The 57,337-nt window shown below is 70.0% G+C and carries 49 protein-coding genes and 1 tRNA gene (2 of these 50 running past the window's edge); 19 read left to right on the plus strand and 31 right to left on the minus strand.

What is annotated here, in order from left to right; all coding sequences use genetic code 11:
• Positions 1–1,763 carry the 5' portion of a TonB-dependent siderophore receptor gene (locus V5F53_RS15145; RefSeq protein WP_393995027.1) on the minus strand. The gene continues 403 nt to the left of window position 1, outside the view, so the window shows 1,763 of its 2,166 coding nt (coding positions 1–1,763); its start codon is at positions 1,761–1,763; its stop codon lies off the left edge, out of view.
• Positions 1,764–2,051: 288 nt separating this feature from the next.
• Here V5F53_RS15145 and V5F53_RS15150 point away from each other — a divergent pair, with 288 nt between their 5' ends.
• Together V5F53_RS15150 and V5F53_RS15155 are read left to right on the plus strand one after the other, a co-directional pair.
• A complete protein-coding gene (locus V5F53_RS15150; RefSeq protein ID WP_393995026.1) occupies positions 2,052–2,933 on the plus strand; it encodes a helix-turn-helix domain-containing protein in 882 nt (293 codons plus the stop codon).
• Positions 2,934–3,043: 110 nt separating this feature from the next.
• A tRNA-Leu gene (locus V5F53_RS15155) sits at positions 3,044–3,130 on the plus strand.
• 201 nt (positions 3,131–3,331) lie between these two features.
• Here the strand turns inward: V5F53_RS15155 and V5F53_RS15160 are convergent.
• A complete protein-coding gene (locus V5F53_RS15160; protein WP_393995412.1) occupies positions 3,332–5,134 on the minus strand; it encodes a methanol/ethanol family PQQ-dependent dehydrogenase in 1,803 nt (600 codons plus the stop codon).
• Positions 5,135–5,510: 376 nt separating this feature from the next.
• On the opposite strand from V5F53_RS15160, the gene mgtA reads away from it, so the two are divergent.
• The gene (gene mgtA, locus V5F53_RS15165) at positions 5,511–8,093 is read left to right on the plus strand and encodes a magnesium-translocating P-type ATPase (protein ID WP_393995411.1); all 2,583 of its coding nucleotides are present in this window, start codon (positions 5,511–5,513) and stop codon (positions 8,091–8,093) included.
• 28 nt (positions 8,094–8,121) lie between these two features.
• On the opposite strand, the gene V5F53_RS15170 is transcribed toward mgtA, so the two are convergent.
• Positions 8,122–9,081: a FecR family protein gene (locus tag V5F53_RS15170; RefSeq protein WP_393995025.1), complete on the minus strand. Its 960-nt coding sequence runs from the start codon at positions 9,079–9,081 to the stop codon at positions 8,122–8,124.
• Positions 9,082–9,449: 368 nt separating this feature from the next.
• Here V5F53_RS15170 and V5F53_RS15175 point away from each other — a divergent pair, with 368 nt between their 5' ends.
• A complete protein-coding gene (locus V5F53_RS15175) occupies positions 9,450–9,938 on the plus strand; it encodes an RNA polymerase sigma factor (protein ID WP_393995024.1) in 489 nt (162 codons plus the stop codon).
• Positions 9,939–10,000: 62 nt separating this feature from the next.
• Here the strand turns inward: V5F53_RS15175 and V5F53_RS15180 are convergent, their stop codons facing one another.
• On the minus strand, positions 10,001–10,858 hold the full coding sequence (locus V5F53_RS15180) for a prephenate dehydratase (protein WP_393995023.1): 858 nt from the start codon (positions 10,856–10,858) through the stop codon (positions 10,001–10,003).
• A gap of 443 nt (positions 10,859–11,301) precedes the next feature.
• Between V5F53_RS15180 and V5F53_RS15185 the strand changes: the two genes are divergently transcribed.
• The 7 genes from V5F53_RS15185 (at position 11,302) to V5F53_RS15215 (ending at position 20,743) form a co-directional block, all read left to right on the plus strand.
• Positions 11,302–11,853: a c-type cytochrome gene (locus V5F53_RS15185; protein ID WP_393995022.1), complete on the plus strand. Its 552-nt coding sequence runs from the start codon at positions 11,302–11,304 to the stop codon at positions 11,851–11,853.
• 307 nt (positions 11,854–12,160) lie between these two features.
• Positions 12,161–14,062: an extracellular solute-binding protein gene (locus tag V5F53_RS15190; RefSeq protein WP_393995021.1), complete on the plus strand. Its 1,902-nt coding sequence runs from the start codon at positions 12,161–12,163 to the stop codon at positions 14,060–14,062.
• A gap of 54 nt (positions 14,063–14,116) precedes the next feature.
• Positions 14,117–16,015: an extracellular solute-binding protein gene (locus V5F53_RS15195; protein WP_393995020.1), complete on the plus strand. Its 1,899-nt coding sequence runs from the start codon at positions 14,117–14,119 to the stop codon at positions 16,013–16,015.
• Positions 16,016–16,119: 104 nt separating this feature from the next.
• Complete coding sequence (locus tag V5F53_RS15200) at positions 16,120–17,235, plus strand: microcin C ABC transporter permease YejB (protein WP_393995019.1); 1,116 nt, start codon at positions 16,120–16,122, stop codon at positions 17,233–17,235.
• Positions 17,236–17,238: 3 nt separating this feature from the next.
• Entirely contained in the window at positions 17,239–18,447 is a 1,209-nt protein-coding gene (locus tag V5F53_RS15205) for an ABC transporter permease (RefSeq protein WP_393995018.1), read from the plus strand.
• A gap of 14 nt (positions 18,448–18,461) precedes the next feature.
• Positions 18,462–20,105, plus strand: coding sequence for an ABC transporter ATP-binding protein (locus V5F53_RS15210; protein ID WP_393995017.1), 1,644 nt, complete (start codon positions 18,462–18,464; stop codon positions 20,103–20,105).
• Positions 20,102–20,743, plus strand: coding sequence for an NUDIX domain-containing protein (locus V5F53_RS15215; RefSeq protein WP_393995016.1), 642 nt, complete (start codon positions 20,102–20,104; stop codon positions 20,741–20,743). The genes V5F53_RS15210 and V5F53_RS15215 overlap by 4 nt, the downstream gene beginning before the upstream one ends.
• A 364-nt stretch (positions 20,744–21,107) precedes the next feature.
• Here the strand turns inward: V5F53_RS15215 and V5F53_RS15220 are convergent, their stop codons facing one another.
• From V5F53_RS15220 to V5F53_RS15235, 4 genes are all read right to left on the minus strand, one after another.
• Positions 21,108–21,902: a creatininase family protein gene (locus V5F53_RS15220; protein WP_393995015.1), complete on the minus strand. Its 795-nt coding sequence runs from the start codon at positions 21,900–21,902 to the stop codon at positions 21,108–21,110.
• 130 nt (positions 21,903–22,032) lie between these two features.
• Positions 22,033–22,812 (minus strand): DUF1499 domain-containing protein, encoded by a 780-nt coding sequence (locus V5F53_RS15225; protein ID WP_393995014.1) that lies wholly within the window; start codon positions 22,810–22,812, stop codon positions 22,033–22,035.
• Between the two features lie 131 nt (positions 22,813–22,943).
• A complete protein-coding gene (locus tag V5F53_RS15230; RefSeq protein WP_393995013.1) occupies positions 22,944–23,663 on the minus strand; it encodes an HAD family hydrolase in 720 nt (239 codons plus the stop codon).
• A gap of 135 nt (positions 23,664–23,798) precedes the next feature.
• Positions 23,799–24,311 (minus strand): L,D-transpeptidase, encoded by a 513-nt coding sequence (locus V5F53_RS15235; RefSeq protein WP_393995012.1) that lies wholly within the window; start codon positions 24,309–24,311, stop codon positions 23,799–23,801.
• A 401-nt stretch (positions 24,312–24,712) separates the two neighbouring features.
• Between V5F53_RS15235 and V5F53_RS15240 the strand changes: the two genes are divergently transcribed.
• Both V5F53_RS15240 and V5F53_RS15245 read left to right on the plus strand, forming a co-directional pair.
• Positions 24,713–24,925, plus strand: a complete 213-nt coding sequence (locus tag V5F53_RS15240) for a hypothetical protein (protein ID WP_393995011.1) — start codon at positions 24,713–24,715, stop codon at positions 24,923–24,925.
• 197 nt (positions 24,926–25,122) lie between these two features.
• Positions 25,123–26,100, plus strand: a complete 978-nt coding sequence (locus V5F53_RS15245) for a magnesium transporter CorA family protein (RefSeq protein WP_393995010.1) — start codon at positions 25,123–25,125, stop codon at positions 26,098–26,100.
• Positions 26,101–26,189: 89 nt separating this feature from the next.
• On the opposite strand, the gene V5F53_RS15250 is transcribed toward V5F53_RS15245, so the two are convergent.
• The 11 genes from V5F53_RS15250 to V5F53_RS15300 form a co-directional block, all read right to left on the minus strand.
• Complete coding sequence (locus V5F53_RS15250; protein WP_393995009.1) at positions 26,190–27,119, minus strand: LysR family transcriptional regulator; 930 nt, start codon at positions 27,117–27,119, stop codon at positions 26,190–26,192.
• A 7-nt stretch (positions 27,120–27,126) separates the two neighbouring features.
• Positions 27,127–28,191 (minus strand): YeiH family protein, encoded by a 1,065-nt coding sequence (locus V5F53_RS15255; protein WP_393995008.1) that lies wholly within the window; start codon positions 28,189–28,191, stop codon positions 27,127–27,129.
• Between the two features lie 298 nt (positions 28,192–28,489).
• Positions 28,490–28,912, minus strand: coding sequence for a deaminase (locus tag V5F53_RS15260; protein ID WP_509212434.1), 423 nt, complete (start codon positions 28,910–28,912; stop codon positions 28,490–28,492).
• Between the two features lie 780 nt (positions 28,913–29,692).
• Positions 29,693–30,214: a F0F1 ATP synthase subunit epsilon gene (locus V5F53_RS15265; protein WP_393995006.1), complete on the minus strand. Its 522-nt coding sequence runs from the start codon at positions 30,212–30,214 to the stop codon at positions 29,693–29,695.
• Positions 30,215–30,396: 182 nt separating this feature from the next.
• Positions 30,397–31,833, minus strand: coding sequence for a F0F1 ATP synthase subunit beta (gene atpD / locus V5F53_RS15270; protein ID WP_393995005.1), 1,437 nt, complete (start codon positions 31,831–31,833; stop codon positions 30,397–30,399).
• A 34-nt stretch (positions 31,834–31,867) separates the two neighbouring features.
• Entirely contained in the window at positions 31,868–32,743 is an 876-nt protein-coding gene (locus V5F53_RS15275; protein WP_393995004.1) for a F0F1 ATP synthase subunit gamma, read from the minus strand.
• 39 nt (positions 32,744–32,782) lie between these two features.
• Positions 32,783–34,312 (minus strand): F0F1 ATP synthase subunit alpha, encoded by a 1,530-nt coding sequence (gene atpA / locus V5F53_RS15280; RefSeq protein ID WP_393995003.1) that lies wholly within the window; start codon positions 34,310–34,312, stop codon positions 32,783–32,785.
• Entirely contained in the window at positions 34,312–34,872 is a 561-nt protein-coding gene (locus V5F53_RS15285; RefSeq protein ID WP_393995002.1) for a F0F1 ATP synthase subunit delta, read from the minus strand. The genes atpA and V5F53_RS15285 overlap by 1 nt, the downstream gene beginning before the upstream one ends.
• A gap of 478 nt (positions 34,873–35,350) precedes the next feature.
• Complete coding sequence (locus V5F53_RS15290) at positions 35,351–36,697, minus strand: S41 family peptidase (RefSeq protein ID WP_393995410.1); 1,347 nt, start codon at positions 36,695–36,697, stop codon at positions 35,351–35,353.
• The gene (locus V5F53_RS15295) at positions 36,694–38,145 is read right to left on the minus strand and encodes a murein hydrolase activator EnvC family protein (protein WP_393995001.1); all 1,452 of its coding nucleotides are present in this window, start codon (positions 38,143–38,145) and stop codon (positions 36,694–36,696) included. Before V5F53_RS15295 ends, V5F53_RS15290 begins: the two co-directional genes overlap by 4 nt.
• A 250-nt stretch (positions 38,146–38,395) precedes the next feature.
• The gene (locus tag V5F53_RS15300; protein WP_393995000.1) at positions 38,396–40,285 is read right to left on the minus strand and encodes a M3 family oligoendopeptidase; all 1,890 of its coding nucleotides are present in this window, start codon (positions 40,283–40,285) and stop codon (positions 38,396–38,398) included.
• 257 nt (positions 40,286–40,542) lie between these two features.
• Between V5F53_RS15300 and V5F53_RS15305 the strand changes: the two genes are divergently transcribed.
• From V5F53_RS15305 to V5F53_RS15315, 3 genes are all read left to right on the plus strand, one after another.
• Positions 40,543–41,250 carry a response regulator gene (locus tag V5F53_RS15305; RefSeq protein ID WP_393994999.1) on the plus strand — a complete coding sequence of 236 codons (708 nt, stop codon included), beginning with the start codon at positions 40,543–40,545 and terminating at the stop codon, positions 41,248–41,250.
• A gap of 40 nt (positions 41,251–41,290) precedes the next feature.
• On the plus strand, positions 41,291–43,579 hold the full coding sequence (locus V5F53_RS15310; protein ID WP_393994998.1) for a L,D-transpeptidase family protein: 2,289 nt from the start codon (positions 41,291–41,293) through the stop codon (positions 43,577–43,579).
• 471 nt (positions 43,580–44,050) lie between these two features.
• A complete protein-coding gene (locus V5F53_RS15315; RefSeq protein ID WP_393994997.1) occupies positions 44,051–45,547 on the plus strand; it encodes a peptidoglycan L,D-endopeptidase MepK in 1,497 nt (498 codons plus the stop codon).
• 453 nt (positions 45,548–46,000) lie between these two features.
• Here V5F53_RS15315 and V5F53_RS15320 read toward each other — a convergent pair whose 3' ends face one another.
• Entirely contained in the window at positions 46,001–46,267 is a 267-nt protein-coding gene (locus V5F53_RS15320; RefSeq protein ID WP_393994996.1) for a DUF2312 domain-containing protein, read from the minus strand.
• Between the two features lie 117 nt (positions 46,268–46,384).
• On the opposite strand from V5F53_RS15320, the gene V5F53_RS15325 reads away from it, so the two are divergent.
• Positions 46,385–47,263, plus strand: coding sequence for a DMT family transporter (locus tag V5F53_RS15325; RefSeq protein WP_393994995.1), 879 nt, complete (start codon positions 46,385–46,387; stop codon positions 47,261–47,263).
• A gap of 129 nt (positions 47,264–47,392) precedes the next feature.
• Positions 47,393–47,911, plus strand: coding sequence for a DUF1036 domain-containing protein (locus V5F53_RS15330; RefSeq protein ID WP_393994994.1), 519 nt, complete (start codon positions 47,393–47,395; stop codon positions 47,909–47,911).
• A 191-nt stretch (positions 47,912–48,102) separates the two neighbouring features.
• On the opposite strand, the gene V5F53_RS15335 is transcribed toward V5F53_RS15330, so the two are convergent.
• From V5F53_RS15335 to proB, 7 genes are all read right to left on the minus strand, one after another.
• The gene (locus tag V5F53_RS15335; protein WP_509212437.1) at positions 48,103–48,714 is read right to left on the minus strand and encodes a tetratricopeptide repeat protein; all 612 of its coding nucleotides are present in this window, start codon (positions 48,712–48,714) and stop codon (positions 48,103–48,105) included.
• Between the two features lie 204 nt (positions 48,715–48,918).
• Complete coding sequence (gene ykgO / locus V5F53_RS15340) at positions 48,919–49,044, minus strand: type B 50S ribosomal protein L36 (RefSeq protein WP_012114086.1); 126 nt, start codon at positions 49,042–49,044, stop codon at positions 48,919–48,921.
• A gap of 118 nt (positions 49,045–49,162) precedes the next feature.
• Positions 49,163–49,645, minus strand: a complete 483-nt coding sequence (gene rlmH / locus V5F53_RS15345; RefSeq protein ID WP_393994992.1) for a 23S rRNA (pseudouridine(1915)-N(3))-methyltransferase RlmH — start codon at positions 49,643–49,645, stop codon at positions 49,163–49,165.
• A 34-nt stretch (positions 49,646–49,679) separates the two neighbouring features.
• Positions 49,680–50,072 carry a ribosome silencing factor gene (gene rsfS, locus V5F53_RS15350; RefSeq protein ID WP_393994991.1) on the minus strand — a complete coding sequence of 131 codons (393 nt, stop codon included), beginning with the start codon at positions 50,070–50,072 and terminating at the stop codon, positions 49,680–49,682.
• A gap of 165 nt (positions 50,073–50,237) precedes the next feature.
• On the minus strand, positions 50,238–50,876 hold the full coding sequence (locus V5F53_RS15355; RefSeq protein ID WP_393995409.1) for a nicotinate-nucleotide adenylyltransferase: 639 nt from the start codon (positions 50,874–50,876) through the stop codon (positions 50,238–50,240).
• 130 nt (positions 50,877–51,006) lie between these two features.
• Positions 51,007–52,248, minus strand: a complete 1,242-nt coding sequence (locus V5F53_RS15360) for a glutamate-5-semialdehyde dehydrogenase (protein ID WP_393995408.1) — start codon at positions 52,246–52,248, stop codon at positions 51,007–51,009.
• A 266-nt stretch (positions 52,249–52,514) separates the two neighbouring features.
• Positions 52,515–53,654, minus strand: coding sequence for a glutamate 5-kinase (gene proB / locus V5F53_RS15365; RefSeq protein WP_393995407.1), 1,140 nt, complete (start codon positions 53,652–53,654; stop codon positions 52,515–52,517).
• A 267-nt stretch (positions 53,655–53,921) separates the two neighbouring features.
• On the opposite strand from proB, the gene pdeM reads away from it, so the two are divergent.
• Positions 53,922–54,629: a ligase-associated DNA damage response endonuclease PdeM gene (pdeM, locus tag V5F53_RS15370; RefSeq protein WP_393994990.1), complete on the plus strand. Its 708-nt coding sequence runs from the start codon at positions 53,922–53,924 to the stop codon at positions 54,627–54,629.
• A gap of 34 nt (positions 54,630–54,663) precedes the next feature.
• On the opposite strand, the gene V5F53_RS15375 is transcribed toward pdeM, so the two are convergent.
• The 4 genes from V5F53_RS15375 to V5F53_RS15390 form a co-directional block, all read right to left on the minus strand.
• Entirely contained in the window at positions 54,664–54,897 is a 234-nt protein-coding gene (locus V5F53_RS15375; RefSeq protein WP_393994989.1) for a hypothetical protein, read from the minus strand.
• Positions 54,898–55,127: 230 nt separating this feature from the next.
• On the minus strand, positions 55,128–55,700 hold the full coding sequence (locus V5F53_RS15380) for a Smr/MutS family protein (RefSeq protein WP_393994988.1): 573 nt from the start codon (positions 55,698–55,700) through the stop codon (positions 55,128–55,130).
• Entirely contained in the window at positions 55,697–56,830 is a 1,134-nt protein-coding gene (gene mltA / locus V5F53_RS15385) for a murein transglycosylase A (protein ID WP_393994987.1), read from the minus strand. Before mltA ends, V5F53_RS15380 begins: the two co-directional genes overlap by 4 nt.
• A gap of 328 nt (positions 56,831–57,158) precedes the next feature.
• Positions 57,159–57,337, minus strand: partial view of a Tim44/TimA family putative adaptor protein gene (locus V5F53_RS15390; RefSeq protein WP_393994986.1) — the 3' end only. 547 nt of this gene lie beyond the right edge of the window; only the last 179 of its 726 coding nucleotides appear in the window; its start codon lies beyond the right edge, outside the window; its stop codon occupies positions 57,159–57,161.

The raw sequence follows: 57,337 nt of genomic DNA on the forward strand, positions 1-57,337 counted from the left end.
GCCGACAGCTCCAGGCCCTTCACCTCGACTTCGCCGCTCTGGATCTGATAGCTCACCCCGCCGATGAGGTCGGTGGAGAGCACGTTCTTTTGCTTCAGGTCGTAGAGGGCGGCCGTGAAGAAGCCGTTCCAGCCCACCGGCTGGTACTTCACGCCCAGTTCCACCTGTTCGCCGCTGGAGGGCTGGAACGGCGCCCCGCCGAGCGCCACCGGCATGTTGCCGATCACCGGCTCGAACGAGGTGGAATAGCTGACATAGGGCGCCACGCCGTTGGCGAACAGATAGGTGAGGCCGATGCGCCCGGTCAGGGCATCGTCGCTCTGGTCCTGCACGGTGTTGCCGAAATTGGTGTCGGTAGTGGAATCGGTGGTGGCCCAGTCCTGGCGCAGGCCGGCGGTGAGCAGCCAGTTGCCGAGCCGGACCTGGTCCTGGGCATAGACGCCGGTCTGGCTCACCGTGCCATCCACCACCGAGACGTACCAGGGTGCGTTGATGATGAACTGGTTCTGGACCGGAAACAGCAGGTTGATGCTCGGCGCCGAGCCGAACTGCGCCATGTTGGTCTGGTCGAAATAGCGATAGTCCAGCCCCACCAGAAGCTTGTGCGACAGCGGCCCGGTCTCGAAATCTCCTTCGAGCTGGTTGTCGATGGTAATGGTGTCCTGGTCCTCGCCGTTCACCGAGGTGCCGCGATTGGCGACCAGCGGGTTGGTGGCGCTCAGGGCGGAATAGTAGAGGCTGGAATAGTCCCAGTTCAGCTTGAGATAGCGCGCGTTCTGGCGCACCTCCCACACCTCGTTGAAGCGGTGCTTGAACTCATAGCCGACGCTGGCCAGCGTGCGCGAGGAGGCGTCGAACGCCGGGTCGCCCAGGAACAGGCTGGGCGAGAGCAGGTTGCGGAACGGCGAGACCGTGTATTGGGTGGGCAGCCCCACCGGGGTGCCCGCCTGGTCGTATTGCACATTGGCGAGCAGGGTGAAGGAGGTGTCCTTCTCCGGCCGCCAGGTGAAGGCCGGGGCGAAGAACAAGCGGTTGTCGTCCACGCCGTCGGTCTGGGTGCCGCCATCGCGGGCGAGGCCGGTCAGGCGGTAGGCGAAATCCGGGCCGAGCACGCCGCCGAGGTCGAAGGCGCCGGTGTACCGATCGAAGCTGCCGGCCTGGGCCTGCACCTCGCCGAAGGTGGTGAAGGTGGGACGCTTGCTGATGAGGTCGATGAGCCCGCCCGGATTGCCCTGGCCGTAGAGCACCGAGGCCGGGCCGCGCAGCACGTCGATGCGCTCCAGCCCATAGGGGTCGATGGCCACCGCCCCGGCGTCGCGCATCAGCTTCAGGCCGTTGAGATACTGGCTGTTGGCGGCGGAGAAGCCACGGATGATGGGGGCATCGAAGCGCGGGTCGGTGCCGAACGGCTGGCCCAGCACACCGGCCGAGTAGTCCAGCGCCTGGCCCACGTTCTGCACGCCGCGCGCATCCATCTGGTCGCGGGTGACGACGGAGATGGATTGCGGCACCTCCAGGATCGGCGTGCCGGTCTTGGCGCCGGTCAGCGTCAGCCGCGCCACATAGCCGGACACCGGCCCGGTGGGGGTTTCCCCGGCGCCCTCCACATTGACCTGGTCCAGCTCGATGGCGCCCTGGTCCTGCCGGCCCGCGCCGGATCCCGCGGCCTGCTGGGCGAAGGCGCCGACGGGCGCGAGCAGGGCGCCGACGGCCGCGCCGCATGCCAGCACAGACCCGATGCGCAGGGTATCGATCCTAGTCATTCCGTCACCCGCTTGCGAATTGCCCAGTTGAGAACAATTCAAAAATTGAAGCTCGCGCCATATGGCCCCGACTACCGACCCACATAGCAACGGCATCTACCGGCGGATTGTCCGTTCCTCTTGCAGTTTGACGATTTTTGTCCTGATATTGCGTTGCCCTGCGCGCGTGAAGGGTTTTCACGCTGGCGGCGACACACTTCATAGGAATTCGAAACTATTCGGCCGCGCCGCGGATGCCATCGCAGGCGGGCGCACCACACGGGACACCGTCCAGGAGGGCCTCGCCGCATGGCGTTCCAACCGCGCATGACCTCCTCCATCGAGGGCATCACCGTCCTCGACGACTTGTGCTGGCGCCGCTGGAACGGCGTCGTGGCCGACGTCTGGCATGTTCATTGCACAGCCGGTGCGCGGGGGGAGTATGTGTCGCGCGACGCGCGGCTGTTCGTGGTGCTGGAGCGCGAGCGCGGCACGACCCAGGTGCAGCTGTCCGCCCGCGGGGGCGCGGTGGCCGCCTGCCGCGCCCCGGTTCACATGAGTTTCGTGCCGGCGGACATGCCGTTGTGGTCCCGCATCGAAGCGGCGGGCGAGCTGCGGCACCTGGACCTGCATTTCGACGTGGCGACACTGTCGGAGCGCATCGGCGAGGCGCTCGACCCCGGCCGCCTCGCCACCCCGCGCCTGGGGTTCATGGATCCGCGCATCCACGGCCTCGCCCGGCTGATCGCCGACGAATGCCAGGACCCCGACGCGCGCCACGACCTCTATGGCGACGGGCTGGTGCTCTCCTTGTTCATCGACCTCATGCAGCTGTCGCGGGCCCCGGCGAGCGCCCGCTCGGGCCTGTCGCCACGCCAACTCAAGCGCATCACCGCCTTCATCGAGGACAATTGCCTGCGCAACATCCGCCTGCAGGAGCTGGCCGAGCTCGCGGAGCTGTCGCAATCCTACTTCAGCCACGCGTTCAAGGCCTCCACCGGCCTGCCGCCCTACCAGTGGCACATGAGGGCGCGGATGCGGCGGGTGGAAGAGATGCTGGCGAGCCCGGACCTGCCGCTGACCGAGATCGCGGTGGCGGCCGGCTTTGCCGACCAGGCACATTTCACACGCGTTTTCCGCCGCTTCTGCGGCCTCACCCCGGCCGCGTGGCGGCGCGCCCGGCGCGATTGACAAGGTCTTTCGATCCGCGAACAAGGACCGCCCGCCCATCTGGCGTTCCCCCGCGAGGTAGCGTATAGAGCCCACCCGGCCGCCGCGCGACGCGCGTCACGGCCCACCAAGCGGGTGTGGCGGAACTGGTAGACGCGACGGACTCAAAATCCGTTTCTGGTGACAGAGTGTCGGTTCGAGTCCGACCACCCGCACCATGGTGGACTGGAAGACGGCGGCCCGGCCGGCACGGCGAGAGATGATCGTCGCGCGAGGCTTCCTTTCCCACCGATGGCCCTGCGGCCTTGACCCGGTCGGACATTTCCCCGGCGTGACTGCACCCTGCCTGATCGGTCCACTCTTGATCGCAGCCTCGACGTGATCGCGCCCGACGGCAGGCGATCGGATGAACGCGATACTCAGGGCCGCTCCGGGCCGGGCGCCTCCGGGAGCGCGAACACGGTGAGCTGGCCGCCGAGGGCGGTGTAGCTGTTCAAGGCGGCATAGGCGTCCTTCGCGCCCGATCCGGCGTCGGGATCGGCGAGGCCGGCGGCCAGCCCGATGCCGGCCCAGCCGCCGACGCCGGACAGCACCGCCACATATTGCCGGCCACGATGGGCATAGGTCATGACGTTGCCGACGATGCCCGACGACGTCTTGAAGCGGTAGAGCTCCTTGCCTGTCGCCGCGTCGACCGCCTTCAGATAGCCTTCAAGCGTGCCGTAGAACACCACCCCGCCCGCCGTGGCGAGGACGCCGGACCACACCGAGAACCGCTCCGGAACGGACCAGGCCGCGCGCCCCTTGATGTTGTCCCACGCCAGCAGGCCGCCGGTGCGCCCGTCGCCGCCGGGCGGCGGGTACAGGGTCAGGGTGGCGCCCACATAGGGCTGGCCGCTCACGTAATCCACATGGAACGGCTCATAATCCATGCACATGCGCGTCACCGGCACATAGAACAGCCCGGTCTGCGGCGCGTAGGCGGCCGGCTGCTGGTTCTTGGCGCCGAGCGCGGCCGGGCAGATACCGGTATAGGTCACGTCCTCGCCCTGCGCCTCGGTGCCGTGGGCCGGGTCGAGCCGGGGGCGGCCGTGGGTGGGGCTTGCCGGGTCCATGTCGATGCCGGTGGCCCAGTTCGCGCCCGGCTCGAACTTCTCCGCCACCAGCAGCGCGCCGGTGTGGCGATCCAGGGTGTAGGCGAAGCCGTTGCGGTCGAAATGGGTGAGCAGGGCACGCGGCCGCCCGTCCACCACCTGGTCAGTCAGGATCATCTCGTTGACGCCGTCATAGTCCCACTGGTCGTGGGGCGTCATCTGATAGACCCAGCGCGCCACCCCGGTGTCGGCGTCGCGGGCGAAGATGGTGTCCGACCATTTGTTGTCGCCGGGGCGCTGCGCCGGGTTCCAGGTGGAGGGGTTGGCGCTGCCGTAATAGATGAGGTTGGCCGCTGGATCGTAGGCGAACCAGCCCCACGGCGCGCCGCCGCCGATCTTCCACTGGTCCCCCTGCCAGCTGCGCAGGGAGGAGTCGGGGCCCACCGGCCGGCCGAGCGCGGTGGTCCGCTCCGGGTCGATCAGCAGGTCGGCATCGGGACCGGTGCTGTAGGCCCGCCACGCCCGCGTCCCGTCCTTCAGATTGTAAGCGGTGAGGTGCCCGCGCGCGCCGAACTCGGCGCCGGCGATGCCGACGATCAGCTTGTCCTTCACCGGCATGACGGTGGCGGTGTTGGACTCGCCGCGCTGCGGATCGCCGTTCGCCACCAACCAGCGCACGGCGCCGGTCCGCGCGTCCAGCGCCACCACGGTGGTGTCCGCCTGATGCAGGAAAATCATGCCCTGCGCATAGGCCAGGCCCCGGTTGACCAGGTCGCAGCACATCACCGCCGCCACCTGGCGGTCCTGCCGGGGCTTGTAGGTCCACAGGATGCGGCCGTCGTGATCAAGGTCCAGGGCATAGACGACATTGGGAAACGGGGTGTGCACATACATCACCCCGTCCACCACCAGGGGGCTGCCCTCATGGCCGCGCAGCACGCCGGTGGAGAAGGTCCACGCCACCGCCAGCCGGCTCACGTTGCCGGACGTGATCTGGTCGAGGCCCGAATGGCGCGTGTTGGCATAGTCCAGGGTCTGGAGCACCTGACCGGCGGGGTCGGCGCTCCGCCGCACCACGTCCTCGTTCGCCCCCGCGGGCCCCACGCCGACGAACCCGGCGGCCAGCATCGCCGCAAGCCGGGCGAAGACGCCCGCGGCCGGCCGCTTCACCGCGCGCGCGACCCGGCGCATGGACGGCCGCGCAGGCCCTCCCCCGGCGGTGGTGTTCTCCCGCATCCGTCCGCTCCTTCGGCGCCCCTTCGGCGGGAGCGTCCCTTGAGCGCCTGAATAGCACGCCCTGTCCCCGGCAACGACAGCGGCGCGCTGGCGGCCCCCGTCTTGGTTCCGATACCGATGTGACGTAGGCTTCCCGCCACCACCGCGCACCGCCCGGGCACCGCGGCGGGGGCCGCCGGAAGCCGGGACGCCACGCCGGCCGGCCCATAGCCGGGGGCGATGACCGGGAGCGATGGCCGGGGGCGATGGCCGGGGGCGCACCGTGAGCATGATCGAACAGCCGGTCGCACCGTCGCGGCCGAACCGTCTCCACAGCTTCTGGATCGAGACGCCGCAGGCCGTCTGCGCCCTGCTGGGCTGCGGGCTGGACGGCCTCGCCACCGCGGACGCGGCGCGCCGGCTGGCCGCGCACGGCCCCAACAGCGACGCGCCGGCCCGCACCGCCGGGCCCGCGCGCGCGGTTCTGCGCCGCCTGCTGGAGCCGCTGTCGCTGATCCTGCTCGCCGCCGGCCTCGTTTCCGTGGTCAGCGGCGACGCGGTCGGCGGATCGATCATCGTCATCATCCTGATGGTCTCCATCGGCCTCGACACGGCCCAGGAGGGCCACGCCGCCAAGACCGCCGAGCTCCTGCGGCGCTCGGTGGCGCTGCAGGCGGAGGTGAAGCGCGACGGCAGCTTCCGCCAGATCGAGGTGGACCAGGTGGTGCCCGGCGACATCCTGCGGGTGCGGGCCGGCGACATCATTCCCGCCGATGCCCTGCTCCTCGAGAGCCGGGCCTTCACCGTCGGCGAGGCGGCGCTCACCGGCGAGCCCTATGCGGTGGAAAAGCGCCCCGGCGCGGCCGGCGGGCCAAGCCCCGGCGAGGCCACCAACGCCATTTTCCGCGGCGCGGTGGCGCAGACCGGCGAGGCGATCGCGCTGGTGGTCGGCACCGGCCGGGACACGGTGTTCGGCGCCGCCGCGTCGGCCTTGGCCCAGGCGCAGGCGCCCTCCCCGTTCGAACGCGACCTGCACCAGTTCGGCCTCGCCATCGCCCGCCTGACCCTCGCCCTGGTGCTGGTGGTGCTGGCCACCCGCGTTTTGCTCGGGCGCCCGGCGCTGGATTCGCTGATGTTCGCCGTCGCCCTGGCGGTGGGCCTCACGCCCGAGCTGCTGCCGATGATCACCACGGTGACGCTGGCCCGCGGCGCCCTGCGGATGGCGGCCCGCAAAGTCATCGTCAAGCGCCTGGCGGCGATCCATGATCTCGGAGCCATGACGGTGCTGTGCACCGACAAGACCGGCACCCTGACATCGGCGGAGATCGCGCTGGCCCGCAGCTTCGACGCCGCCGGCACGGACGACCCGCGCGCCGCCCGGCTCGGCGCCATCGCCGCCGACCTGGGCGGCGATCGCGGCGCGCTCGACGCGGCGCTGGCGGCGGGGGCCCCGGGCGCCGCGACCGGCTGGACCCTGCGCGGCCGGAACCCGTTCGACTTCTCGCGGCGGCTGGGAACGGTGCTCGCCCGCGGACCGGACGGGCCGCTGCTCATCGTCAAGGGCGCGCCGGAAGCGGTGCTCAAGCTCTGCACCGCCCAGCGCGCCGGCGGGGCGCTGTCGGCGATGGACGAGGCCGGGCGGGCACGGGCGCTGGACCATGTCCATGCCCTGGCCGGCGACGGGCTGCGCACCATCGCCATCGCCTCGCGCCCCTGGACGGGCGCCACCCACGAGGTGGAGGCGGCCGACGAGACGGACCTGGTGTTCGAGGGGCTGTGCGCGTTCTACGATCCGCCCAAGGCGTCGGCCCCGGCGGCCATCGCCCGGCTCGGCGCCGCCGGGGTGCGGCTGAAGATCCTGTCCGGCGACGATCCCGTCGTGGTGAAGCGGCTGGCGGGGCTGGTCGGGCTGGAGGCCGGCACGGTGCTGTCGGGGGCCGACGTCGCGGCGCTGAGCGACGAGGCGCTGGCGGTGCGCGTGCAGCAGGTGGATGCCTACGGGCGCCTAGCGCCGGACCAGAAGGCGCGCATCATCGCCGCGCTGCAGGCCAAGGGCGCGGTGGTGGGCTATCTTGGCGACGGCATCAACGACGCCCCGGCGCTGAAGGCCTCCGACATCGGCCTGTCGGTGGCCGGCGCCACCGGCGTCGCCCAGTCGGCCGCCGACATGATCCTGCTCGCCTCCGACCTGGAGGTGGTGGCCGACGGCGTGGAGGAGGGCCGGCGGACCTTCGTCAACATCCTCAAATACGTGCGCATGGGCGCGAGCTCGAACTTCGGCAACATGCTGTCCATGGCCGTGGCCTCGCTGGCGCTGCCGTTCCTGCCCATGCTGCCCACCCAGATCCTGCTGAACAATCTGCTGTACGACCTTTCCGAGGTCGGCATCCCCCTGGACACCGTCCCCGCCGAAGCCACCCGGCGGCCGCAGGTCTGGGACATGCCAGGGCTCATCCGCTTCGCCGGCGTGATGGGGCCGCTCTCCTCGGTGTTCGACCTCATGACCTTCGGCGGGCTGCTGCTCCTGTTCCAGGCCACGCCCGACGAGTTCCGCACCGCCTGGTTCCTGGAATCCATGGCCACCCAGATTCTGGTCATCTTCGTCATCCGCACCGCCGACCGGCCCTGGCGGAGCCCGCCCGGCCCGGCCCTCGCCGCGTCCTCGCTGCTGGCGCTGGCGGTGGCCCTGGCCCTGCCGCTCACCCCGCTGGGAAGCTGGTTCGGCTTCACCCCGCCACCGCCGGCCATGCTCGCCGGCATCGCCGCCGTGGTCGTCGCCTATCTGGTCTGCGCCGAGCTGCTGAAGCCCTGGGCCCTGCGGCGACGGCCGCGGGAGGCCGCCGCCCGGCGCCAGGCGATCGGCCGGCGATAGGGCGCGGCCGCCTCCGGTCCGGGTGCCCTCAGGCTGGATACAGCAGCACCAGATAGCGCGTCAGCGCCAGCGCGCGCACCGGCAGGCTGCCGGTGATGGCGTCCAGCACGCCGTCGGGCCGGTTCACGTCGAAGATGCCGGACACCCGCAGCCGCAGCAGGTCGCTGTTGGTGACCAGGATGGAGCCGCGCCGGTAGCGGTTCACCTCGGCGATCACCCGCTGCAACGGGCGGTCCTCGAAGATCAGCTTGCCGCGCCGCCAGGCGGTCGCCTCCGCGTCGCTCGCCGGTCCGGTCTCGCCAATGCCGGCGGCGCCATAGCTGACCGCCTCCCCGGCCTTGAGACGGGCCAGCCGGTCGGCCCCGACCTCGATGGCGACGGCGCTCTCGATCACCGTCACGGTCACCTCGTCCGACCAGCGGTGCACCGAGAACTGGGTCCCGGCGGCGGTGGTGACGCCATCCGCCGCCGCCACCGAGAACGGCCGGTCGGCATCGGGTGCGACATCGAAGAAGGCGCGCCCGCGCAGCAGCGTCAGCCGTCGTGCCCGCGCCGTGAAATCGAGGTCGAGAGCGGAATCGGCGTCGAGCTCCACGCGGGAGCCGTCGGCGAGGGCAAGGGCGCGCTGCTCGCCGATGCCGGTTTGCAGGTCGCCACGGAACAGGTAGGGCACCCCCAGGGCGAGCCCGGCCGCCGCCGCCGCTCCCCCCGCCAGCACGGCGCGGCGGGAGAAAGCCGGCCGGGCCGGCTGCGCCCGCCGCGCGGCGACCGGCGCGCGGCGGGGATCGCCCAGCCGGTCGAGATCGCCCCACAGCGCCTCGAGCTGCTCGAACGCGCGGCGATTGTCGCCGGCGGCAGCGATCCAGCGCGCGAAATCAGCCTGCTCGGCAGCCGTCGCCTCGCCGGAGCGCACCTTCACGAACCAGGCGAGGGCGGCGTCCTTCGGTGTCTGTCCGCCGCTCGTGTCACGCGCTTGAGATTTCGGCACACCGGCACCTGTCGATCGAACCCGGCGGCGATCCCCCTGGGGAATCCACCACCCTTTCCTGCTTGACGAAATAGACCGCCCGGTCCCTCACCTCAACATTTGGAATTTTTCCAGACTTCGCCCGGCCGGCAACCGGCTTACGCCGCCCACACCTTGATCGTGCATCTCAATCCGCCCCCTGACGGGACCCCGGCAGCGAGGTGGCGGCGAGCAATTACAGTCGAGAGCGAATTGCGTCTGCGTGGACCCTCCATTATCCTGTACATATTACATCGCATGGCTTGAGTGTGAATGCCGTTTCCTCGCATGCGTTTTTAACCGGTGACGGAAAGTCTCAGAACGTGGTGCCGAAAAATAGAATATTTCTATTGAGCGCCTTCGCGAGGCATTACGACGAGCTGCTGCGGCATGTGGTCCGGCGGATCGGCAATCCCACCCTCGCGCGCGACGTGGTGCAGGACACCTTCCTGCGCATCCATGCCTCAGCCCCGGCGGGCGAGGTCGCGAGCCCCACCGCCTATCTGTTCCGCGTCGCCGACAACCTCGCCATCGACCACCTGCGGCAGGAGGCCGCCCGGGCGCGATTCGCCGCCCCGGAGGCCGAGCACGACACCGCCGCCGCCCCGGAGCCGTCGCCGGAACAGGCGCTCGACTACAAGCAGCGGCTGGATGCCCTCGACGCCGCCATCGCCGAGCTGCCGCCCAAGTGCCGCGACGTCTTCCTGCTGCACAAGTTCGACGGCCTCAGCCACGGCGAGATCGCCGCCCGGCTCGGCATCAGCCGGTCGATGGTGGAAAAGCACATGATGAAGGCCTTGGCGCACTGCCGCGACCGGCTCGCCGACCTGATGGACTGAGCCCCCTCCGCGCCCCGCCAGACGGCGCCGGCGCCCAAGCGCCAGCCCGCCCCCCGGCTTCGTCAATAGCTCTCGTCGGCCACCTTCTGGGTGGCCCGGAACGGGCTGGCGGGATAGACGCCCACGATCCGCATCTCCCGCGAGAAGAAGGCGAGCTCCTCCAGCGCCAGCTTCAGGCCGCGCTGGTCGGGATGGCCGTCCACGTCGGCGTAGAACTGAGTGGCGGTGAAATGCCCGTCCATCTGGTAGGATTCGAGCTTGGTCATGTTCACGCCATTGGTGGCGAAGCCCCCCAGGGCTTTGTAGAGCGCCGCCGGCACGTTGCGCACGCGGAACACGAAGGTGGTCACCACCGGCCCGCTCTCGGCCTCCGCCCACTCGCCGTTGCGGGCGAGCACGATGAAGCGCGTGGTGTTGTGCGCCTCGTCCTCGATGTTCTGCGCCAGGATGTCGAGGCCGTAGATCTCCGCCGCCAGGCGCGAGGCGATGGCGGCGCGCGTCACGTCCCGGGCCTCGGCGATCTCGCGCGCCGAACCGGCGGTGTCAGCGCCGATGACCGGGGCCAGGGCCAGCTCGCGGATGGCCTTGCGGCACTGGCCGAGGGCCATCACATGGCTTTGCACCGTCTTCACGGTAGCAAGGCTCGCCCCCGGCACGGCCATGAGCTGGTGCGACAGCGGCAGGAAATATTCGCCGACGATGCCGAGGCGCGACTGCGGCATCAGCCGGTGGATGTCGGCCACCCGCCCGGCCACGGAATTCTCGATCGGGATCATGGCGAGCTCGGCGGCGCCGCCCTCCACCGCCGCGAAGGCATCCTCGAAGGTGGCGCAGGGCAGCGCCTCGTACTCCGGAAACATCTCCCGGCACGCGATGTGGGAATTAGCCCCGGCCTCACCCTGGAACGAGATGCGACGCATCCTCAACACTCTCACCCCCCGCGCCGCCTCCGCGCCGGAAGCCGCCTTGCCCGCCCCGGGTGCGCGGGTGTCCACCCCGGGCGAGACCACATCATTGCCGCTGGCCGCCGGCCCGATGCGACCGCGCGCCGCGCCGCCGCCTCGCGCCATCCGGCCGGCGCGTCGGGCCGGCTGCGAAAGCCGCGCTAAGCCCGGCGGCGCAACGCACCGGCGGCCGCCGCACGGGCCGCGACAGGCCCGTGCGCGCCGGCCGGACAGCGACGTTCCGCGCGCCTTAATACGGGTTGCGCCGTTCCAATCAAAGTGCTTAGTGTCCCGACGACTGCGCGGAGGGGGTTTCGCGCGCGTTATCAATCCCAGGGATAGGACGCACTCCGCCGCGCGCTGCCCATTTCGCGGTACCGGATGCGCCGAGATCAAAGGCTTCGAGGGGCGTAGCGCCGATGACCTTTTTTGAATTGAACAAAATCGCAGGTGCGGTGCTGGCGACGCTGGCGTTCGTGGTGGGCCTCGGGATCGTCTCGCAGATCCTGTTCACGCCCGAGGCACCGGCCCGGCCGGGCTTCGACATCGTGGTGCAGGAAGGTGGCGGCGCCGCCACCGCCAAGGTGGTGGAACCGCCGATCGAGGAGCTGTTCGCCACCGCGTCCGTGGAGAAGGGCGCGACCGTCGCCAAGAAGTGCGCCGCCTGCCACAATTTCGCGGAAGGCGCCGGCGCCAAGGTCGGCCCGGACCTCTACGCCGTGGTGGGCCGCGACGTGGCCAGCGTGGACGGCTTCGCCTATTCCGCGGCCTTGAAGGCCAAGGGCGGCAAGTGGACCCCTGAGGCCCTGAACGCCTTCCTCACCAATCCCAAGGCCGCCGTGCCCGGCACCGCCATGGGCTTCGCCGGCCTGCCGAAGGGCGTGGACCGGGCCAACATCATCGCCTACCTCAACTCGCTCTCGCACAGCCCGCAGCCGCTGCCCACCGCCGCCGCGACGCCGGCCAAGTGAGGTTTGCCGGAAGGTGAGCGTCGCGCCGGCAACGGCGCGCCAAGGGTGGGGTGATCCTGCGCCACATGGGCGCACGGGGGGACACGGAGCGGAGGGCGCCTGAACACGGCGGACGCGCCTCACGTCTTTGTCAGTCGAAGCGATGCAGAAAGGGCCGGTCCTCGCGGATCGGCCCTTTTTCTTGCCTCAGGCCCGGGGCACGGTCGCCGCCGGCTGGCCCCGAGACCAGAGCGTGTGGGTTTCCCTCGTCGCGAACAGGTCCATAATCGGGTATGCCGGTCTCAAGGACCTGTCACCGGAGTCATCGATGCCCCTGCTGCTCTCGCGCCGTGCCTTCGCCCTCGCCGCCGCCCTCGCGCCCACCCTCGCCGGCCGCGGGTTCGCCGAGACGCCAGCGCAGGACGGGGCGACGACGACCGCCGCCGGGAGCGCCACCAGCCAGCCGCAGTTCCGGCATGGCCTGTCGCTGATGGGAGAGCCCAGGTACCCGGCCGGATTTCCCCATTTCGATTATGTGAATCCCGAGGCCCCCAAGGGCGGATTGCTGCGGCTGGCGGAGGACGGCGGCTTTGATTCGCTCAATTTCGTCATTCCGCGCGGCAGCCTCGCCAGCGGCCTCAACCTGATCTACGACACGCTCATGGTGGCCGCCTCCGACGAGGTGGCCAGCGAGTACGGCCTGATCGCCGATGGCGTGAGCTACCCCGCCGACTTCTCCTCCGTCACCTACCGCATCCGCGAGGGCGCCCGCTGGCACGACGGCACCCCCATTTCGGCCGACGACGTGGTCTGGTCGTTCGAGGTGCTGGTGGCCAACAACCCCAATCAGAAATTCTACTACAGCCATGTGGCGAAGGCCGAGAAGAGCGGCCCGCGCGAAGTGACCTTCACCTTCGACCAGGCCGGCAATCGGGAGCTGCCGCAGATCGTCGGTCAGTTCATGGTGCTGCCCAAGCATTGGTGGACCGGAACCGACGCCGCCGGCAAGCCGCGCGACATCACCCAGGGCACGCTTGAACCGCCGCTGGGCTCCGGCGCCTACCGCATCAAGAGCGTCACCCCCGGACGCACCATCGCCTATGAGCGCGTGCCCGATTATTGGGGCAAGGCGCTCAACGTGAACGTGGGCAAGGATAATTTCGAGGAGATCCGCTACGAGTATTTCCGTGACGATACGGTGATGCTGGAAGCCTTCAAGGCCGACCAGTATGATTTCCGCATCGAGAGCTCGGCCAAGAACTGGGCCACCGCCTATGATTTTCCGGCCCGCAAGGACGGGCGGGTGATCCTGGAAATGTTCGAGAACCGCGCCTCGGGGGTGATGCAGGCTTTCATTCCCAACCTGCGGCGCGAGAAGTTCCAGGACCCGCGGGTGCGGCGCGCGCTCAATTATGCCCTCGACTTCGAGGCCATGAACCATGCCTTGTTCTTCGACCAGTACAAGCGCATTTCCTCCTTCTTCTCCGGCACCGAGCTCGCCTCGTCGGGCCTGCCGCAGGGGCGCGAGCTGGACATCCTCACCGGCGTGAAGGCGCTGGTGCCACCGCAGGTGTTCACCACCGCTTACGCCAATCCCGCCAGCCCCGACGAGGAGGCCCGCCGCGCCAACCTGCGCGAGGCCGCCCGGCTCCTGAAGGAGGCCGGCTGGGAGGTGAAGAACCGCAAGCTGGTGAACGCCAAGGGCGAGGTCTTCACCCTGGAGATCCTGATCGCCAGCCCGGCGTTCGAGCGGGTGGCGGTGTTCTACAAGCCGGCGCTGGAGCGGCTCGGCATTGCCGTCACCATCCGGCTCGTAGATTCCTCCCAATATATCAACCGGGTGCGCGCCCGCGACTTCGACATGATCGTGTCGGGCTGGGGCCAGTCCCTGTCGCCGGGCAACGAGCAGCGCGACTTCTTCGGCTCCGAGGCGGCCGACCGCGAGGGCTCGCGCAACTTCGGCGGCATCCGCAACCCGGCGGTCGACCAGCTCATCGACAAGGTGATCTATGCCACCGACCGGGCCGATCTGGTGGCCGCCACCCACGCCCTCGACCGGGTGCTGCTGTGGAACGACTATGTCATTCCCGCCTGGACCTTGAACTTTACCCGCACCGCCCGCTGGGACCGCTTCTCCCACCCCCCGGCCCTGCCCGCCTATTCCTTCGCCTTTCCGGACATCTGGTGGTTCGATGCGCAGAAGGCGGCCCGGATCGGGGCCGGAAAATAAACGGCCCGGCGCGATGAACCCGCAGGGCCAGACACCATTGACCGGGGTGACGACATGAGCCTCTCCCGCCGCTCCCTCCTGCGCATCGGCGTCGGTGCCGGCCTCGCCGCCGGCCTGCTCCCGCCCGGCGCGGCCCTGGCCGAGACCGCCGCACCCGCAAGCGCCGCCGAGGAGGGCGGCCCGGCGGCCAAGGCCGTGCTGCGGCACGGCCTCTCCTTCTTCGGCGACCTCAAATATCCCGCCGGCTTCGCCCATTTCGACTATGTCAATCCGCTGGCGCCCAAGGGCGGCCCGTTCTCGCAGATGGGCCGGACCACCTTCTACAACCAGTCGCTGACCACCTTCGACACGCTGAACCCCTACAACCAGCGCGGCAACGGCGCCCAAGGCATCGAGCTCGTCTATGACACGCTCCTGGCTGCCGCCGGCGACGAGAAGAGCGCCATGTATGCGCGCCTCGCCACCGGGGTGGAGATCGCCGATGGCGGCCTCACCTATCGCTTCCTCCTGGACCCGCGGGCACGGTTCCACGACGGCACGGCGCTGACCGCCGCCGACGTGGTGGCCACCTTCGCGGCGCTGAAAGCGGACGGCTATGAGACCATCCGCATGGCCCTGCGCGACCTGACCGGCGTGGAGGCGGACGGCGACCATGTGGTGGTGATGCGCTTCAAGCCCGGCCGCGCCCGCGACGTGCCGCTGACCGCCGCCGGCATGCCCATCTTCTCGCGGGCCTACCTGGCCAGGCACCCGTTCAACCAGTCGTCGCTGGAGCTGCCGCTGGGGTCCGGCCCGTACAAGGTGACGCGCCTGGAGCAGGGCCGCTTCATCGAGTACGAGCGGGTGAAGGACTATTGGGGCGCCGACCTGCCCACCCTCAAGGGCCGCTTCAATTTCGACACCGTGCGCTACGAATACTTCCGCGACCGCATCGCCGGCTTTGAGGGGTTCAAGGGCCGCGCCTATCTGTTCCGGGAGGAGTTCACCGCCCGCGAATGGGCCACCCAATACGACTTCCCCGCCGTGCGCGACGGCCGTGTAAAGGTGGAAACGCTGAAGGACGAGAGTTTCTCCGGCGTGCAGGGCTGGTTCCTCAACACACGCCGCCCGCAGTTCTTTGATCTCCGGGTGCGAGAGGCCATTGGCCTGCTATTCGACTTCGACTGGACGCGGCGGAATCTGATGTACGATTCCTATCACCGCACCGTCTCCTTCTTCCAGAATTCGGACATGATGGCGGAAGGCCTGCCCTCGCCGGCGGAACTGAAGCTGCTGGACCCGTTCCGGGCCGAACTGCCGGACGAGGTGTTCGGCGAGCCCTATTCCCCCCCCGCCTCCGACGGCTCCGGGGAGGACCGCGCCCTACGCATCAAGGCGGTGGGCCTGCTGAAGGACGCCGGCTACGTGATCCGCCAGGGCAAGCTGGTGAATGCCAAGGGCGAGCCCTTCACCATCGAGTTCCTGGACGACGACGGCGCCATGGAGCGCCACCACGCCCGCTTCATCGGCCACCTGAAGAAGGTGGGCATCGACGCCACCTTCCGCATCGTGGACGCGGCCCAGTTCCAGGCCCGGCTGCAGAAGTTCGATTTCGACGCCGTGGTGCGGCGCTACAGCTTCGCTCCCTATCCCGGCGACGAATTGCGGGCCTATTTCTCCACCGAGGCGGCGCGCACGCCGGGGTCCTACAACGTGGCCGGCATCGCCGACCCGGTGGTGGACGCCCTGATCGCCCAGGCCCTGGCGGCGGAGGACGCGGCCGCCCTCGTCACCTGCTGCCGCGCCCTGGACCGGGTGCTCAGGGCCGGCCACTATTGGATTCCCCAATGGTATTCCGGCGAGAACCGCATCGCCTACTGGAACGTGTTCGACCGCCCCGCGACCAAGCCCCGCTACGAGCTGGGCGTGCTCGACACCTGGTGGAGCACCGCCCCCGGGGCCGGCGCCGGCTGACCGCGCGGAGACGGACAGTGGCGCGAAACCATCCGGAGCGGTAACCGCTTCATCCAAAGACGCATGAGACGTGTTGGCACCGTCAGGCCAGCCTGGGAGACGCGATGCTCGCCTACATCATCCGCCGCATTGCCCTCATGGTGCCGACCATGCTCGGCATCATGCTGGTGTCGTTCGTGGTCATTCAGTTCGCCCCCGGCGGGCCGGTGGAGCGGGTGATCGCCCAGCTCACCGGCGACGACGTCTCCGCCACCTCCCGCGTGTCCGGCGGCGGCGGCGACTTCACCGGCGGGGCGGCGGCGGCCCAGGCGGCGGGCGCGGCCGACGCCGTCTCCTCCAAGTACCGCGGCGCGCAGGGGCTCGACCCGGCCTTCATCCAGCAGCTGGAGAAGCAGTTCGGCTTCGACAAGCCCCCCCACGAGCGCTTCCTGAAGATGATCGCCGACTACGCGACCTTCGACTTCGGCCGCTCCTATTTCCGCGACATCACCGTGCTTCAGCTGATCGGCGAGAAGCTGCCGGTCTCGGTCTCGCTGGGGCTGTGGATGACGCTGATCACCTACGCCATTTCCATTCCGCTCGGCATCGCCAAGGCCATGCGCGACGGCTCGCGCTTCGACATGTGGACCTCGGCCATCGTCATCGTGGGCTATGCCATCCCCTCCTTCCTGTTCGCCATCCTGCTCATCATCCTGTTCGCCGGCGGCTCGTTCCTCGACCTGTTCCCGCTGCGGGGCCTGACCTCGGAGAATTTCTGGCAGATGAGCTGGCCGGACCGCATCGCCGACTACGCCTGGCATCTGGTGCTGCCGCTCACCTCCATGGTGCTCGGCGCCTTCGCCACCATGACATTGCTCACCAAGAATTCGTTCCTGGAAGAGATCCGCAAGCAATATGTCACCACCGCCCGCATGAAGGGGCTCTCGGAACGGCGGGTGCTCTACGGGCATGTGTTCCGCAATGCCATGCTGATCGTCATTGCAGGCTTTCCCGGCGCGTTCATCTCCGCCTTCTTCACCGGCTCGCTGCTGATCGAAACCATCTTTTCCCTCGACGGGCTCGGCCTGCTGTCGTTCGAGAGCGTGCTCAACCGCGACTATCCGGTGGTGTTCGCCACCCTCTACATCTTTTCCCTGGCCGGCCTCTTGGTCGGCCTCATCTCGGACCTCACCTACATGCTGGTCGATCCGCGCATCGACTTCGAGACGCGGGAGGTCTGAGCCATGGAAACGGTTCCCCTGCTCCAGCCCGGCGAGCCCACCGACCTGCCGGCGGCGCGCGACCTGCCCCACGGCGCGCTCCCGCCGCCGGGAAGCGAGCGGCCCCGCGGCCGGCTGGCGCTGTCGCCCCTCAACCGGCGGCGCCTCGCCAACTTTCGCCGCAACGGCCGGGGCTATTGGTCGTTCGTCATTTTCATGGTGCTGTTCGTGCTGTCGCTCGGCGCCGAGTTCATCGCCAACGACAAGCCGGTGCTCGTCTCCTACGATGGGCATTATTACGTGCCGGTGCTGCGCGCCTATCCGGAGACCGCCTTCGGCGGCGACTTCGAGACCGACGCCGACTATCGCGACCCCTACCTGCAAAAGCTCATCGCCCAGAAGGGCGGCTGGATGGTGTGGCCGCCGATCCGCTATTCCTATTCCACCCACAATCTCGACCTGCCCACCCCGGCCCCCTCCCCGCCCACCTGGATGCTCACCGAGGCCCAGTGCAAGGCGGTGGCGGAAAAGAAGGGCGTTTCCGGCTGCGCCGGGCTGGAATGGAACTGGCTGGGCACCGACGACCAGGGCCGCGACGTGGTCGCCCGCCTCATCTACGGCTTTCGCATCTCGGTGCTGTTCGGGCTGACGCTCACCATCGTCTCCTCCCTCATCGGCGTCGCGGCGGGGGCGGTGCAGGGCTATTTCGGCGGCTGGGTGGACCTGCTCTTCCAGCGTTTCATCGAGATCTGGACCGCCATCCCCTCGCTCTACCTGCTGCTGATCATCTCCTCGGTCCTGGTGCCCGGCTTCTGGGTGCTGCTGGGCATCCTGCTGCTGTTCTCCTGGGTGTCGCTGGTGGGGCTGGTGCGCGCCGAATTCCTGCGCGCCCGCAATTTCGAATATGTGCAGGCAGCCCGCGCCCTGGGGGTGGGCAACCTCACCCTCATGACCCGGCACATCCTGCCCAATGCCATGGTGGCGACGCTGACCATGCTGCCCTTCATCCTGTCCTCATCGGTGATGACGCTGACGGCGCTGGACTTCCTGGGCTTCGGCCTGCCACCGGGCTCGCCGTCGCTGGGCGAGCTGCTGTCCCAGGGCAAGAACAACATCCAGGCGCCCTGGCTCGGCCTCACCGGCTTCGTCACGGTGGCGGTGATGCTGAGTCTGCTGATCTTCGTCGGCGAGGCGGTCCGCGACGCCTTCGACCCGCGCAAGACCTTCGCGTGAGGGGACCTGCCATCATGACCGCTGCCATCATGACCGCCCCCCTCCTGTCCGTGCGCGACCTGTCCGTTGCCTTCCGGCGCGATGGCGCCGAGGCGCTGGCGGTGAAGACCGTCTCGTTTGACCTTGCCAAGGGCGAAACCCTGGCGCTGGTGGGCGAAAGCGGTTCCGGCAAATCGGTCACCGCCTTGTCGATCCTGAAGCTCCTGCCCTATCCGGCAGCCAGCCACCCTTCGGGGCAGATCCTGTTCCAGGGCCGCGACCTGCTCACGATCCCCGAACCGGAGCTGCGCGGGGTGCGCGGCGACAAGATCACCATGGTGTTCCAGGAACCCATGAGCTCGCTGAACCCACTCCACACCATCGAGCGGCAGGTGGGGGAAATGCTCACCCTGCACCGGGGCCTTGGCGCCGCCGCCGCCCGCGCCCGCACCCTGGAGTTGCTCGCCGAGGTCGGCCTGCCCAATCCGAAGGAGCGCCTTTCCGCCTTTCCGCACCAGCTTTCCGGCGGCCAGCGCCAGCGCGTCATGATCGCCATGGCGCTCGCCAACGAACCCGACCTGCTGATCGCCGACGAGCCGACCACGGCGCTGGATGTGACCGTTCAGGCGCAGATCCTGAAGCTGCTGAAGGACCTCCAGGCGCGGCTCGGCATGGCCATGCTGTTCATCACCCACGACCTCGGCATCGTGCGCAAGATCGCCGACCGGGTGTGCGTGATGCAGAAAGGCGAGATCGTGGAGCAGGGCGGCGCCGAGGCCACCTTCCTCCATCCGCACCATCCCTACACCCAGGCGCTGCTGAAGGCCGAGCCGAAGCCGGACCCGGCCCCCCTGGCCCCCGCCGCCCCGGTGGTGGTGGAGACGCACGATCTCAAGGTGCATTTCCCCATCAAGCGCGGCGTGTTCCGCAAGACCATCGGCCATGTGAAGGCGGTGGACGGGGTGTCCATCGCCATCCGCAAGGGCGAGACGCTGGGGGTGGTGGGGGAGAGCGGATCGGGCAAGACCACGCTGGGCCTCGCCCTGCTGCGCCTCATCTCCAGCGCCGGCCCGGTGACCTTCCTGGGCCGGCGTATCGACGGCCTCGGCTTCAAGGCGCTCAAGCCGCTGCGGGCGCAGATGCAGGTGGTGTTCCAGGACCCGTTCGGCTCGCTCTCCCCCCGCATGTCGGTGGGCGAGATCGTGGAAGAGGGCCTGCTGGTGCACCAGCGCCAGCTCTCCCCCCCGGCCCGCGAGGCGCGGGTCGTCGCCGCGCTGGCTGACGTCGGGCTCGATCCGCAGGCCCGGCACCGCTATCCGCACGAATTTTCCGGCGGCCAGCGCCAGCGCATCTCCATCGCCCGCGCCATGGCGCTCGAACCCACTTTCGTGGTGCTGGACGAGCCCACCAGCGCCCTCGACATGATCGTCCAGGCGCAGATCGTCGAGCTGCTCCGGGCGCTGCAGCGCAGGCGCGACCTCACCTTCATGTTCATCTCCCACGACCTGCGCGTGGTGTCGGCGCTGGCGAGCCGCATCCTCGTCATGCGCAACGGCCGCATGGTGGAGGAAGGCCCCGCCCGCGAGGTGTTCGAGCACCCGCGCGAGGACTACACCCGCGCCCTGTTCGCCGCCGCCTTCGCCCTGGAGACGGCGGGCGCCGGCGTGGTGAAGCAATGAGCGGCCGCCTCTCGCCCCCGCCCGGCGATGGCCCCGCCGACGTGACCGTGGACGGGCCGACCCCCATCGGCAGCGGCTACCGTCCCTATCAGCGCTACGTCGCCCGCCTCAGCGACGGCGGTGGCGGCGTCGTGACCCAGACCCGAGACATCCTGCGCGGCGGGCGCGTGGTGGGGGTGCTGGCCTACGACCCGGCGCGCGACCAGGTGGTGCTGGTGCGCCAGTTCCGGCTCCCGGCCTATCTGGCGCTCGGCCCGCAGCGCTGCGAGCTGGTGGAGATCGTCGCCGGCGGCGTCGAGCCCGGCGAGCCGGAGGAAGAGGCGGCGCGGCGGGAGTGCGCGGAGGAAACCGGCCTGGTGCCCGGCCGCATGGTTGCCTTCATGCACCTGCTGCCCACCCCCGGCATCACCGACGAGCAGGCCACCTTGTTCCTGGCCGAGGTGGATTCTGGCGGCCTGCCGGAGCGGGCGGGCCTTGCCGAAGAGGACGAGCTGATCCGCCCCCTGGCGCTGCCGGTGGATGCGGCGCTGGAGATGATGGCGGCGGGCCGCTGCGCCAACGGCTATCTCATCATCGCCCTGCAATGGCTGGCCCTGAACCGCGCCCGCCTGACGGAGCTGCTGAAGCCCCCGGCCTGAGCGGTCCGGCCCGGGCGCACCGCCCAGGCTTGCCCCCGAGGCCCAGGTTTCAGGCCTGAGCGCCCCTGCCCGAGCGCCCCTGCCCGCGCGCCCCTGCCCGCGCATGGCGACGACCCGAAACGCAATGGCGTCACTTGCACCGCCTGCGCCAAGAGCGCGCTTGCGCCGACCGCTTTAGGGACGACCGCTCTTGGGGACGGCCGCTCTTGGGGACGGCCGCGCGCCGTTGCCAAGCCGCCGGCGCGGCAACGGACGAGGGATCGCCCTCGTGCCAGGGGGCGTGCGGGCGCATGGGGCCTGGACTGCGCCCGCGCGGCGCCCCCGCCGACCTGCTCCGCACTGCCAAAGACCCAGGCCCTCGGCCTCAGCCCCGCCGGTGGAGCCGATCGAGGTCGAAGGCCGCCACGTCCTGGAGCAGCTCCACGAAGGCCCGGGCGCCGAAATCGGCCGCCGCCTCCCCCTTCTCGACGGTGGCGCCGCGCGCATCGCCCATGGCGCCGGCGGGGCTAAGGTCTTCGCTCAGCCAGCCGAACCCCACCGGGTGGTTGGCGCGCAGCCGCCGGAACTCCCCCTCCATGGCCACCGAATAGGGCACGAAGTCCGCCGCCTGCGCCATGTCCACCAGCTCCGGGCGGAACGCCAGCATCAAGGAGGTCTCCACCTCGCCGCCATGGATGCCGTGGGCACGCTCATGATCGGCGAACAGGCCGGTCGGATAGCCGAAGCGGTGCATGGAAGACATCGCCACAAGCAGGCCGTGATCGAGACGGAGCGTGCGGGCCACGAGGTCGATCACCGGCACGTTGCCGCCATGGGTGTTCATCAACACCAGCCGGCGCACCCCGGCCCGGGCCAGGCAGGCCCCCAGCTCCACCCAGGCGGCGAGGGCGGTGGCGGGCGTGAACGTGAGCGTGCCGGCGAAGGTTTGGTGCTCGTCGGATTTCCCCACCGCCTGGATCGGCAGCACCGCCACGTCGAGCGTGTCCGGCACCAGCGCGGCGATGCGGGCAAGATAGCCCTCGGCGATGAAGAGATCCGTGCCCAGCGGCAGATGCGGGCCGTGCTGCTCCACCGCCGCCACCGGCAGCACCGCCACCAGGCGCGCCATGTCGAGCGCCGCCACCGCCGGCGATGAAAGCTCGGACCATCTCAGGAACATGCCATCCTCCCGGCCGCCCGGCACCGCGGGCGGCGCCTGCTCTCAGTGCCTGCGGCGTTTGCCTCCGATGCCTGCGGCGCTTGCTCTCAGTGCCTGCGGCGCTTGCCTTCAATGCCTGCGGCGCTTGCCTTCAATGCCTGCGGCGCTCGGCGGTCAGATCGTCCATCAGGCTTTCAATGCGCTCGGCGTTGGAGCCGAGGTCGCGCAGGCCATAGCGCGAGGCCGAGCGCATATCCACCCGCGCCCCCTTGGCCGTGGGCCGGATGCGGATCACCACGTCGTTGCGATAGCCCATGATGCGGGACACCGCCACCGCCTCGATCAGGCCGTCGCGCTGGGTCCCACGGGGCGGCGCCGCATCGAGAATGTGCCAGCCGCGCTTCTGCACGAGCCCCAGGACAGCGTTGAACGCCTCCTCCGGCGTGGCGCTCAGATCCACCGGCTTGATGCCGGGATAGCCGGCGCGCTGCGCCTCAGCCGCCTCCGGGGTCGGATCGGGGTGGCTGTTGGCCTCCCGGGGCCGGGCCAGCAGCAGGGCATGGAACCGGGGCGGGTCCTGCGGATCAGTGGCGATGTCTGCGAGCTCCGGCAGCATCATGCCCCGCGCGATCACCACCGCCGGCGCCGCCAGCACCACCCCCGCGAGGGCCACCGCCGCAATCGCCCGGCCGATGCCGATCCAGCCGCTTTCCCAGGTGATGAAGAAGGCGATGACCCCCAGCAGGCCCCCGACCACCGCCACCAGCAGGCCGGCGGCGAACGCCACCGTCGCCAGGGTGAAGTCCAGCAGGCCCAGACGATACAGCAGCACCGAAAGCACCAGCACCGGCACCGCGAACAAGGCGAAGCGGAAGCTCCACCGGGCGGTGGGCGAGACGCGCTCCTCAATGTACAGACGGCGCCTGATCATGGTGTCCCGTCATCCGCCCGCCGAACGTGGCAGCTTCTGAGATGGCCGACCCCGGCCAGCTTGGCAAGGGGGCTTGGCAAAGGGGCTCGGCAAAGGGGCGTCGAGCGTTCGAGGCGGCCGCGCGTCCGGCGTCAGCGCGCGCGGGACGCGGCGGCGGCCAGGACCTCCGGCAGGTCGTCGACGCTGTCGATGACGAGATCCGCAGCGGCGGCCAGGTGCGCCACCGGTGCCGGCCCGCTGCGCACCAGGATGAAGCGGGCACCGGCGGCGCGGGCGGCATCGAGGTCGTGCGCGGTATCGCCGACGACAGCCACCCGCTCCGGCGCATGGCCACCCCGGGCCGCACAGGCGAGCACCATGCCCGGGCCGGGCTTCGCGCCATAGCCCGAATCATAGCCATAGACCTGATCCAGCCACGGGGTGAGACCGAGGGCGGCGATCTGCTGGCGGGCATTCAGCTCGGCATCGTTGGTCACCATGTGCAGGGCCAGCCCCGATCCCGCGAGGCGCGCCAGGGTGCGTGCGGGATCGCCGATCGGGGTGAGGAAGCGCAGCCCCTCCCGCGCGAACAGGTCGTCGATGCGCGCCAGGAACGCGGCAGCCGGCGGCACGTCCAGCACCCGCGCCCACAACGGCCCGTAGTCCGCCGACGAACCGGCGACCAGGGGCGAGGAGGGCAGGAAGCGGCGCTCATCCGGCTGATATTCGCTCACCGCCTGGAGCGCCGCGAGGCGCGCGGCATCCCCGTCCGCCAGGACCGCCATCACCGCGCCCGCCGCGGGGCCCCAGGTCCGGTCGAAATCGACCAGGGTGCCGTCCTTGTCGAACAACACGGCCTCGATGTCGTTCATGCGTGCCGATGCCCCGCGTTCCGCCGCCCCCTCGCCGCCCAGGCCCCGGCGCGGCGACCCGGGGGTGAAAAACGACGAAGGGCGCGGCCCGCGCCGCGCCCTTCGTTCATACACTCAAGCAAACCGAAGCCCGGTTCAGAGCACCACCACTTCGGTGCCCACCGGAACCCGGCTGTAGAGGTCGATCACATCCTCGTTCAGCATGCGGATGCAGCCGGAGGAGATGGCCTGGCCGAGCAGCTCGGGCTGGTTGGTACCGTGGATGCGGAACAGGGTGTCCTGATTGCCCTGGTAGAGGTACATGGCGCGGGCGCCCATCGGGTTGTGCGGCCCCGGCGCCACATAGGACGGCAGGCCGGCGATGCGCTGATGGATCTCCGGCGTGGGGGTCCAGCTCGGCCATTCGGCCTTGCGGCCAACCTTCGCGGCGCCACGGAACGCGAGGCTCTCCTCGCCCACGGTCACGCCGTAGCGGATGGCCTGCCCCTTGTCTTCGACGAAGTAAAGGAACTTGTTCGGGGTGTCGATGATGATCGTGCCCGGCTTTTTATTGGTCGGATACTCCACCACGTGCCGCGCATACTGCCCTTCGGGCTTCACCTTCGGATATGGTGCATTCGCGAGGAGCTGCTTGTCCCGTGCGGTCATCGCCGCCGTCGGGGCAGGTGAGTAGCTCTCCGACACACAACCCGTAAGTGCCAACCCGAGCAGAAGCGCCCCTGCCGCCCGCCACATCATGTCCGCCTCTTCCTCATGCCTCGCAAGGAGGAATCGAAATCTCCCGTTTGGATTAACCGAATGTGGAAGGCGCTTGAAGAGTCCAACGTTCACCGGCGTGCCGTTCTTCCGGAGCGTTGCAGAAATGCCGCACAGGCTTTCCTTTCGTCAGCCTCGTTTGGAGTTTCTCAAGCATTTAAGCGCTTCCTGGGGGCATGACCTTAGAGAAGTCGCATCCGCTGCACAGTTTCGACGCAGTCGATGCTCATCTGTAAGGCGTCTCATCGTCGAGTCCCCCCGCACGGCGCGGGGGCGTGTCAAGGGAGAAGAAGATGTCCACGGAACAGCCGTCGTCCACGCAGCAGCCCGCGCCCCAGGCGGATCTGACGCGGCAGGCGCAGAGCAAGCAGTGGCGCGAGATCGGCATCGCCTCCGTCGCCGCCGCCGCCCATCAGGCCAGCGAGAAGCACGCCGCCGAGGCCAAGGCCGCCAACGGCGCGAATCGGGTGGTGACCCTTCGCGACATCGACTACTTCGCCGCGTGACGCCACGCAGCGGACAGTCGGCGTGACACGGGCCCGCGTCCATCGCGGGGGACGGCGACGGACATCGCGCAAGCCCCGCCCCGGCAGGCGGTGAGCGCGCCGGGAAGCGGGCCCGTCCGCACAGCGTTCGCCGCTCGGATCATTTCCTCCGGGCGGGGGCTGAGATAGAAGGGCGGCCCTGCTGCGAAGGTCCACCCATGCTCGTCGCCTACAGTGTCGAGGGATCCGCCCTGAAGGCGATCCCGGTTGCCTCGGGTCTCCCCATCCCGCGCGAATCCGTGTGGATCGACATGTTCGCGCCGAAGGCCGGCGACGACATCGCGGTGGAGCGCCTCACCGGTGTCGCGGTGCCGACCCGGGAGGAGATGCGGGAAATCGAGCCGTCGAGCCGACTCTACACGGAAAACGGCGCGCGCTACATGACCGCCGCTTTGCTGTGCGGCTCCGACAGCGCCGCCCCCACCGTGCAGGCCGTCACCTTCATCCTCGCCTCGCCGCGACTGGTCACCGTGCGCTATGGCGAGCCGCGCGCCTTCGCCACCACCGCTGCCCACCTGACCCGCGCCGCGCCGCCCGGCGCCAGCGGCGAGACCATCCTCATCGAATTGCTCGAAGCCATCGTCGATCGCGCCGCCGACGTGCTGGAGCAGATCGCCGCCGACGTGGAGGTCACCTCCACCCAGATCTTCGCCCCGGCCCCCAACGCCGCCGACGCCAACCAGCGCTACCGCGCCCTGCTGTCGCAGATCGGCCGCAAGGAAGGACTGATCTCCGCCGCGCGCGAAAGCCTCGCCTCGCTCCAGCGCCTGCTGTCCTTCTTCGGGGCCGAGCTGGACGGGCACGCGGTCTCGCCCGACGCCCGCGCCAGCATCAAGTCCATGAGCCGCGACGTCGGCGGCCTCAGCGACTACGCCGCCTTCCTGAGCGGGAAGCTGCAGTTCCTCCTCGACGCCACCATCGGCATGGTGGGCCTGGAGCAGAACAACATCATCAAGATTTTCGCGGTGCTCACCGTGGTGCTGATGCCCCCGACCCTGATCGCCTCGGTCTATGGCATGAACTTTCAGAACATACCGGAGCTGAGCTGGACCTATGGCTATCCGACCACGCTCGCCGCGATGGTGATTTCCGCAATCGTGCCCTATGTCTTCTTCAAGTGGCGCGGCTGGCTGTAGCATCCGACCGGCCCCGTCCCGGCCCGCCCCCGTCGAGACGGCGCCGCCGCCTCCGGCCGAGGTGACGGCGCCAGTCCATCCAGAGGATGTCAAGCCGTTCGCGGCGGGCTGTCCCCGCCGCCGGGCATGGCGCTGGCCACGGGCTCGCGCGCCAGCGCCAGCAGGGCTGCGGCGGCGCGGGAATGGTAGCGGTCCGCGTGCCGCAGCGCATGGAAGCGGCGGGGCGGCAGGGCCAGCGGCAACACCGCCAGGGTGCCGGCGGCAAGGCCCGCCCGCGCCACCAGATCCGAGATCACCGTTGCCCCTGCCCCGGCGATGACGGCGCTGAGCACCGCCTCGTTGGACGGCAGCTCCAGCGCCACCCGGAGCCGCTCCGGTGCCACGCCGGCCCCCCGCAGGGCGCTTTCGAACATCTGCCGGGTGCCCGAGCCCGCCTCGCGCAGCACGACCGGCAGTTCCAGGAGATCGGCCGGCGCGATGTCCGCCCGCCCCACCCAGGGATGCGCCGCCGGAACCACCAGCACCATGCGGTCGCCTGGAATGGGGCTGCGCGCCAGCAGAGGCTCGCTCACCTCTCCCTCCGCAAAGCCCATGTCCACCTCCCCCGCCAGCACCGCCGCCGCCACCTGCGCTGTGTTGCCCACCGACAGGGACAGCGTGATCTCGGGATAAAGCTGGCGGAAGCGATGGAGCAGCGGGCCCATCCAGTAGTTGGCGATGGTCTGGCTGGCCTTGAGGACCAGATGGCCGCGCTTGAGGCCCGACAGGTCGGCCAGCACCGTTTGTGCCGCTTCCACCCGCGCGAGGATGGCGCGGGCCTCTGGCAGCAAGCTGGTGCCCGCGTCCGTCAGCTCGATGCGGCGTCCCACCCGGTGAAACAGCGCCACCGCGCAGGAGGCCTCCAGCGCCGCCACCGAGGCGCTGACCGCCGATTGCGTCATGTGCAGCCGTTCGGCGGCACGGGTCATATGGAGGTGCTCCGCCACCATGGCGAACACCCGCAGCTGGTCCAGGGTCATGGCGGTGTCATCCATTCGCGAAGGCGGCGATCAGGATAAAGCTGAACACCGAGATGAACAGCCAGGCGGCGGCCCCGAGCGCCAGCGGCCGCAGGCCTTTCCGGCGCAGCTTGCCGATGTCGGTCTCCAGCCCCATGGCCGCGAGCGCCACCGCCAGCAGGAAGGTCGTCAGGGTGACCAACGTCGCCTTCAGGTCGGCGGGCACCAGGCCGGCGCTGTTCACCATCACCATCGCCACGAAGCCGAACACGAACCACGGCACCGGGGGACGGGCCTGTCCGGCCGCGCTGCCGCCGCGCGCCTTCCAGAGCGCGACCGCGCCAAGGCCCAGCACCAGCGGCGCCAGCAGCATCACCCGCGACAGCTTCGCCACGGTGCCGAACTCGCCCGCGGCCTGCCCCCCCTGGAAGGCAGCGGCCACCACCTGTGCCACCTCGTGGATCGAGGCGCCGGTCCACAGGCCGTAGGCGTGCGCGTCAAGCCCGGTCCAGGGCAGCAGCGTCGGCATCAGCAGCATCGACAGCGAGCCGAACACCGTGACACACGCCACCGCATAGGCCACGTCCTCGTCCGAGCCGCGGGTGACGGTGTTGGTCGCGATCACCGCCGAGGCGCCGCACACGGCGGTGCCAGCGGCGATCAGCTCCGCCAGCCGGGCCTCGACCCCCATCAGCCGGCCCAGCCAGCGGGTGAGAAAGAAGGTGCAGGCCAGCGTTGCCGCGACAATCCCGAACCCCACCAGGCCCACGGTGCGCACCTGCGCGACGGTGAGCTGAAGGCCCAGCAGCACCACCGCGAACCGCAGCACCCGGCGCAACGCGAACTTCACGCCAGGGCTCGCCGCCGCAGGCGTGCCGACCACATTGTGGAACACCATGCCAATCACGATGGCGATCACCAGCGGGCTCGCCACACCGAGGCCCGGCGCCAACCTGACGCCGTAAGCGCAACCGGCGATGGCGCCGGTCAGCGCGAGGCCCGGCACGATCCCCCGGCGCAGGCGATCGAGCGCCAGTCCAAGGAGCGGACGCGGCACCGCCGGTGCCGCAAAAGGTGGTGTCTGATCGACCATGATGGTCTCCCCTGTTCGTGAGACGCACCTTCGGCCCGAACAGGTCATCGATCTATCATGTTATATTTCTACATATAATCGAACTTACTTGTCATAATCGAGCCTCGCCCCGCGTCTCGTCAAACGCCCGGACCGGCTCCTCCACCCGCTCCGACACCGCCCCCAGGCGACACCACCCACTCATACCGGCGGCCCCGGTCTTCGGCCGGCGCCAAGAGGGTCCCGCCCAAGTAGGGCCGTTCAAGCGCCGCGCGGGCTTGACCCAAAGCCCATGTGTCAAGCTTACGGGTCTTTGGTATCAGGGCGTCGCGCGGCGCTCGAACAAGGCCAGCGCCTCCGCACGCAGCACGCCGCCGGTGAAGGCGACGCGAGCGAACGGCGTCCGCTGCGCCACCTCCCGCGCCGACAGCGCGATGGGTCCGATCCGGGGCGCGAGATCATCGACGGACGCGCCGAACACCACCCGCGAAAGGCCCGACCAGATGATGGCGCCGATGCACATGGGGCAGGGCTCCGCGGAGGTGTAGAGAGTGGCCCCGCGCAGCTCATCCGGCGGGCGGGTGGCAATGAAGCGCCGGATCGCCACCATTTCCGCGTGGGCGGTGGGATCGGCCAGCCTCTTGCCCAGATTGGGCCCGCGCGCCAGGACCTCGCCGTCGCGGGCGATGATCGCGCCGAAGGGAAAATCCGACGTCTGCGCCAAGGCGATTGCCTCACGCATCAGGCCCTCGTCCTCCGGGCGGGGCGGCACATCCTCCGCCTCAGCCCGCGCGGAGGGAGCGAAAAGCGCCATCACCCCGCCCCCCGTCATCCCGCCGATGCCCGCCAGCACCGCCCGCCGGCTGAGCCGCCCTGCCGCCGGTCTTGCGAGCCCGCATCCGCGTCCTTCATGCCCCATCGCCGCCTCCCGAACGCCGTGATTGAGCATCACGACACCGCGCCGCTCCCCGCGCCGCAAGCGCGTGCCGGCAACCGATGTGGCCCCGCTTGGGCCGGTTGGCGGGCGCCCGATGGGTCCCGGGCCCGCCCCTGGACACCACGCCCGCTATCACCAGGCGCGTTATCGGTCATGGCGTTCGCCGCGCGATCACGCCGCTTCCCGATTACTGCCGTCGGCACAGCACGCCATCTCCCCGCGGAGCGCCAAGCCGGAACAAGACCGCTCCCCTTATGAGCCCCGGCTGATGCCGTCCGCCCCGGCGCTCGACCGGTGTCAAGCGGGTCCACTCACGTGGGTCCGCTCAAGCGCGACACAGGCCTGACCAAAGCCCCTTAATACCATCGGCCCCGGTCTTCGACCGGCGCCAAGTGGGTCCGCTCAAGGGCCGCGCGGGCTTGACCAAAGGCCCATGAGTCACGCTCATGGGCCTTTGGTATAAGTCAATCTCACGGGCCTTTGCTCTGCCCCCGCACCATCCCGCCGGAGCGCGCCAGGGCGATGCCTTAAATGCAAAAAGGCCGGGCTCAAGCCCGGCCTTTCGCAAATCCCACAGCGGCAACGTCAGTGCGCGGCCCCGCCGAAGCCGCGCTCCAGCGCATCGGCCACCTGCTCCAAGTCCGCGAGCTGCCGCTCGGCACGCTGGCGGGCCTCGTCGCCCTTGGCGTCGACCACATCTTCCTTGGCGTCCTGGATCTGCTGCCGCAGCGTCGCCAAGTCGATCTCGTCCACCGGCTTGGCTTCTTCGGCGAGCACGGTCAGACCGGCCTGATTCACTTCGGCAAACCCGCCGCGCACGAAATAGCGCTTCGGCGTCCCGTCGCTCTTGATGGTGAGAATGCCCGCCTTCAGCGTGCCGATGAACGGGGCATGGCCCGCCAGCACGCCGAATTCGCCCTCGGCACCGGGCACGATCACCTCGGCCACCGCGCCGGAGAACACCAGCCGCTCGGGCGAAACCAGTTCAAAGGATAAGCTCGCCATGTCCGTCGTCCCCGGTTCCTTGTCTCCGGATGTCCCGCCCCCGTCCCCGGCGCCTGTCCGGTGCCCGGAAAACCGGCGGGCATCGGCGTTCTCGCCGATCATCCCTCACTACGCGCGCCGCTCCTTGGACCCGGGCGCGCCCGGCTTCCGCCGATGGCTGGCCGGACGACGTCACCGTCATCCGGGCCATGAGTTCAGGCGAGCACTGCAACGCCCGTCCAAGCCGTGCCCCGGAGGATATCCGCCCCCGGGGACCGTCGCGCGGCGTTCCCCGCGCGCCCGGCTCAGGCCGCTTCAGCGGCCAGCTTCTTGCCCTTCTCGATGGCTTCGTCGATGGAGCCGACCATGTAGAAGGCCTGCTCGGGCAGGTAGTCGTACTTGCCTTCCACCAGGCCCTTGAAGCCAGAGATGGTGTCCTTGAGGTCCACCAGCTTGCCCGGCGAGCCGGTGAACACCTCAGCCACGTGGAACGGCTGCGACAGGAAGCGCTCGATCTTGCGGGCGCGCGCCACCGTCAGCTTGTCCTCTTCGCTCAGCTCGTCCATGCCGAGGATGGCGATGATGTCCTGCAGGGCCTTGTAGCGCTGCAGGGTCTGCTGCACGGCGCGCGCGGTGTTGTAATGCTCGTCGCCAAGGATGGCGGGAGACAGCATGCGCGAGGTCGAGTCGAGCGGGTCCACCGCCGGATAGATGCCCTTTTCCGCGATGGAGCGGGACAGCACGGTGGTGGCGTCCAAGTGGGCGAACGAGGCCGCGGGCGCCGGGTCGGTCAGGTCGTCGGCCGGCACGTAGATGGCCTGCACCGAGGTGATCGAGCCCTTGGTGGTGGTGGTGATGCGCTCCTGCAGGGCGCCCATGTCGGTGGCGAGCGTCGGCTGATAGCCCACCGCCGACGGGATGCGCCCGAGCAGAGCCGACACTTCCGAGCCGGCCTGGGTGAAGCGGAAGATGTTGTCCACGAAGAACAGCACGTCCTGGCCCTGGTCACGGAAGTGCTCCGCCACGGTCAGGCCGGTCAGAGCGACACGGGCGCGGGCGCCGGGCGGCTCGTTCATCTGGCCGTACACCAGGGCGCACTTGGAGCCGGCGGCGGAACCGCCGTTCTCGTGCGGGTCCTTGTTCACGTTGGACTCGATCATCTCGTGGTAGAGATCGTTGCCCTCACGGGTGCGCTCACCCACGCCGGCGAACACGGAGAAGCCGCCGTGCGCCTTCGCCACGTTGTTGATGAGTTCCATGATGAGCACGGTCTTGCCCACGCCGGCGCCGCCGAACAGGCCCACCTTGCCGCCCTTGGAATAGGGCGCCAGCAGGTCAACGACCTTGATGCCGGTGACCAGGATCTCCGCCTCGGTGGCCTGCTCCGCGTAGGAGGGGGCCGGCTGGTGGATGCCGCGGCGGGTCTCGTAGGAGATCGGCCCCAGCTCGTCCACCGGCTCGCCGATGACGTTCATGATGCGGCCGAGGGTGCCGTCGCCGACCGGCACCTGGATCGGGGCGTCGGTATCGGTGACCGGCTGACCGCGCACGAGCCCCTCGGTGGCGTCCATGGCGATGGTGCGCACGGTGTTCTCGCCGAGATGCTGCGCCACCTCGAGCACCAGACGGTTGCCCTGGTTGGTGGTTTCCAGCGCATTGAGGATCGCCGGCAGGTGAGCGTCGAACTGTACGTCGACGACGGCGCCGATGACCTGGGTGATGCGTCCGACCTTATTCGCCATTTTCGTCGTCCTTCGTATCTTCGGTCGCGAGGCGTCAGAGGGCCTCGGCGCCAGAGATGATCTCGATGAGTTCCTTCGTGATCATGGCCTGGCGGCTGCGGTTATAGATGAGCGTCTGCTTCTTGATCATGTCGCCCGCGTTGCGGGTGGCGTTGTCCATGGCGCTCATCTGCGCACCGTAGAAGGACGCCTGATTTTCCAGCAGCGCGCGGAAGATCTGAACCGCAATGTTGCGCGGCAGGAGATCGGCCAGGATCTCCTCTTCCGTCGGCTCGTATTCATAGACCGGCCCCGCCTCGCTGGTGTCGCGCTCGGGGAAGGTCGCGGGGATGATCTGCTGGGCCGTCGGCACCTGCTGGATCACGCTCTTGAAGTTGGCGTAAAACAGCGTGCAGACGTCGAACGATCCGGCATGGAGCAGGCCCAGCACCTTGGCGGCGATGTCGTTCGCCTCCTTGAAGCCGAGCGTGCGCACCGCCCGCAGGTCGACCACCTCAAGGATGCGGTCGGGGTAGATGCGCCGCAGTTGCTCCGCGCCCTTGCGGCCGACGCAGAGGATTTTCACCTCCTTGCCTTCCGCGATCAGGGCCTGCGCCTTCTCGCGCGCCAGACGCACGATGGAGCTGTTGAAGCCACCGCACAGGCCACGCTCGCCGGTGCAGACCAGGAGCAGATGGGTCTGCGCCTGGCCGGTGCCGGCCAGCAGCACCGGCGCCTGGGAATTGCCCACAAGGCCCGCGGCAAGGTTGCCCAGCACCGACTCCATGCGCTCGGCATAGGGCCGGGCGGCTTCCGCCGCCAGCTGGGCGCGACGCAGCTTCGCCGCGGCGACCATCTGCATCGCCTTGGTGATCTTCTGCGTCGCCTTCACCGAGGCGATGCGGTTTCTAAGGTCCTTCAGACTCGCCATCGCGCCCGTCCGTCAGGTTCGAGGAACGACCAGCGCCGCTCAGCTAAAGCTCTTGGCGAAAGCGTCCAGCGCCTTCGTCAACTTCTCGGCGGTGTCCTTGGACAGCTCCTTGGACGTGCGGATCGCCTCCAGGATCTCCGGATGCTGGGAACGCAGGGCCAGCAGCAGACCCTGCTCGAACGCCCGCACCTTGGAGACCGGCAGCGGATCCAGATAGCCGTTGGTGCCGGCATAGATGACCGCCACCTGCTCCTCCACCTTGAGGGGCGCGAACTGGCTCTGCTTGAGCAGCTCGGTGAGGCGGGCGCCGCGGTTCAGCAGCTTCTGGGTCGAGGCGTCGAGGTCCGAGCCGAACTGGGCGAAGGCGGCGAGCTCGCGATACTGGGCGAGCTCGCCCTTGATCTTGCCGGCCACCTGCTTCATCGCCTTGATCTGGGCCGAAGAGCCCACGCGCGACACCGACAGGCCGACGTTCACCGCCGGGCGGATGCCCTGGTAGAACAGGTCGGACTCGAGGAAGATCTGACCGTCGGTGATGGAGATCACGTTGGTCGGGATGTAGGCCGACACGTCGTTGGCCTGGGTCTCGATCACCGGGAGGGCGGTCAGCGAGCCGGCGCCATTGGCGTCGTTCAGCTTGGCGGCGCGCTCCAGCAGGCGGGAGTGGAGGTAGAACACGTCGCCGGGATAGGCTTCGCGGCCCGGAGGACGGCGCAGCAGCAGCGACATCTGACGATAGGCCACGGCCTGCTTGGACAGGTCGTCGTGGATGATCAGGGCGTGCATGCCGTTGTCGCGGAAGAACTCGCCCATGGCGGTGCCGGTGAACGGCGCCAGGAACTGCATGGGGGCCGCGTCGGAGGCGGTGGCGGCGACGACGATCGAATACTCGAGCGCGCCCTGCTCTTCCAGCACCTTCACGAACTGGGCGACGGTGGAACGCTTCTGGCCCACCGCGACGTACACGCAGTAGAGCTTGGCCTTCTCGTCAGTGCCCTGGTTGATGGGCTTCTGGTTCAGGATGGCGTCGAGGGCGACGGCGGTCTTGCCGGTCTGGCGGTCGCCGATGATCAGCTCGCGCTGGCCACGGCCGATCGGGATCAGCGCGTCGATGGCCTTGAGGCCGGTCTGCATGGGCTCATGCACCGACTTGCGCGGAATGATGCCGGGCGCCTTCACGTCGACGCGGCGGCGCTCGGTGTACTCGATCGGGCCCTTGCCGTCGATCGGGTTGCCGAGGGCGTCCACGACGCGGCCGAGCAGGCCCTTGCCGACGGGGGCGTCGACGATGGCGCCGGTGCGCTTGACGGTCTGGCCTTCCTTGATCTCGCGGTCGGAGCCGAAGATCACGATGCCGACATTGTCGATCTCGAGGTTCAGCGCCATGCCGCGCGTGCCGTTCTCGAACTCGACCATCTCGCCGGCCTGGACATTGTCGAGGCCAAACACGCGGGCGATGCCGTCGCCGACGGAGAGAACCTGCCCGACCTCGGACACCTCGGCGTCCTGACCGAAGCTCTGGATCTGCTCCTTGAGGATGGCAGAAATTTCAGCGGCTCGAATGTCCATCAGCGGACCTCTTTCATCGCATGCCGGATAGAATTGAGTTTGGTCTTCAGCGAAGCATCGACCATGCGGGAGCCGAGCTTCACCACGAGACCACCCAGGATGGACGGATCGACGGTCACGTCGAGTTGCACGTCCTTGCCGGTCTTCTCAACCAGCGTGGCCTTCAGCGCGGCGAGATGCTCGTCGCTCAAGGGCTGAGCCACCGTCACCTGCGCGGAGACCTCGCCGCGCCGGGCGGCGACCTGCGCCGTGAAGGCGACGATCATCTGCGGGAGCGCGAACAGGCGGCGGTTGCGCGCCACCAGCTTCACGAAATTGCCCGCGAGTTCGCCGAACCCGGCTCTCTCCACGATGGCTGTGATGGCGGTAAGCTGCTCGTCGGCCGTGAAGACAGGGCTCTTCACCAGCCGCGCCAGATCCGCACTTTCGGCAATGAGAGCCGACAGGCGATCAAGATCCGCTTTCACGGAATCAATGGCGCCGGCTTCATCCGCCAGTTCGAATAGCGCGGTCGCGTAGCGCCCCGCCATGCCTGACACGATCGTATCCGCCACCCGCACCTCTCTCGGATTTGCAGCCGCCCCCGAACGCACCTGCGCCGGCAGGGACCCAAGCCCTTGATCTGTTGGGAATAATAAAGTGCGACCTCGCCAGCGGGCGAAACCCCACCCTCGAAATCACGGGTTGCCTAACACAGGCCGATCAGGGCGGCAACATGACCGAAGGATGGCATGTAGGCCGCATTGCCGCACCGGGAGCCCCCTGCGGCCCGCGCGGCGGCGCCGACGGCCCCCGCGCGGGCCGCAGGCACGCATCCTAGGGGCGTGGAGCGGTTGCGTCGCACCCATGCTCCAAGCCGCGCAAATGCAGGAAAATCCTGAAAACGGCGCAGCCGCTCCTTGCGTTGCGGGAGGTCCCGGGCCGCCCACCGTTGCATGAATGCAGCGGCGCCGGGATTACGAAAACGCCTCCGCGCAAAATTTGAGCGGAGGCGTTTTCATGCATGACTTTTCAGCAGCCGGAAGCCGGCCACCCGGCTCAGTTGGCCTGGGTGGTCTTGTTGGGAGTCGCGGGGAAGGCCGCGTTCTTCACGGTACCCTTCATCAGCTCCACCGCCAGCTTGAGCTGGGTGTCGTCCTTGGGGTCCGGCGGCACGTAGGAGGGCGAGCCGGTCTGCTCATCCTCGCCGTTCTTGAGATGCCCCTTCAGCGAGGCCTCGCCACGGGTGCCGTCGGTGGTGGCGCCGAGCTTGGCCTTCACGTCCTCGGGCATGTCCTGCACCAGCACGATGTCAGGCTCGATGCCCTTCGCCTGGATGGAGCGGCCCGCCGGCGTGTAGTAGCGCGCGGTGGTGAGTCGCAGGGCGCCATTCTGCCCCAGCGGAATGATGGTCTGCACCGAACCCTTGCCGAAGGTGCGCGAGCCGAGCACGGTCGCCCGCTTCTGGTCCTGCAGAGCGCCGGCGACGATCTCCGAGGCGGAGGCCGAGCCGCCGTTGACCAGCACGATCACCGGCTTGCCCTTGGCGAGGTCGCCGCCGCGGGCATTGAAGCGCTGCGTCTCCTCCGGATTGCGGCCACGGGTGGAGACGATCTCGCCCCGGTCGAGGAACGCGTCGGACACCGCGATGGCCTGGTCCAGCAGGCCGCCGGGGTTGTTGCGCAGGTCGATGATGTAGCCCTTGATCTTGTCCGGCCCCACCTGCGCGGTCAGGTCCTCGATGGCCTTCTTGAGGCCGTCGAAGGTCTGCTCGTTGAACGAGTTCACCCGGATGTAGGCGATGTCGTCGGACTCCACCCGCGAGCGCACCACCTTGATCTTGATGGTGTCGCGCGTGACCTTGAGGTCGAGTGGCTTGTCGGCGCCCTTGCGCACGATGGTGAGGGTGATGGGGGTGCCCACCGCGCCGCGCATCTTGTCCACGGCCTCGTTCAGGGTCATGCCCTGCACCTGGTCGCCATTGAGCTTGGTGATGAGGTCGCCGGCCAGCACGCCGGCCTTGGCGGCGGGGGTGTCCTCCATGGGAGCAACCACCTTCACCAGGCCGTCCTCCATGGTCACCTCGATGCCGAGGCCGCCGAACTCGCCCTTGGTCTGCACCTGCATGTCGCGGTGATTCTTCGCGTCCATGTAGGAGGAATGGGGGTCGAGCGACTGCAGCATGCCGTTGATGGCCGCCTCGATCAGCTTCGCGTCCTCGGGCTTCTCCACATAGTCCGAGCGCACCCGCTCGAACACGTCGCCGAAGAGATTGAGCTGACGATAGGTATCCGAAGAGGCCGCTTCCGCCGCCATGCCGAGAAGGGCGCGCGGCTGCACCGCGGCAACCGCCACGAGGGCGCCGGCCGCAACGCCGAAAAGAAAAAGGGATGTCCGACGCATTATCCGCGCACCTTCCGACTGTCCGTTGCCGCCCACCAGGGGGCAGGATCTATGGAGACTCCGTCCTTGCGGAATTCAACATACAATTGGGGCTGTCCCGAGGCTGTGCCAAGGGGGAGACCGGCCGCCACGCCCGGTGCCGACTTGCCTGGAACCGTCCCGGCGCCGGGACGCGCCAAGCCGCCCATGATCGCCACCGGCTCGCCGGCGAGAACGAACTGGCCCAGGTCCACGGTGATCTTCTCCATGCCCGCCATCAAGATATGGTATCCGCCGCCCGCGTTGATGATCAAGAGTTGGCCATAGCTGCGGAACGGGCCGGCATAGACCACCCAGCCGTCCGCCGGCGCCGTCACCGGCGCCCCGGCACGGGTGGCGATGCTGAGCCCCTTGGCCGCCGCGCCCACGTCGTCGGCGGTTCCGAACTCGCGCAGGCGCACGCCGGCAACCGGTAGCGGCAACAAGCCCTTGGCGTCCGCGAAGGCGACCGCAGGGGCCATTCGCGCCGGGTTCGCGGGGACGGCGGACGCGGGTCCCGCCGGCACCGCCGGGCCGGCCCCCGCCCGAGCGGCGTCGGCGGCGCGGGCGGCGGGGGGGACCTCGGTTTCCAGTCTGGTCACGAGATCGTGCACATCGGCGGTGCTCCGAGCCACCGAATCGGCTTGCGCCTTCTCCCCCTGCGGCAGGGGATGGTCCTCGCTCTGCCGGCGCTGGCGCTCGTTCACCAAGGCGGCAAGACGCTTGTGGTCCTCGTCCAGCGCCACCCGCAGCTGGCCCAGGCTCTCCCGCGCCTCGCCCAGCTCCGCGCGCACGCGCACCAGTTCCGACAGATCGGAGGCGAGGGTTTCCGCCTCCACCCGCAGTTCCGGCAGCAGCGAGCCGAGCAGGATCGCCGAGCGCACGGCATCCAGGGCGTCGTCGGGACGCATCAGCATGGCCGGTGGCGGATTGCGCCCCATGCGCAGCAGCGCCGCCAGCACCTCCGCCAGCACCCCGCGCCGCTTCGCCAGCGAGGCCGACAAATCGGCGGACGAGCGGTCGAGCTGGCCGATTCGGGCTTCCACGTCGATCAGCTGCTGTTCCACCGCCCGCGAGCGCCCGGCGGTTTCCAGCAACAGGGCGTTCAGCTTGGCGCGATCACCCCGCGCCGCCTCCAGCTCGGCGGCGATGCGCTTCTGGAACGCCTCCCCGCCGCGCACATCGGCCTTGAGGGCCTCGGTATCCACCAGGCCGCGCCGCACCGGCGAAGCCGGCGGCAGCGGCGCGCCGGCCGGAGGACGCGCGGGCGTGGGCTGGAACGGCGCAGGCGGCGGCGCCACCACCCGAGGCGGCGGATCGCCCGCCGCGCCCTGCCCGCGCGCCAGCCCCACCGGCCCCGCGAGGCCGATGATGAGGGCGATCGCGCGGGCGATCGCTCGGGCGCACGGGAGCCGGCCGGGTCGCAGCATCATGAACCAAGGCTTAAGGCGCCGGGGTTGAGGAGTTGTAAAGGCCGGTGACGGCGTATCTCCCACCAGGGCCGGCGCCGAATCTCGCCCCAGATCGCGCGCCGAGCACCCTGCCGAGTTTCCGGCAAGATCCTTCGTCCGGGCCGGCACTCCCACAACCGCCGACGGGCCCGCCCCGGCCCGGGACGCGCCCGCAGCCGCGCCGCGCGGAAACCGCCGACGACGGCGGCATCCGGCGGAGGGCGCCATCACGTCAGGCCGCGTCCAAGCCCTCAAGCTCGGTGATCATGCCGTCGATCAGCGACAGGCCGGTCTGCCAGAAGGCGGGGTCCCGGGCATCCAGGCCGAACGGGGCCAAGAGCTCCGAATGGTGCTTGGTGCCGCCGGCGGCCAGCATCTCGAGATACCGTTCCGCGAACCCGTCGGCGGCCTTCTCGTAGACCGCGTAGAGCGAGTTCACGAGGCAGTCGCCGAACGCGTAGGCGTAGACATAAAACGGCGAGTGGATGAAATGCGGGATGTAGGTCCAGAAGGTCTCGTAGCCCGGGCCGAGATGGATGGCCGGGCCGAGGCTCTCGCCCTGCACCTTCATCCAGATCTCGCCGATGGCGTCCGAGGTCAGCTCGCCATTGCGGCGCTCGGTGTGGACGTGGCGTTCGAAGGTGTAGAAGGCGGTCTGGCGCACGACTGTGTTGATCATGTCCTCCACCTTCTGGGCCAGCATGATCTTGCGGGCCTGGGGCGTCTCCGCCGTGGCCAGGAGGCGGCGGAAGGTGAGCATCTCGCCGAACACGGAGGCGGTCTCGGCCAGCGTCAGCGGGGTCGGCGCCATCAGCGCCCCCTGGCCGGCGGCCAGCACCTGGTGCACCCCATGGCCAAGCTCATGGGCCAGCGTCATCACGTCCCGCGGCTTGCCCTGGTAGTTGAGCAGCACGAACGGGTGCGCGGACGGCACCGTGGGATGGGCGAAGGCGCCCGGCGACTTGCCCGGGCGCACCGGCGCGTCGATCCAGGACTTGTCGAAGAACACGCCGGCGATATCCGCCATGCGCGGCGAGAAGGCGCCATAGGCGGACAGGACCGTATCCTTGGCCTCGGCCCAGCCGATATCGCGGGTGGCGACCTTGGGCAGCGGCGCGTTGCGGTCCCAGAACTCCAGCTTGTCCTTGCCGAACCAGCGGGCCTTGAGGGCGTAATAGCGGTGCGACAGGCGCGGATAGGCGGCGCCGATGGCCTCCACCATGGCGTCCACCACCTCCTTTTCCACCCGGTTGGCCAGGTGGCGGGAGGAGGCGACATCGGGGAAGCCGCGCCAGCGGTCGGAAATCTCCTTGTCCTTGGCCAGGGTGTTGGTGATGAGCGCGAACAGCCGCAGGTTCTTGGAGAAGGTGTCCGCCAGCGCCAGCCCGGCCGCGCGGCGCACCTCCTCCTTGGGGTCCTGCATCAGGTTCAAGGTGGGCTCGATGGCCAGCTCCTGGCCGTTCACCGAAAAGCGCAGGGACGAAATGGTTTCGTCGAACAGCCGGCTCCAGGCCGAGCGCGAGGGGCTCGACTTCTCGTGGAACAGCTGCTCGATCTTGTCGTCGAGCTGGTAGGGCTTGTCCTTGCGCAGGTCCTCCACCCACGGGCGGTAGCGGCCCAGGGCCGGGTCGGCGAAGGCGGCTTCCAGCGCCGCGTCGTCCAGCCGGTTCAGCTCCAGCGTGAAGAACAGCAGATGGGTGGAAGCGTCGGTCAGGCGCTCCTGGATGTCGCTGTAGAACTTGGCGCGGGCCGGATCGGAGGTGTCTCCGGCATAGATCAGGCTGCCGTAGGAGGCGATACGGCCGAGCAGGTCGTCGATCTCCTCATAGCGCGCCACCGCCGCGCCCAGCGCCGCGCCGGCGCCAGGCGCCGCCAGGGTCTCGGCCAGGCGGCCCTTGTAGGCGTCCCCGAACGCCTTGCAGGCGATGTCGGCCTTGATGAGGTCGGCTTCGAGCTCCGGCGAGGCCATGCCCGGATAAAGATCGGACAGGTTCCATTCCGGCAGCGCCTCCGGCGGGGACGCGGTGGCGCCGGCGGACACCGCATGCACCGCGCCGAGACCGGTGCCTTCAGGCGCGGCGGCGGGGAAAGGCAGGCCTGCGGGGCGGCGATGAAGCAACATGGAACCTCCGGAAGGATCGGCGCGAACACCCGTCGAGACGATACGGGGCCGGTGGCGGCCCGCTCGGTTTCTCTCATAGCGCGCCGCACGCGGTTGCCTCAATGGCCGGATGCTGCAACCCGGCGTCGCGACCCACCGCCGCCACGCCCGGCGTGCCCCACACGGCCGCCGCAACGGCACACGAATGCGTGAGGGCTCAGACTTGCTTAACCAAGACCGCTCAAGCTGCCGGCTCATTCGCATTCCGCCGGACTCCCATGAAACCCTTGCTGCTGCTGGTCGAAGATGACCCCGTCGAAGCGCGCCGCGTCGAATCGGCGGCGCGCCTCATGGGCTATGACTGCCACCTCGCCGGCGACGGCGATGCCGCCCTGGCCCTCCTGGAACGCATGGCGTTCGACGTGGTGCTGCTGGATCTGGTGCTGCCGGGGTTGGACGGCATGGGCCTGCTGGGGCTCATGAAGGCGCGTGGCATCCGCGTGCCGGTGGTGGCGGCGGTGACGGCCGGGAGCATCGACGCGGCGGCCTCCGCCATCCGCGCCGGCGCGCGCGACTTCGTGGTGAAGCCGGCCGGCGCCCTGCGGCTGCAGGTGGCGCTCGCCAACGCCGCGGCCCTCGGCTCCGCCGCGCGGCCGGCGCGCGCCGACACCGGCGGCGAAGCCGTCGCCCCACGCCGCCTGGAGCCCGCCATGAAGGCGGACCCGGTGCCGGCCGCCGGCGGCGCCCGCGCGCCTTGGGTCGACCATGGCGGCCACGTGCGGCCGCTGGAGGAGATCGAGGAAACCGCGATTCGCTTCGCCTGCGCCCATTACGGCGGCCGGATCGCGGAAGTGGCGCGGCGGCTCGGCATCGGCCGCTCCACCTTGTATCGCAAGCTCTCGCGGCTCGGCCTGATGGTCCCCGAGGGCGCTGCGGCACCCCATCACCTGGAACCCATGGCGGCACGGTTTGTTGCCGCCGAGTGACAAGGAACGGAAAAAGGCGCCCGCGCCTCACGGTTGTGAGTTGATCGGACGTCTCCGGCACGGCACCAACGACATGCGGGACAGCGGCAAGGAGAAGACCATGGCGGTCAGGGCCATTCGGCAGACGGAACGCGCGGGCGGATGCGCGCGCGCATCGAAGCACCAGCGCGCCCGCCTGCTCGGCGTCAGCGCCATGAGCCTCGCCCTGGCCCTGTCCTGGGGTCCATTGGCCTGGGCGGAACCGTCCGATCCGCCCCAGGGCATGTCGCCGGCCGCCGCCTCGGCCCGGGCGCTGCTGAACGGGCCGCGTCCGGCCGCGCCGGTGACCAGCAACGCCGGCATGGGCACCGCCGATCCGCCCCGCGCCGCGCCGCCCGTTGCCAGCGGCATCGATGCCGCCGGCAATGGCGAGCACGCCGCAGCGCCCCAGGCGTCGCCAGCCGCCACGCCGCCGCAGGCCGTGGCCCGGCCGATCGCTCCCGCCGCGAGCGGGCCCATCCCGGCCGCGCCGTCGCAGCAGGTCGCGCAGCCGCAAGTCGTACAGCCGCAGATCGCACCGGCCAGCGCCACGCCCACCGACGCCGCACCACAGCGGGCCGCTGTGGCTCCGCCCGCGCCGTCCCCGGCCGCATCGTCCCCGGTTGCGCCGCCCCCCCTCGCCGCCACCCCGCCGGCCGCCGGCAACACGCCCGCGTCCGCCGCCGTAACGTCGCCGGCCACCGCCGCCCCGCCGGCGGTGGCCGCATCCCCCCTTCCCGCCCAGCCGGATGCCGCGCCGGCCCCCGCGCCGGCGGCGGTGGTGGCCATTCCCTCCGGGCCGCTGGCGCCGGTGGCACAGGCCCTCGCCGTCCAGATCGCCCAGCCGGACGGGCTTGGTGCCACCCGGAAGGAAGCCGAGGCGCTGCTCGCCTTCTACAGCGCCCGCCAGGGCGTGCCGGTGTTCGTGGACGATCACGGCGTGACGGCGCGTGGCGCCGCCGTGCTCGCCCGCCTCGCCGCCGCCGAAGAGGACGGCCTGGACCCCGCCGACTACGCCGTGGTGAAGCCCGCCCGCGGCGCCGATGCCACCGCCCTCGCCCAGACCGAGCTCAGGCTCGCGGTCGCGGCCCTCACCTATGCCCGCCATGCCCAGGCCGGCCGCTTCGACCCCAGCCGCATCTCGGCCAATGTCACGCCGGCACGTACCCTGCCCGATCCGGCGGCGGCGCTGGCCACGCTCGCCGAGGCACAGAATGCCGGCGCCGCCCTGGCCGCCTTCAACCCGCCCCACCTCGGCTACCAGACCCTCAAGACCAAGCTCGCCGCCATGATCCGGCCCCAGGGCCCGGCCCAGGTGGCCATCGCCGCCGGCGAGCTGCTGAAGCCCGGCGACAGCGACCCGCGCGTGCCGGCCCTGCGCGCCCGCCTCGGCCTGCCGGCGACCCCCGGCGACCTCAGCTACGATCCCGCTCTCGTCAATGCGGTGAAGGCGTTCCAGGACAGCGTGCGGCTGAAGCCCACCGGCGTGCTGGGCGCGGCCACGGTCACCGCCCTGAACCGGGGCGTGCAGGCAACGCCCAGCGTCGAGCAGAAGGCCGACATCGTCGCCAACATGGAGCGCTGGCGCTGGCTGCCACGCGACCTCGGCGCCCATTATGTGTGGGTCAACATTCCCGAGTTCATGGCCCGCGTGCACCAGGGCGACACGGTGATCCACGAGACCCGCGTGGTCGTCGGCAAGCCGGAGACGCCGACCCCGCTGCTGTCGCAGGACATGCGCTATGCGGTGGTCAACCCGGCCTGGAACATTCCGCCCTCCATCGCCCGCAACGAAATGATGCCGCTGCTGAAGTCCGATCCGGGCGCGCTCGCCCGGCGCGGCATCGAGGTGGTGCGCAACAGCTCCGGCGGCTACACCTTCCGGCAGTCCCCCGGCGAGCGAAACGCGCTCGGCCGCATCAAGTTCATGTTCCCCAACGACCACGCGGTCTACCTGCACGACACCCCGTCGAAGGCCCTGTTCGCCCGCGACCAGCGCGCCTACAGCCACGGCTGCATGCGGGTTCAGGACCCGCTGGAATTCGGCGAGGTGCTGTTCAACATCGGCCTGCCGGGAGAGAACTGGACCGCCGACCGCATCGGCAAGCTGTTCGGCGGCAAGGAGCGCTACATCACGCTGAAGCAGCGCATTCCGGTCCACGTGGTTTATTTCACCACCTTCGTGAACGACTCCGGCCGGCTGGAGACCCGCGACGATCTCTACGGAATCCATGCCGAGGTGAAGGCCCGGCTCGGCCTCGACGCCAGCAAGCGCCGCGTCGCCGAAGGCGCCGCCACCGCCCGGCGCTGAATCGCAGCCCGCCTTCCCCGCACATCCGCCGCGCCACGCCCCACCCCGCGCCCCTTGCGGCACTGGCGCGGGGGGCTTGGCTGCGACGTGCCAGCCGGCCATCTCCGCCGCCGGCGGATCGCGGCGACCTGTTTCACAAGGCCGCGTCCCGCGCGGCTGCCTCGCGCCACGGGCAGCCGCTGCGCCCCCGACACGCGTTGATTTGACGCATGTGAAACTGAGCCGATTGCACCGACCATTCTTGCCTATGGCACCCAAACCACAGCCCGGCACCAGCAATCAGCACGTTTTCGCCATACTCCCCCGGTAGCTCCAGGGGCAGGACGGGTCACGACCCCGTGACCGTCGAAATGCCAAGCGTTGGGCGGAGCGGGCGTCAATGGAGCCTTAACCGAACCCGGCAAGACTCCGTTAGCTTCGCGTCGCGGCTCGCCGCGGCGTCATCCAAACCAGAGCCTCGGGTTCGCGACATTGGCCAGGACTTCCGCATCGACCGCCCCGTCGATCTCCTTTCGCCCCTTCCGCCGTAGCGCGCGGGCCCTGCGGGCCTCGGCCATCGGCGTCACGCTGCTGATCTGCGGCTCCACCTCGCTCCAGACGGCGGTCGCCAATGGCGACACCCGAACCCTGACGCTCCACCATTCCCACCGCGGCGAAACCGGCACCTTCACCTTCAAGAAGGACGGGCGCTACGACGCGGCGACGCTGGAGAAGTTGAACTGGTTCCTGCGCGACTGGCGCAACGACAAGCCCACCAAGATGGACCCCCAGCTGTTCGACGTGGTGTGGGAAGTCTACCGGGAAACCGACGCCAGCTCGACCATCCAGATCGTCAGCGCCTATCGCTCGCCGGAAACCAACGCCATGCTGCGTTCGCGCAGCCGGGGCGTGGCCAAGTTTTCCCAGCACATGCTGGGCAAGGCCATGGACTTCTACATTCCCGGCGTGAACCTGGTGGACCTGCGGGTGGCCGGCCTGCGCCTGCAGCGCGGCGGCGTCGGCTTCTACCCCACCTCCGGCTCGCCGTTCGTGCATATGGACACCGGCAGCGTGCGCCACTGGCCGCGCATGACCCATGACCAGCTCGCCCGCGTCTTCCCAGACGGCAAGACCGTGCACGTGCCCACCGACGGCAAGCCTCTGTCCCATTACAACGAAGCCCTGGCCGAGCTCCAATCCCGCGGCTCCAGCGCCGGCGTGGCCGTGGCGTCCGCCGATTCCGGCCGCGGCTTCAAGACTTTCTTCTCCGGCTTCTTCGGCAAGAAGGACGCGGAGGAAGACGAGGGCGGCGGCGAGACCGCCGTGGCCGATGCCTCCGATGCCGGCGAAAGCGCCGCCCCGAGCCGCGCCGCGCCGCGCGCCGCCGAGCGGGCTTCCGCCGCGCCCCCCCGCACCACCCCCCAGGCTCCGCCCGCCACCCCCGCGCCGCTGCCGGTGGCGCGGCCGGCGGCCGTGGCCGCAGGCGCCCTCGCCACCCAGCAGTTCGCGAGCGCCGCCCTGCTGGCGCCCCTGCCCCAGCGCCGCCCGGCGGAAGCCCAGGCCCGGACCCAGATGGCGGCCGCGCCGCTCCCCGCCGTCATCACCCGGGGCACCAGCCGCGAGACGCCCGAGGCCCTCGGCTATGCGGCAGCGGGCGACGTGTTCGGCCCGGCGCCCGCCAGCCTGCGCGCCCCGGCCAGCGCCGACGCCACCGCCACCCGCCGCCCGCGCGATCGCGCCCGCGCGCCGCAGGCCATCGCCTTCGGCCGCCTGTTCCTGTCGCCGAGCCTGTCCACGGAATTGTATCTGCGGCCGCCGGAGCTGCGGGTGTTCACCTCGGTCATGTCGGCCCCCAACGAAGTGGTGGCCATGGCCTTCTCGCGGGATGCCAGCTTCGGGCTGAAATCCAGCTTCAGCGGCGCCGCGGTGGCGGACGTGCCCACCTACGCCTTCCGCGCCCCGTCATTCGCCCTCAATCAGCGCATGTGATCCAGCGCCTCTGACCCGGGGTTCCATGATCCGGCGTTCCATGATCCGGCGCGGGGGATGCCGCCCGCGCCACGACCGGACGGCGGTCCTGCCGCTCGCCACCGGCCCCTTCGGACACAGCAGGACCGGCGCTCCACGCCCGCCCATCCGCTCCATGCCCGAGTCCTCTCGCGCCGCCGGGGTCTCGTGGAACCGGTCCGTCCCAGGAGGCGGCTCCGGCGGAACGCCGCGGACCGACGGCGGTCCCGGCCCGTGGAAAACGCATACCGACAGGCCCACGGCCCGCCTTCCACGCCCGGCGCGGCCCCTCCGGCGCGGCTCCGGCGGCGGGGGGACGGCCGGTCTCGCCTCGAATCGCCCGCCGGCCACGACTTCGCGCAGCGGCAGGCCGCCATTGGAACGCGGGGACCGCGTGGCGGCGCGCACGACCGCCACGCGGTCCCCGCGCGCTGCTCACATATAGATGCCGAGAGCCTGGCAATAGAGTTCGACGATGGCATCGTGCTCCTTGCGCTCGTCGACATCCTCCTTGCGGATCTTCAGGATGGCGCGCAGGGCCTTCACGTCGAAACCGTTGGCCTTCGCCTCGGCGAACACATCCTTGATGTCGTCGGAAATGGCCTTCTTCTCCTCCTCCAGGCGCTCGATGCGCTCGATGAAGGACTTGAGCTGTTCCTTGGCGAAGCCCGCGGGGGCATCCGACACGTCTTCTTCCGCCACCTGGCAGGTCTCCTCAATCTGATCGGGCGATGATAGAGGCCCCCCACCCGGCTCGCGTCAAGGATCGATCCCCGCTATCCACGCGCGCCCCCGCCTCGATCATCCACAGGGTCCGCCATGAGCGCCGCCGCATCCCGCCTCGCCTCCGGCATCGCCGCGCTGGCGCTCGGCGCCCTCGCCATGGGCGCCTCGGTGCTGTTCGTGCGGCAGGCGGATGTCGGGCCGTTCGCCAGCGCCTTCTGGCGCGTGGCACTGGCGCTGCCGGTGCTCGCCCTGTGGGCAGCCCGGGCCGCGCGTCATCCCGCCGGCCGGTGCACGCCCGACCGCATGTCGGTGCTGGCCGGCCTGTTCTTCGCGGGCGACCTGGTGTTCTGGCATCTGGCGATCCTCAACACCTCCGTCGCCAACGCCGCCGTGCTCGCCACCACGGCGCCGGTGTGGGTGACGCTGTTCGCGGTGGTGTTTCTCGGAGACCGGCCGCGACCGGCGGTCTGGGCCGGGCTGGCGCTCGGCCTCGCCGGCGCGGTGGTCCTGGTGGGTCGCAGCGCCCATTTCGATCCCGACCACCTGCCCGGCGACATGGCCGGCCTGGTGACGGCGGTCTTCTTCGCCGCCTACTTCCTGGCCATCAGGCGCGCCCGGCTCAGCCGCGGCGCGGCGTCCGTCATGCTCATCTCCACCACGGCCAGCGCGATGGCGCTGCTGGCCATCGCCCTGGCCCTGGAGCCGCGGCTGTGGCCCGCTTCCGGCACCGGGCTCGCCGCGCTCCTGGGGCTGGCGCTGGTGAGCCAGGTGGGCGGGCAGGGCCTCATGGCCATCGGGCTCGCCAGCGTGCCGCCGGTATTCGGGGCCCTGGTGTTCTTCCTCGAGGTGGTGTCGGCGGCCCTGCTCGGCCTCTTGTTCCTCGGCGAGCCCCTGAGTCCCCTCCAGGCGCTGGGCGGGCTCGTCATCCTGCTCGGCCTCGTGGTCGCCCGCCCCACCGTGGCCGACGCGTGAATGTCGCCTCGGTGTCGCCGTGATCGGCGGCGACAAACACCGCCCGTCCGACGCAGACCGCCGCCGGGCATTGACGGATCGCGTGATGAAAGGCAAACAGCCCTCCCCATGTCCCGCTGTTCCGCCCGCATGACGGCTTTTCTCCGCCCCGGCCCGCGACGGCCCGCCCGCGCCATGGCCGCCGGGCTGGCGCTGGCTTGCGGCCTGGTGCTGCTGCCGGGGATCGCCGCGGCCGATTTCCGCCTGTGCAACCGCACCCAAAGCCGGGTGGGCGTGGCGGTGGGCTACAAGGACGGTGATACCTGGAGCACCGAGGGCTGGTGGAACGTGGCCGCCAACAGCTGCGAAACCCTGCTGCGCGGCGATCTGGTGGCCCGCTATTATTACCTCTACGCCATGGATTACGACCAGGGCGGGGAATGGGCGGGCAAGGCCCATATGTGCACGCGGGAAAAGGAATTCACCATTCGCGGGTCCGAGGACTGCCTGGCGCGCGGCTTCGAGCGCACCGGCTTTTTCGAGGTGGACACGCAGGAGCAGAAATCCTGGACCGTTCAGCTCACCGAGAGCGGCCAGACCCGTCCAACCCAGGGCCACGCGCCTCTGCCCTCTCCCGCGCCGCCCGGCACACGCTCCAAAGCCCCGTGAAAGGGCCACGCGGCAGAAGCGGACAAGGGCTGTCCGGCCCCGCCGCGCCATCATTGCGGGGACAGAACGCGGCTCATGCCAAAAGGCTCGTAAGCTTGGCTCAGGAAGCTTTGGTCAAGCCCGCACCGCGCTTGAGCGAACCCGCTTGAGCGAACCCGCTTGGCACCGGCCGAAGACCGGGGCCGATGGTATCAAATGCCGCGACCTTCCACCGTGAGCGTCAACTGGGCCTCCAGTTCCTTCGCGCCTTCCAGGCGCGGATTGACCACGAGCGCCTTGCGCGTCGCCTCCAGCGCCCGCTTGTCGTCACCGATGTCGCGGAAGATCAGGGCCAGGCCGTAAAGCATGCCGTAATGGCGCGGCTCGCGGGCCAGCACTTCGCGGATGTCGGCGAGCGCGGGGCCATAGTCGTCGCGCATGTAATAAATGGTGGCGCGCTTGGAAAGCGCTCCGATATCGTCCGGATCGATCTCCAGGGCCTGCCCCAGGATCTTCAGGGCAAGCTCCACCTGCTTGGCCTCCAGCGCCACGGTGGCGCGCGCCATCAGCAGATCGACGCTGGAACTGTCGGTGGTGTTGAAGAGCTGATCCAGCCGGTCGCCGATGATCTTGGCGCTGCGATCGTCAGGGGCGACCTTCAACGCAGCGAACAGGCCTTCGAGCTGGGCACGCTTGTCCCGGGGGGCCTTGCGCGGCGAAGGGGGCGCATCGGACCCGATCGGCGCAACGCCACTTGCCTCGCCCTGGCGGGTGGGCGTCGCGGCGGCGGACGAAAGATGGATGAGGAGGCCGGCGACAAGCATAGCGCCCGTCACCACTCCCCCTGGTCTCCGGGGACGACGGCACCCGGAACGACCACCGCGCTTGGCGGCCAGGGAATGAATGGGGGGCGTGGTCTCGGCGTTCATGACGAAAGTGTCGGACTCCGCGCCCGCTTCGTCAACGGCGCCGCGGCGCCAGGGCCGCGGCGATCCTTTCACATTCCGGCGACGGGTCGCCGGAGGGCTTCAGCCCTGACGCGCCTTGTAGCGCTTCTGGGTCTTGTTGATGATGTAGACGCGGCCCTTGCGGCGCACCAGACGGTTGTCCCGGTGACGACCGAGCAGCGACTTGAGGGAATTCCGGATCTTCATGACATTCGCCTTCGGGCCGACCGCGGCGCGCGTGCCGCGCGGCTCGTCGACACTCTCTCGATGGATTGAGCGGGCGTGATAAGCGGCGGCGGCGCCGATGTCAATGCAGGCCACGCCCTCATGCGCGGTGGTAGGGATGCCCGGCCAGGATGGTGACGGCGCGATAGACCTGCTCCGCCAGCATCACGCGCACCAGTTGATGGGGGAATGTGGCGGAGCCATAGGCCAGGAGAAGGCCGGCCCGGGACCGCACCCCTTCCGCCAACCCGTCAGCCCCGCCGATCACCAGGGCCAGGGCCGGCGTGCCGCCGTCGCGCCAGGCACCCATGCGGTGCGCGAAATCCTCGCTGGACACATTCCTGCCCCGCGGGTCCAGCGCCAGCAGCATGGCGCCAGCGGGCACGGCGGCGAGAATGGCACCCGCCTCCTCAGCCATGCGGTCCTCCGCCCGGCGGGCCGCTGATTCGGCGATTTCCACGCTGTCCACAGCCGTAAAGCCCAACGCGCGGCCGGCGGCGCGGGCGCGTTCCAGGTAACGCGCCACGAGATCGCGCTCGGCCCCAGCCTTCAGCCGGCCGACGCAGACCAGAATCAGGCGCATCGGCGCGCGGCCGGCGAGCCGACGTCCCCGCCCATCAGGACCGGGTGGTGCCGGACCACATCTTCTCGATGTTGTAGAAGGCGCGGACCTCGGGCTGGAAGACGTGGACGATCACGTCGTTCGCGTCGATCAGCACCCAGTCGCAAGCCGGCTGGCCTTCCACCCGGACCTGCTTGATTCCCGCCGCCTTCAGCGCCTCCAGGAGGTGCTCGGCAATGGCACCCACGTGCCGCTGCGAGCGGCCGGAGGCGATCACCATGAAATCGGCGATGGAGGTCTTCCCGCGCAGGTCGATGGAGACGACGTCCTCGGACTTGTCGTCCTCCAACCGGGCCTGGACGAGGGCGAGAATCTCCTCGGGCTGAAGCTGCGCGTTGGAGATCGTGGTGGGCGGAGACTCAAGGTCATTAACCGCAGGGCTGCTCACCAAGGGGGTGGTCGCCGCAACGGCCGCCTCAACCGGGGCCTTCTGGGCCGGAGCCATCGTGGACAGGGGTCCGTATCCTCTCATGTTGACGACGCCCAGCCTATTGCCTCGGGCGTCACAATCAGAATGTAGCAAAATCAACGCCTTTTCAAGGGTCACGCAAGGTCAGCGCTTGTGCAGCGCAGCGCCGCTCCCCCGCGCGGCCCGGATTCCCGTTGAAGACACGGGAGATTTCAGCCCATGCAGGAACACCCACGCCGGCGGCTTCAGGTCCGCCAGCAGCGCCGCGTCGCCCTCGTCGATCCGCCAGCGCCCCAGCGCCTGGGCCGCCGGCGCGGCGGTGGCGGCGAGGCTGCGCCCCAGGCGGTCCACCACCGCGATGGGTAGCCGCCCGGCGATGGCCCGCCAGCGCTGCCAGCGGGCGAACTGGCCGAGATTGTCCGCCCCCATGATCCACACGAACCGCACCTGCGGCATCCGCCGCGTGAGCGCCTCGATGGTCTCGAAGGTGTAGCGCACCCCCAGCGCCGCCTCGCAGCCGGTGACGTCGATGCGCGGATGATCGGCGACGCGGCGGGCGAACGCCACCCGGTCCTCGAGCGGGGGCAGGCCCCGGTTGTCCTTCAGCGGGTTGCCCGGCGTCACCAGCCACCACACCCGGTCGAGACGGAGCCGGCGCAGGGCCAGCAGGCTGGCCGCCCGGTGCGCCTCGTGGGCGGGGTTGAAGCTGCCGCCGAACAGGCCGATGCGCAGCCCCGGCGCGACCAGGGGAATCCGCCGTGCGGCGCGCGCGCACGGCAACACGCCCCCGCCCTCCGGTGCGGCAGGCCGGCAGCCGGCCACCGCCGCGTCCGCGCCCGGCTCCAGGATTGCGGGCGGCACGGGCGCCGCCGGGACACGGCTCACGATCCCCACCGGACCGGTCAGGGAGCGATCACGGCCGGGTCTGGCCGGAGCCGTGGATGCGGTACTTGAACGAGGTGAGCTGCTCCGCCCCCACCGGTCCGCGCGCATGCATGCGGCCGGTGGCGATGCCGATCTCGGCGCCGAAGCCGAACTCCCCGCCGTCGGCGAACTGGGTGGAGGCATTGTGCAGCACGATGGCGGAATCCACCTCCGCCAGGAAGCGGTTCGCCGCCGCCTGGTCCTGGGTCACGATGCAGTCGGTGTGGTGGGAGCCGTGCCGCTCGATGTGGGCGATGGCCGCGTCAAGCCCGTCCACCACCTTCACCGCCAGAATCGCGTCGAGATATTCGGTGTCCCAGTCGCTGTCGACGGCGGCTTCGACGCGCGGGTCCACGGCCTGCACGTCGGCATCGCCGCGCACCGCGCAGCCGGCGTCGATGAGCATCTCCACCAGCGGCTTGAGATGGGTGCCCGCCGCCGCGCGGTCCACCAGCAGCGTCTCGGCGGCGCCGCAGATGCCGGTCCGGCGCATCTTGGCGTTCAGCACCACGGTCTTGGCCATGTCGAGGTCGGCGGCCTTGTCCACGAACACATGGACGATGCCGTCCAGGTGCGAGAACACCGGCACCCGCGCATCGGACTGCACCCGCGCCACCAGGCTCTTACCGCCGCGCGGCACGATCACGTCGATGGCGCCATCAAGGCCGGCCAGCATATGGCCCACGGCGGCGCGGTCGGCGGTGTCGACGAACTGCACCGCGTCCCCCGGCAGGCCGGCGGAGGCGAGCCCCGCCACGAACGCCTTGTGGATGGCCGCGGCCGAGGCCAGGCTGTCGGAGCCGCCGCGCAGGATCACCCCGTTGCCCGAGCGCACGCACAAGGCGGCGGCATCCGCCGTCACGTTGGGCCGGGATTCATAGATGACGCCGATGACGCCGAGCGGCGTGCGCACCCGCTCGATGAGCATGCCATTGGGCCGGGTCCAGCGTTCGGTCACCTTGCCGACGGGATCGGGCAGGTCCGCCACCGCCTCGATGCCCTCCGCCATGGCGGCGACGCGCTCGGGGGTCAGTGTCAGGCGGTCGAGGAACGAGCCGGTCATGCCCTCGGCCTTGGCGCGGGCGACATCGCCGGCATTGGCGGCGAGAATGTCGGCGCTGGCGGCGCGCACGGCGGCGGCAGCGGCCTTGAGGGCGGCGGTCTTGGTGTCGGCATCGGCCAGCGCCAGGACACGGGCGGCGGCGCGGGCGCGCCGGCCCATCTCCAGCATGGCCGCGGCGAGGTCCGCGGCATCCGCCGGCGGCGTCGCCGGCGCCGTGGCGGCGGGAACGTTCAGGCGGGCGGCGGAGGCGGTGGCCATGGCGTCACTCTCGGAAAATAGGAATAGCGCCGGCCAAGATCCTGGCGCGGCGACATCGATCTGTAGCACGTCCGGTGGGGAAATCGACACCCGCCGGCCGCACCGCAGTTCCACATGGGCGCCCGGGCCACCGGTGCCAAGCCCGGCTCACGCGCTCCTGATCGTGCGCTGGCGCCTCACTCCACGCCGAGGGCCATGTCGTCCCGATGCACCATCTCGGACCGGCCGGAGGTGCCGAGCAGGTCTTCGATCTCGGCAGTGGGGCGGCCCATGATGCGCAGGGCATTGGCGGAATCGTAGGCGACCAGGCCGCGCCCCACCTCGGCGCCGTCGGGACCGCGCAGCACCACCGCGTCGCCCCGGTCAAACACGCCCTCGATGCGCTTGACGCCGGCCGGCAGCAGGCTGGCGCCGCGCCGCAGCGCCGCCACCGCGCCATCGTCCAGGTGCAGGGTGCCGCGCGGCTCCAGGGCGCCCGCGATCCAGCCCTTGCGCGCCCGCACCGGATTGGCCGAGGTGAGGAACCAGGTGCAGCGCCCGCCCTCGCGGATGCGGCGCAGCGGATTTTTCACGTGGCCGGTGGCGATCACCATGTGGGTGCCGGCGGAGGTGGCGATCTTGCCCGCCTCGATCTTGGTGCGCATGCCGCCGCGCGACAGCTCCGACCCGGCGGCGCCGGCCATGCCCTCGATTTCGGCGGTGATGCGCGGCACCACCGGGATATGCTGGGCGTTCGGGTCCTTGGCCGGCGGCGCGGTGTAGAGCCCGTCGATGTCCGACAGCAGCACCAGCAGATCGGCGCTGGCCATGGTGGCGACCCGGGCGGCGAGACGGTCGTTGTCGCCATAGCGGATCTCGGAGGTCGCCACCGTGTCGTTCTCGTTGATGATGGGAACGGCGCGCAGGTCCATCAGCCGGCCCAGGGTGGAGCGGGCGTTGAGATAGCGCCGCCGCTCCTCGGTGTCGCCCAGGGTCAGCAGCACCTGTCCGGCGGTGATGTCCTCGTGCCCCAGCGCCTCGGCCCAGGTGCGCGCTAGGGCGATCTGGCCGACCGCGGCGGCGGCCTGGCTGTCCTCCAGCTTCAGCGCCCCAGCCGGCAGGTTCAGCACCGTGCGCCCGAGGGCGATGGCGCCGGACGACACCACCATCACGTCGCAGCCGCGCCGATGCAGGGTGCCGATGTCCTCCACCAGCGACACCAGCCACGGCAGGCGCACCCGGCCGCGCTCGCGATCCACCAGGAGGGCGGAGCCCACCTTGATGACGATGCGGCGAAAATCGGTGAGCGCGGGCGGGACGGGAACCGGGGAGGCCATGGGATCGGGAACCGAGAAAAGCACCAGACCGACACGCGCCGGCATGGAGGCATCACCTCCATGGGGCTGCCACGGAGCGGGGCGCCTCATGCGCCACGCCGCACGGCATAGGCCATAGGCTCGGCCAAATTCAAGCCCGCCGGCCATGGAGCAACCGCATCGCCTCGCCGCCGCGCCAGCCATGAGGGAACGGCCCAGTCCCGCCACCGGCGCGACTCGGCCAGCCGTGCGCCTTGCCGCGGCCCTCGGCGGCAGCACAATGGCCCGATGCTCGCCGCCGCCGATTCGCCCCAACCCACGCTCACCGCCATCGGCATCGCCGGCGCGGAGCTGCTGCTGGACCCGCTGGGCGCCGCGTTCTGGGTGGAGGAGCGACTCATGGTCGTGGCCGACCTGCACCTGGAAAAGGGCTCCGCCTTCGCCCGCCGGGGCCAGATGCTGCCACCGTTCGATACCACCGAGACCCTGGCGCGCCTGGAGCAGGCGGTGGTCCGCCACCAGCCCCGCACCCTTATCGCCCTGGGCGACAGCCTGCACGATCGCTGGGCCGCCGAGCGCCTGGCGCCGGAGGCCCGCGCCCGCCTCTCCACCGTGGCCCAGGGCCGGGACCTGGTGTGGATCGCCGGCAATCACGACCCTGCCCCCCAGGATCTCGGCGGCACCTTCCTTCCAGCCCTCACGCGGGGTCCGCTGCGGTTCCGCCACGAGCCCGAGCCGGACGACGCTGCGGGAGAGGTCTGCGGCCATCTTCATCCCGCCGCGCGGGTGGTGGTGCGCGGCCGCGGCCTGCGCCGGCGCTGCTTCGTGAGTGATGGCGCGCGCCTGATCCTGCCCGCCTTCGGCGCCTTCACCGGCGGTCTGGATGTGGGCGCGCCGGCCATCGCCGGCCTGTTCGGACCCGACGGCTTCGAAGTCCACATGCTGGGCGCGGGCCGCACCTTCCGTCTGCCCGCCCCGCGCCTGCGCGGGGGATAACCAAGGGGCGGCTGCTGGCGCGGCGGACCGGCGGTCAATCCGCCGGCAGCGGCAGGGGTACGCCCGCCGAATGGCCCTGCGCCGCGCCCGTGGCCACCATGGCATCAAGCGTCAGGCGCTGGCGCAACTGGTCCTTGCTGTCGCGAACCATGCCGGGAATCAGGAACGCATCGATCAGCACCCAGATGCCGACGATAGCGAGGAACAGGAAGCCGATACCCACGGCAATGGTGAGCCATCCCAAAATCCAGAGGATGAGCTGGGCCACAGCAGAGCCCGTGCGCCCCATATAGAATCGATGGCCACCGCCCCCCGAGGAAGAACCAAAGGAGATACCCAACGCCAATGGATTTGGCGTCATTCGTGACCCACTGCTCGATCAAAATCTGCTGTTGTATTGAAAGAGTCATGACCCGCTCCGATTATTCGGCGCGAATAGGCCAAAAATACAATCGACTCGCCAACCGGACCGACGGAGAATGCGGGGAGGAAAGCGCGCTACTGCCGGTTCCGGCGAATGCGCACATAGAGGGCGCCCTCGCCACCGTGGCGGCGGCCGGCTTCCTCGAAGCCCAGCACCACCATGCGCAAATCGGCTTCCGCCAGCCACAGCGGCACGGCCCGGCGCAGCACGCCGCGCCCCTCGCCGAAATGAGGCCCGGTGACGCGCTCCAGATCGCCCTTGCCGGTGATGACCAGCACCACGCCATAGCCGAGCGCCTGCGCCTCCAGAAGAAACAAACGCAGGCGGCGATGCGCGATCGCCTGGGTGAGACCATGCAGGTCGATGCGCGCATCCACCTCGGCGCCCCGCGTCAAGCGGCGGCGCGCCTTCGGCTCCAGGGGCGCCAGGGGCAGGGTGGGACCGGGCGAGGCGGGCGCCGGCCGTGCCGGAGCCGCGCGCGCCCCGCCGCGCGGCGTCGGCGGCGGGGGAGGTTCGGCGGGGGGAGAGGCGGCGGCCGGCAGGTCGGGCTCGGGCGTGGGGCGCAGGGGCTTTACCTCGCGCACCACGTGCGCCCAGAGCGTGCGTTCCTCCACGCTCAGCACACGACGGCGGCCGCGCCGGCTCATGAGGCGCCCGGATCGACGAAACGCGGCACCAGCAGGGTGAAGCTGCCGCCATGGCGGATACGCCCCGCCACCGTGCCCGCCGCGGCACCGGCGCCGAAGAACAGGTCGGCGCGGGCCGGACCAACGATGACCGAGCCGGTGTCCTGGGCGATCATCAGCCGGTGGAAGGGATCTGCGGCGCGCGGCGCGGTCAGCGGCAACACCGCCTCCACGAACACCGGGGCACCATAGGTGTGCAGCTTGCGGTCAACCGCCAGCGAGCGGCCGGCGGTGAGCGGCACGCCCTGCGCGCCGATGGCCCCCTCCTCGCCCGCCAGGTCCCGCGCCTTGAAGAACACGAACGAGCGGTTCTCGCGCCGCAGCTCGCGCCCGGCCTCGGGATTCTGCTCCATGAAGGCGCGAATGCGGTCCATGGACATCTCGTCCCGCGGCACGAGCCCACGCTGGATCAGCAGGCGCCCCACCATGGTGGTGGGGTGGCCGTTGTAGCCGTCGTAGCTGAGCCGCAGCACCCGCCCGTCCGGCAGCCGCACCCGGGCCGAGCCCTGGAGCTGCATGGAGAACAGATCGAACGGGTCCTTGAGGAAGACGATCTCCAGCCCCCGCCCCTTCAGCGCCCCGTCCTCGATCTCGGCGCGGTCGTAGTAAGGCACCTCCCGGCCGGCCTCCCGGCGTACCGCCCCGCCACTGTTGGCGCCGCTGCCGGCACGCATCAGCAGATCCGGCGGCCGGGCGTAGACCGGCACGTCGAAGCCGTCGCCGGGGGTGAGCGCGCCCAGGACCTCAGGCTCGTAATAGCCGGTGAAGAAGGCGTCCCCGCGCTTCTCCGGCACCACCCGGTTTTCGGGCCGGACCCGGTAGGGACGGAAATTGGCCTCGAAGAACAGCCGCGCCACCCGGGCCGACGGCCGCTCGGTGCCAAGGGCGTCGGCCGCCGCGCAGGCACGCAGCAGCCCCCGCCGCAATGTAGCTGTCGAATCCACCGGCGACGGCGTCGCAGGCGCCCGCAAGGCGCGGCAACTGGTGCGGAAGGCGCCAAAGGCGGCGGCGGTGTCGTCGTCCGCCCAACCCTTGAGATCGGCGAAGGCGAGCGCCTCCAGGCGCGCGCCCGGCAGGATCGGAGCCGGCATGAGCTGGAGTCCGGATGGGAAGGGATCGCCGCCGCTGGCCGGCGGCGGCGCCGCGAGCGCCCGCCCCTCCAGCCCCGTGGCCAGCGCCAGCGCCAGCGCCAGGACGCGCCACGCGCTCCGGCTCCAGCCACCGCCCGGCTGGATGGTCCCGCCTTGATGGGGGGCGCCTCGCGGACCGGCTGCGCGAGGGAGGGACGAGCGCGGGCGGTCCGCCGCGCTCGCGTCTACGGCACCGGAGCACCACCCAATCGTCGGCGCTGTCACCCGCCTCCGACGCCGCCGGCCGGGCGCGCCCTCGTCTTCAGTCCCAGGTTCCGCCACCGCCGCCTCACTGCGCCGCTTCGGTCGCGACGAGCTTCCAGTTTGGATTGCGGGTGCCGAGCTCACGGGCGAAAGTCCACACGTCGGTCACGTCCACCACGGTGTCGGCGCTGCCGTCCACCACGCTGCCGTCCCGCCCGCGGGTGGCCGAGATCAGCTGCGAGACGAAGCGAACCGTAAGCTGCG

Origin of the sequence: Xanthobacter cornucopiae (genome assembly GCF_043195065.2) — a bacterium.
Lineage (GTDB): Bacteria > Pseudomonadota > Alphaproteobacteria > Rhizobiales > Xanthobacteraceae > Xanthobacter.

Bases quoted from the DNA above. Each gene is read 5' to 3' on its own strand.
- V5F53_RS15150 (WP_393995026.1), top strand. From the start codon at position 2,052: ATGGCGTTCCAACCGCGCATGACCTCCTCCATCGAGGGCATCACCGTC.
- V5F53_RS15160 (WP_393995412.1), bottom strand. From the start codon at position 5,134: ATGCTGGCCGCCGGGTTCGTCGGCGTGGGGCCCGCGGGGGCGAACGAG.
- mgtA (WP_393995411.1), top strand. From the start codon at position 5,511: ATGATCGAACAGCCGGTCGCACCGTCGCGGCCGAACCGTCTCCACAGC.
- V5F53_RS15180 (WP_393995023.1), bottom strand. From the start codon at position 10,858: ATGCGTCGCATCTCGTTCCAGGGTGAGGCCGGGGCTAATTCCCACATC.
- V5F53_RS15185 (WP_393995022.1), top strand. From the start codon at position 11,302: ATGACCTTTTTTGAATTGAACAAAATCGCAGGTGCGGTGCTGGCGACG.
- V5F53_RS15190 (WP_393995021.1), top strand. From the start codon at position 12,161: ATGCCCCTGCTGCTCTCGCGCCGTGCCTTCGCCCTCGCCGCCGCCCTC.
- V5F53_RS15195 (WP_393995020.1), top strand. From the start codon at position 14,117: ATGAGCCTCTCCCGCCGCTCCCTCCTGCGCATCGGCGTCGGTGCCGGC.
- V5F53_RS15200 (WP_393995019.1), top strand. From the start codon at position 16,120: ATGCTCGCCTACATCATCCGCCGCATTGCCCTCATGGTGCCGACCATG.
- V5F53_RS15205 (WP_393995018.1), top strand. From the start codon at position 17,239: ATGGAAACGGTTCCCCTGCTCCAGCCCGGCGAGCCCACCGACCTGCCG.
- V5F53_RS15210 (WP_393995017.1), top strand. From the start codon at position 18,462: ATGACCGCTGCCATCATGACCGCCCCCCTCCTGTCCGTGCGCGACCTG.
- V5F53_RS15215 (WP_393995016.1), top strand. From the start codon at position 20,102: ATGAGCGGCCGCCTCTCGCCCCCGCCCGGCGATGGCCCCGCCGACGTG.
- V5F53_RS15220 (WP_393995015.1), bottom strand. From the start codon at position 21,902: ATGTTCCTGAGATGGTCCGAGCTTTCATCGCCGGCGGTGGCGGCGCTC.
- V5F53_RS15225 (WP_393995014.1), bottom strand. From the start codon at position 22,812: ATGATCAGGCGCCGTCTGTACATTGAGGAGCGCGTCTCGCCCACCGCC.
- V5F53_RS15230 (WP_393995013.1), bottom strand. From the start codon at position 23,663: ATGAACGACATCGAGGCCGTGTTGTTCGACAAGGACGGCACCCTGGTC.
- V5F53_RS15235 (WP_393995012.1), bottom strand. From the start codon at position 24,311: ATGACCGCACGGGACAAGCAGCTCCTCGCGAATGCACCATATCCGAAG.
- V5F53_RS15240 (WP_393995011.1), top strand. From the start codon at position 24,713: ATGTCCACGGAACAGCCGTCGTCCACGCAGCAGCCCGCGCCCCAGGCG.
- V5F53_RS15245 (WP_393995010.1), top strand. From the start codon at position 25,123: ATGCTCGTCGCCTACAGTGTCGAGGGATCCGCCCTGAAGGCGATCCCG.
- V5F53_RS15250 (WP_393995009.1), bottom strand. From the start codon at position 27,119: ATGACCCTGGACCAGCTGCGGGTGTTCGCCATGGTGGCGGAGCACCTC.
- V5F53_RS15255 (WP_393995008.1), bottom strand. From the start codon at position 28,191: ATGGTCGATCAGACACCACCTTTTGCGGCACCGGCGGTGCCGCGTCCG.
- V5F53_RS15260 (WP_509212434.1), bottom strand. From the start codon at position 28,912: ATGCGTGAGGCAATCGCCTTGGCGCAGACGTCGGATTTTCCCTTCGGC.
- V5F53_RS15265 (WP_393995006.1), bottom strand. From the start codon at position 30,214: ATGATCGGCGAGAACGCCGATGCCCGCCGGTTTTCCGGGCACCGGACA.
- atpD (WP_393995005.1), bottom strand. From the start codon at position 31,833: ATGGCGAATAAGGTCGGACGCATCACCCAGGTCATCGGCGCCGTCGTC.
- V5F53_RS15275 (WP_393995004.1), bottom strand. From the start codon at position 32,743: ATGGCGAGTCTGAAGGACCTTAGAAACCGCATCGCCTCGGTGAAGGCG.
- atpA (WP_393995003.1), bottom strand. From the start codon at position 34,312: ATGGACATTCGAGCCGCTGAAATTTCTGCCATCCTCAAGGAGCAGATC.
- V5F53_RS15295 (WP_393995001.1), bottom strand. From the start codon at position 38,145: ATGATGCTGCGACCCGGCCGGCTCCCGTGCGCCCGAGCGATCGCCCGC.
- V5F53_RS15300 (WP_393995000.1), bottom strand. From the start codon at position 40,285: ATGTTGCTTCATCGCCGCCCCGCAGGCCTGCCTTTCCCCGCCGCCGCG.
- V5F53_RS15305 (WP_393994999.1), top strand. From the start codon at position 40,543: ATGAAACCCTTGCTGCTGCTGGTCGAAGATGACCCCGTCGAAGCGCGC.
- V5F53_RS15325 (WP_393994995.1), top strand. From the start codon at position 46,385: ATGAGCGCCGCCGCATCCCGCCTCGCCTCCGGCATCGCCGCGCTGGCG.
- V5F53_RS15330 (WP_393994994.1), top strand. From the start codon at position 47,393: ATGACGGCTTTTCTCCGCCCCGGCCCGCGACGGCCCGCCCGCGCCATG.
- V5F53_RS15335 (WP_509212437.1), bottom strand. From the start codon at position 48,714: ATGCTTGTCGCCGGCCTCCTCATCCATCTTTCGTCCGCCGCCGCGACG.
- ykgO (WP_012114086.1), bottom strand. From the start codon at position 49,044: ATGAAGATCCGGAATTCCCTCAAGTCGCTGCTCGGTCGTCACCGGGAC.
- rlmH (WP_393994992.1), bottom strand. From the start codon at position 49,645: ATGCGCCTGATTCTGGTCTGCGTCGGCCGGCTGAAGGCTGGGGCCGAG.
- V5F53_RS15360 (WP_393995408.1), bottom strand. From the start codon at position 52,248: ATGCTGGAGATGGGCCGGCGCGCCCGCGCCGCCGCCCGTGTCCTGGCG.
- proB (WP_393995407.1), bottom strand. From the start codon at position 53,654: ATGGCCTCCCCGGTTCCCGTCCCGCCCGCGCTCACCGATTTTCGCCGC.
- pdeM (WP_393994990.1), top strand. From the start codon at position 53,922: ATGCTCGCCGCCGCCGATTCGCCCCAACCCACGCTCACCGCCATCGGC.
- V5F53_RS15380 (WP_393994988.1), bottom strand. From the start codon at position 55,700: ATGAGCCGGCGCGGCCGCCGTCGTGTGCTGAGCGTGGAGGAACGCACG.
- mltA (WP_393994987.1), bottom strand. From the start codon at position 56,830: ATGCCGGCTCCGATCCTGCCGGGCGCGCGCCTGGAGGCGCTCGCCTTC.